The organism is Dyella sp. SG609, assembly GCF_012275375.1.
GTDB lineage: Bacteria > Pseudomonadota > Gammaproteobacteria > Xanthomonadales > Rhodanobacteraceae > Dyella_D > Dyella_D marensis.
In genome coordinates this window covers 111,229-168,899 of sequence record NZ_JAAZQJ010000009.1, presented here as the reverse complement: position 1 = coordinate 168,899, position 57,671 = coordinate 111,229, and the positions used below count along the sequence as shown (strand labels likewise).

Genomic DNA, 57,671 nt, shown 5'->3' with positions numbered 1-57,671 from the left:
GATCTCGTATTCACGGCGCACCAGCGCGCCCGGGCCCTTGGGCGCGACCAGGATCACGTCGATGTCCTCGCGCGGGGCGATCTGCTTGAAGTGCACGTTGAAGCCGTGCGCGAACAGCAGGGCCGCGCCGGCCTTGATGTTCGGCTCGATCGATTCCTTGTACAGCGCCGGCTGCACCATGTCGGGCGTCAGCACCGCGACCAGGTCGGCGCCGCGCACGGCGTCGCCCGGCTCGGCCACCTTGAAGCCTTCGGCGGTGGCGCGCTCCCACGAGGGGCCGCCCTTGCGCAGGCCGACCACGACGTCGAGGCCGGAGTCGCGCAGGTTGAGGGCGTGCGCGCGGCCCTGGCTGCCGTAGCCGAGCACGGCGATGCGGGCGTTGGCCAGCGTCGGGTTGGAAGTGGTGCTGCTCATGCGGTGACTCCTTCGGTAGCGGTGACTTGAACGTGTGTGGGGGTGGAGACAGCGGTGTTCGGATGGGTGTTGGCGCCGTCGGAGGCGGAACCGACCAGGCGCGCGTACTTGGCCAGGGCGCCGGTGGTGACTTTCGGTGCGGGTGCGGTCCAGTGCTTGCGGCGTTCGGCCAGGTCCGCGTCGGTTTCGATGGCGCGCAGGCCGGCGTCGATGCGGATGCGGTCGCCGTCGCGCAGCAGCGCGATCGGGCCGCCGCGCACGGCTTCGGGCGCCATGTGGCCGACCATGAAACCGTGGGTGGCGCCGGAGAAGCGGCCGTCGGTGATCAGCGCCACGTCGTCGCCCAGGCCGCGGCCGATCAGCGCGGCGGTGACGCCGAGCATCTCGCGCATGCCGGGGCCGCCTGCCGGGCCTTCGTTGCGGATCACGATCACGTCGCCCTTGGCGATGCGGCCTTGCTGCACGGCGGCGAAGGCCTGCTCCTCGCTCTCGAACACGCGGGCGGTGCCTTCGAAATGCGTGGCGCCCTTGCCGGCACCGCTCTTACCGGGAATCTTCAGGATGCAGCCTTCCGGCGCGAGGTTGCCGTACAGGATGGAATAGCCGCCGCGCGGCTTGAGCGGCCGGGCGACCGGCAGGATCACGTCCTGCTCCGCCGCGCGCGGCGCCGCCGCGGCTTCCTCGAACAGGCTGCGGCCGGTGACGGTGGGGGCGTCTTCCAGCATGTCCGCGGCGATCAGTTCCTGCGCCACGCGCGCGGCGCCGCCGGCGCCGAACATTTCCACCGCGGTGTAGCGGCCGCCGGGCAGCAGGTCGGCGATCACCGGCGTATGCACGGAGGCCGGCTCGAAATCCTCCAGCGTCCATGGTGCGCCGGCCTCGCGCGCGATCGCCAGCAGATGCAGCACCGCATTGGTGGAGCCTGCGGTGGCGGCGACCATGCGCGCGGCATTGCGCAGCGAAGTGCGGTTGATCAAGCCGCGCGGCGTGCGCTGCTCGCGCAGGCAGTCCATCACCAGCTCGCCGCAGCGGCGCGCGGCGGCGGCCTTGGCCGGATGCGTGGCGGGAATGTCGTTGAAGCCCATCGGCGACAGGCCCAGCGTGGTCAGCACCATGGCCATGGTGTTGGCGGTGAACTGGCCGCCGCAGGCGCCGGCGCCGGGGCAGGCGTCGCGCTCGACCGAGGCCAGTTCGGCGTCGTCGATCTTGCCCGCGCCGTGCGCGCCGACCGCTTCGAACACCTGCTGGATGGTGATCGGGTGCTGGTCGTGCGTGCCGTGCGCGATGGTGCCGCCGTACAGCGCCACCGCCGGGATATCCAGGCGCGCCATGGCCATGGCAGCGGCGGGGATGGTCTTGTCGCAGCCGCACAGCACCACCATCGCGTCGAGGCAGTGGCCGTCGACGGCCAGCTCGATCGAGTCGGTGATCACTTCGCGGCTGATCAGCGAGGCGCGCATGCCGGGCGTGCCCATGGCGATGCCGTCGGTGACCGCGATGGTGTTGAACTCCACCGGCGTGCCGCCGGCGGCGCGGATGCCTTCGGCCACGTGCTCGGCCAGTTCGCGCAGGTTGAGATTGCAGGGGCTGACGTTGGACCAGGTATGCACCACCGCCACCAGCGGCTTGGCGATGGCGCCGTCGTCCAGCCCGGTGGCGCGCAGCATCGCGCGCGCGGGGGCGCGGTCGGCGCCGGTCTTGATGAGATCACTGCGCATGGAAAGAAACGCTCCGGATGGCATGACAACAGGTTGCTCCCCCTGCGCGCAGGGGCACGCGGGACAGGGCGCGGGGAGTGGCGTTCACTCGGGGCGGAGTGAGCGACGCCCTCATATCCCGCCGCGCGCAGGGGGAAGCAGGCGGCACGGAAGCCGCGCGGGCAGCCGTTAGCCGCACGCGCGCGCTCCGCTGAAAAAGGCTTCCGAGTTGGCGACGTGCTCGTCCAGCGCCGCGACCACCGCTGCGCGGATCGCCGCGGTGCCGGCGTCGCCGCCGATGTCGCGGCTGCGCGGGCCGTGCTGCAGCACGTGCTCCACGGCCGCTTCCACCGCGCCGGCTTCTTCTTCCAGGCCCAGCGAGTGGCGCAGCAGCATGGCGGTGGACAGGATCGCGCCGACCGGGTTGGCCACGCCCTTGCCGGCGATGTCCGGCGCGGAGCCGTGGATCGGCTCGTACAGGCCGCGCGCGCCTTCGCCCAGCGAGGCCGAGGGCAGCAGGCCCAGCGAACCGGCCAGCGCGGCGGCTTCGTCGGTGAGGATGTCGCCGAACAGGTTCTCGGTGACCACCACGTCGTAGCTGGCCGGCTGGGTCAGCAGGAGCATGGCCATGGAGTCGACCAGCTGGTGTTCGAGTTTCACGTCCGGATAGTCGGCGGCGATGCGCTGCACCGTGCTGCGCCACAGGCGCGAGGTTTCCAGCACGTTGGCCTTGTCCACCGAGGTGACCTTGTGACGGCGGCCGCGTGCCAGCTCGAAGGCGCGCCGCACCACGCGCTCGACTTCGGCCACGGTGTACTTGCACTCGTCGGTGGCGGTGTCGGCGGTGCGCGTCTTGGCGCCGAAGTAGGCGCCGCCGGTGAGCTCGCGCACGAACAGCACGTCCACGTTGCGCAGCTTGTCGTCCTTCAGCGGCGACAGCGCGGTCAGCGCCGGATGCACCTGCAGCGGACGCAGGTTGGCGTAGACGCCCAGCGCCGCGCGCAGCGCCAGCAGGCCCTGCTCGGGGCGCACCGGCGCGGACGGGTCGGACCACTTCGGCCCGCCCACCGCGCCCAGCAGCACCGCGTCGGCGGACTGGCACGCGGCCAGCGCATCGGCCGGCAGCGGCTCGCCGGTGGCGTCGATGGCGCAGCCGCCGATCAGGTGTTCCTCGTACTCGAAGCTGTGCTCGTAATGGGCGGCGACGGCTTCCAGCACGGCAACGGCGGCGGCGGTGACTTCCGGACCGACGCCGTCGCCGGGCAGGGTGACGATGCGGGCTTTCATGCGGCTTGCTCCAGATGCTGTTCGTAGTGGGCGATGGCGTCGGCGTGCTGCAGCAGGTAGCCGAGCTGGTCGACGCCGTTCAGCAGGCAATGGCGGGCGAAGGGTTCGAGCTGGAACGGGATGCGGCCGCCATCGGGCAGGGCGATGTACTGGCCTTGCACGTCGATGGTCAGCTCGGTGCCGGGGTGGGTCAGCAGCCAGTGGTGCTCGGCTTCGGACACCACGATGGCCAGCAGGCCGTTCTTCAGCGCGTTGTTGCGGAAGATGTCGGCGATCTCGCTGCACAGCACCGCCTGGATGCCGTAGTCCAGCAGCGCCCATGGCGCGTGTTCGCGCGAGGAACCGCAGCCGAAGTTGCGGCCGGCGACCAGGATGGCGCAGCCCTTGGCCTGCGGCTGGTTGAGCGGGAAGGCCGGGTTGTCGCTGCCGTCCGGCAGGTAGCGCCAGTCGTTGAAGCACAGCTTGCCCAGGCCAGCGCGCTCGGTGGTGGTGAGGAAGCGCGCCGGGATGATGCGGTCGGTGTCGATGTTCTCGTCGGCCAGCACGGCGGTGCGGGAATGGAGGCGGGTGACGGGCTTCATTCAATAAACTCCCGAAGGACAGATGCCCTTCTCCCCGCCGGGGAGAAGGTGCCCCGAAGGGGCGGATGAGGGGCGGGTGCTCGCGGTAGCGCACATCGAAATCACGCGGCAGCCTCCACCAGGTATTCGCGCGGGTCGGCGATGGAACCGGCAAGGGCGGAGGCGGCGGCGGTGGCGGGGCTGGCCAGCACGGTGCGCGCGCCCTTGCCCTGGCGGCCTTCGAAGTTGCGGTTGGAGGTGCTCACCACCAGCTGGCCCGGTTGCGCCAGGTCGCCGTTCATGGCGATGCACATCGAGCAGCCCGGCACGCGCCACTCGGCGCCGGCCGCGGTGAACACCTGGTGCAGGCCTTCGCGCTCGGCATCGCGGCGCACCGCTTCGGAGCCCGGTACCACCAGCATGCGCACGCCGTCGGCGATGCGGCGGCCGCGCAGGATCTCGGCCGCCTCGCGCAGATCCGACAGGCGCGAGTTGGTGCAGCTGCCGATGAAGACGACATCCACCGGCGTGCCCTGCATCGGCTTGCCCGGCTGCGCGCGCATGTAGTCCAGCGCGCGGGTTTCCTGCGCGGTGCGTGCGGCGGGTACCGGCACGTCCATGGCGATGGCCATGCCCGGATGGGTGCCGTAGGTGACGGTGGGCTTGACCTTGCTGGCGTCGATGCGCACTTCGCGGTCGTAGCTGGCGCCGGCGTCGGTGCGCAGCGCGCGCCACTTGGCAACGGCAGCGTCCCAGGCGGCGCCTTGCGGCACGCGCGGACGGCCCTTCAGCCAATCGAAGGTGACCTCGTCCGGCGCGATCAGGCCAGCGCGCGCGCCGGCTTCGATCGACATGTTGCACACCGTCATGCGCTCGTCCATCGACAGCGCCTCGATGGCTTCGCCGCGGTATTCGATGACGTGGCCGGTGCCGCCGTCGACGCCGATCTCGCCGATGATGTGCAGGATCAGGTCCTTCGCGCCCACGCCCTTGGGCAGCTGGCCGTCGACGTGGATGGCCAGCGTCCTGGGCTTGCGCTGCAGCAGGCATTGCGTGGCCATCACGTGGCCGACTTCGGTGGTGCCGATGCCGAACGCCAGCGCGCCGAACGCACCGTGCGTGGAGGTGTGGCTGTCGCCGCAGACGATGGTCATGCCCGGCTGGGTCGCGCCCAGCTCCGGGCCGATCACGTGCACGATGCCGCGCTCGCTGCTGTCCCAGCCGTGCAGCTCGACGCCGAACTCGCGGCAGTTCGCTTCCAGCTGGGCGACCTGGGCTTTCGCTTCCTCGTTGGCGTAGGGGCGCTCGCCCTTGTCGTTCGCGGGCAGCGTGGGCGTGGAGTGATCCAGCGTGGCCAGGGTGCGGTCGGCGCGGCGCAGTTTCAGGCCGCGCTCGCGCAGTTCGCTGAAGGCCTGCGGCGACGTGACTTCGTGCACCAGGTGCAGGTCGATGTACAGGATGGCCGGCGTGTCGGCGGTTTCGGGCGCGACGACATGCGCATCCCACAATTTCTCGAACAGGGTGCGCGCGCTCATGCGGCCACCTGCTCGGTGGCTTGCGTGTGCACCGGCGTCAGCCAGCCCCAGCGGTCGTCCGTGGTGCCGTCGAACAGGCCGAAGAAGGCGTCCTGCAGGGCGCGGGTGACCGGGCCGGGGCGGCCGGTGCCGACCGGCTTGCGGTCGACCGAGCGCACGGGGGTGATCTCGGCGGCGGTGCCGGTCATGAACACTTCGTCGGCGGTGTACAGCGCTTCGCGCGGCAGGTCGCGTTCCTCGACCTTGATGCCCAGGTCTTCCGCCAGCGTCATCACGGTGTCGCGGGTGATGCCGGCCAGGATGCCGGCGCTGGTCGGAGGCGTGAGCAGCTTGCCGTTCTTCACCACGAACACGTTTTCGCCGGCGCCCTCGCTCAGCAGGCCGTTGTGGCCGAGCGCGATGCCTTCGGCGTAGCCGCCGCGGCGCGCTTCCAGGCCGATCAGCTGGCTGCTCAGGTAATTGCCGCCGGCCTTGGCCCAGCTCGGCACGGTGTTCGGCGCGGGGCGCTGCCAGGAGGACACGCACACGTCGGCGCCGTGCTCGCGCGCATCGCCGAGATAGGCGCCCCATTCCATCGCCATGATCGCCACGTCCACCGGCGCGCCGGGCTTGGCCAGCACGCCCAGGCCGCCCGCGCCGCGGAACACGATCGGGCGCACGTAGGCTGAACTCATGCGGTTGGCGCGGATCACTTCCATGCAGGCGGCGTTGATCTCGTCTTCGCTGTAGCCGATCTCGATCTCGTACACGCGCGCCGACTCGAACAGGCGGCGGGTGTGGTCGGCCAGGCGGAAATAGGCCGGGCCCAGCGGCGTGGCGTACACGCGCTCGCCTTCGAACACGGAGGAGCCGTAGTGCAGCGCGTGGGTGCTGACGTGGACCGTGGCTTCGGTCCACGGCTTGATCTGGCCGTTGTGCCAGAGAAAGGGCGTGGTCATGCGGTGGCTCCTTGGACTTGCGGTTGCGCGGCGGCGGTCGGGGCGGCCTGCCGCTCGATGCGGTTGACGATGGAAAGCGCGGCCAGCGCGGTGGCCTCGACGATGTCGGTGCTGACGCCGTTGCCGCGCCAGTCGCGCGCGGCGTGGCGCGCGGTGAGCTGGGCCTGGCCCTGGGCGTCGCCGCCTTCGCTGACGGCGCGCACCTGGAACTGGGTCAGCTCCAGGCCGGTGCCGGTGGCGCGCTCGATGGCGCGCAGCACGGCGTCGACCGGGCCGTCGCCGATCGCGGCTTCGCCGACCTCGCGGCCGTCGTCGTGGGCCAGGCGCACCGAGGCGGACGCGCTGCCGCCCAGGTGCGAGGTGGAATTGAGCTGCACGATGCGCCAGGGGCCGGCGGCATCCGGGTCCTGGCCCAGCGCCAGCGCTTCCAGGTCTTCGTCGTGGATCTCGCGCTTCTTGTCGGCCAGCGTCTTGAAGCGCGCGAAGATCTCGTCCATCGCGGCTTCTTCCGGGCTGTGGCCCAGCGACTGCAGGCGCGAGCGCAGCGCGTGGCGGCCGGAATGCTTGCCCAGCACCAGCTTGGTCTCGCCCATGCCGACGTCCTGCGGACGCATGATTTCGTAGGTGCCGCGGTGCTTGAGCATGCCGTGCTGGTGGATGCCCGATTCGTGCGCGAAGGCGTTGTCGCCGACGATGGCCTTGTTGCGCGGCACGGCCTGGCCGGTGAGCTGGGTCAGCAGGCGCGAGGTCTGCACCAGGCGGCGCGCGTCGATGCGCGAATCCACGCCGAAGTAGGGGCCGCGCACGCGCAGTGCCATCACCACTTCTTCCAGCGAGGCATTGCCGGCGCGCTCGCCGATGCCGTTGATGGTGCATTCGATCTGCCGCGCGCCGGCGCTCACCGCGGCGAGGCTGTTGGCCACCGCCATGCCGAGGTCGTCGTGGCAGTGCGAGGAGAACACCACGCGCTCGGCGCCCTTCACGTGCTTGCGCAGGTAGGCGAAGCGTTCGGCGATTTCCGCGGGGGTGACGTAGCCGACCGTGTCCGGTGCGTTGACCGTGGTGGCGCCGGCGGCGATCGCGGCGCTGAACACTTCGGCCAGGTAATCGGGCTCGGTGCGCATGGCGTCTTCGGCGGAGAACTCCACTTCGTGGCACAAGGCCTTCGCGCGCTCGACGGCGGCGATGGCGGTGTCGATCACCTGCTGCTTGCTCATGCCCAGCTTGTGCTCGCGGTGCAGCGGGCTGGTCGACAGGAACACGTGGATGCGCGAGTGCTGCGCGGCTTCCAGCGCGCGGCCGGCGGTGTCGATATCCGCCGTCTGGCAGCGCGCCAGCGCGCAGACGGTGGAGTGGCGCACGGACCTGGCGATCTCGGCGACGGCGGCGAAGTCGTCCGGCGACGCCTGCGGGAAGCCCGCTTCCATCACGTCCACGCCCAGCGCTTCGAGCGCATGCGCCATGCGCAGCTTGGCGCGGCGGTCCATGCCGAAGCCGGGCGCCTGTTCGCCGTCGCGCAGGGTGGTGTCGAAGATGCGCACGCGGTCGTCGGCTACTACGCCGTCCTCGCTGCTGTCGTTGCTGTGCTGGGTGTCGTTGGTCATGTCGGCTCCGTTGCGGTGCTGGGCCGAGGGCAACAAAAAACCCCGCATCCTGTTCGGGTGCGGGGTTCTTTAGGAGTATTCAGGTCAGTCTTGCTTTACCTGGACACACGCCCTCAGCCCGCACCTCCGTTGGTAATAAGGAGTACGAGTACAAGGGCAAGAAGGAGGTTGCCGCGGAGCCGCAGCAGGCCGTGAACCGCTGGAGGGCGGGTCCTTTCGGCGATGCTGGCGGTGGTGTTGCGATGCGACATGTCATCGACCCTAACGGGGCTCGTCGGGGCGTGTCAACAGTTTCTTGTGTAATGATCGAAAAAAGTTTGCTCGATCACATTTGGACGTCCAGATGGCTGGATGCGATGAGAGCGCGATTATTCGTGGTGATTTCGTGGATGCGCATGGATCGAGGAAAAGCCTGGAAATCAGACCATTCCTACATATCGCATCGAAGGTCGACAAGTAAGTCGACGCATTTCAGCGCTTTGCGTCCACTGGTACGTCGAGCTGCATGCAAGACCATGCAGTGGCGTACGGAGTCATTCGAGGCCAACTTTACCGGGGCGAAAAGCGCTTGCGGCGGGGCACAAAAAGCGGTCGATCGCGTACATCGGGTGAGGCCGCCGGGGCGTGCCGACGCCCTCACCGGTCAGCAGAACCAAGGTTGCAGTTCGCCCATGCGTCCGCCTCGCGCGTTCGCCCGGACATTCAACCCAGCCGGCGCGCCTGCCGCGGCGCGGCTCCATCCAGCAGCCATGCCTTCAGCCCCTCGTCGCTGGCTTCCAGCGCTTCGGCATGCGCCGGCCGGCCGAGCATGGCGGCCAGTGCGGGCGGCAAGGGCACGGTCTGCCCGATCAGCGGTTCGATGACGCTTTCGAATTTGGCCGGATGCGCGGTGGCCACCACGGCCCAGTCGGCCCGGTCCGCGCGAAGGTCGAGCCGGTGCATGGCGGTAGCGGTGTGCGGGCAGAACACTTCGCCATGCGCGGCGTGGCTGCGCACGGTGGCGCGGATGGTCTGGTCGTCCACGCTGTGCGAGGAAAGCTGCTGGCGCAGGTCCGTGTCGTAGGGGAAGGTCCAGCGCAGCCGCTCGAAGTTGCTGGGCGCGCCCACGTCCATCGCATTGGCCAGCGTCGCGACCGCGGCGCGCGGCGCGTACGCAGCGCCGGCGAAGTAATCCGGCAGCGTCTCGTTGGCATTGCAGGCCAGCTCGATGGCGCCGACCGGCAGTCCCATCTCGCGCACCCACACCGCGGCGAGCGCATTGCCGAGATTGCCGGTGGGCACCACGAAGTTGAGCGGGCGGCCGTGCTCGTGCCACCAGCGCAGCGAAGCGTGCGCGTAGTAGGCCATCTGCGGCAGCAGGCGGCCGAGGCTGATGCTGTTGGCGGACGACAGCGGCCGCTGCGCCTGCAGCGCCTTGTCGTTGAGCGCGGCCTTGACCATGCGCTGGCAGTCGTCGAAGCGGCCGGCCACGCGCAGCGCGCGCACGTTGTCGCCGAAGCAGCCCAGCTGGTGCGCCTGGCGCGGCGAGACCAGCCCGTCGGGATAGAGGATCACCACCTCCACGCCCGGCTGCCGGTGGAACGCGGCGGCCACCGCCGCGCCGGTATCGCCGGAGGTGGCGACCAGGATCGTCAGCGGCGGCTCGCCCGCATGGCGCAGGCGGCGGAAACAGCTGGCGAGAAAGCGGGCGCCGAAATCCTTGAACGCGGCGCTGGGGCCGTGGAACAGCTCCAGCATGGCGGCGCCGGGGTGCTGCGGCAGCGGGCGCAGCGGCGCGTCGAAGGCGAAGGCCTCGGCGCAGATGGCCGGCAGTTCGGCGGCCAGCGCATGGCCGGCGAAGAACGGGCGCAGCAGGCGCGCGGCGGTGTCGGCGAGGCTGCCCTGCGCGTCGAAGTCGCCCGGCTTGAGGCTGGGCAGCGCTTCCGGCACGTACAGGCCCCCATCGGGTGCGAGGCCCGCGGCGATCGCCTCGCCGATGCCGGCGCCTTCCGCGGCGCCGCGGGTGCTGTGATAGAGCAGCGGTTCACTCATGCCTTGCGCTCCACGTCGATCAATGCGGCGGCCGGCCCGGCGACGGGCGAGACCAGGGTGTCGCTGTCCAGGCCCGCTTCGGCGAAGGCCGCGGCCATCGCGGCCGCCGCGGCCTGGGCTTCTTCGCGGCGTTCGAACCAGCCGAACACGCTGGGACCGGCGCCGGAAATGCTGGCGCCCATGGCGCGGTGATCCATCGCCGCCTGCTTCACCCGCGCAAAGCCCGGGATCAGCGGTGCGCGGCGCGGTTCCACCAGCACGTCGTTCAAGCCTTCGCGCACCAGCGCCGCATCGCCCTGCCAGCAGCCGGCCAGGGTGAGCGAGAGATTGGCGCTCTGCGCGACGAATTCGCCCAGCTGGTAGGCGCCGGCCAGCGCGGCGCGCGCCTTGCGCGTCTCCAGCACCATGTGCGGATGGACCAGGGCGCAATGCCAGGCCTCCGGCACCGGCACGCGCACCAGGCGGTCGCGCGTGGCCAGCACCAGGCCGCCGAGCAGCATGGGGCCGACGTTGTCGCCGTGGCGGCCGCCGCTGGCCACGGCCTCGCCTTCCAGCGCGAAGCCGTACAGCGCTTCCATCGGCAGCGGGCGTTCCAGCAGCGCGTTGGCGGCCACCAGCGCGGCCACGCAGGACGAGGCCGAGCCGCCCATGCCCGAACCCAGCGCGATGCCCTTGTGCAGCACCAGCTCGAAGCCGTGGCGCAGCCCCAGCGCCTTGCGCAGCGCCATCAGCGCCATGCCGGCGGTGTTCTGCGCGGCGTCCAGCGGCAGGTCGACCACCACGCCTTCGATGGCGGCGATGCGCACCACCGGTTCTTCGATGCGGCGCACCGTGGCGCGGTCGCCGGCGCCGGCGAGGCTGTGGCCGAGCACGTCGAAGCCGACGCCGACGTTGCCGACGCTGGCCGGCGCCAGGGCCTGGGCGGAAAGAGCGCGTTGGGGAGAGCGGGCCATCGGTTCCGGTGATCGGGCAAGTTGGGCGTTCATGCGCGCGCCTCCAGCGACTCGGCGATGCGCAGCAGGTCGCCGAACACGCCCGCGGCCGTCACTTCCGGCCCGGCGCCCGGTCCCTGCACCAGCAGCGGATTATCGTGGTAACGGCGCGTGGTGAATTGCACCACGTTGTCGGTCAGGCGCGTGTGCGCGAAAGGGTGGGACGCGGGCAGCACGGCCAGCTTCACGCTGGCGCGGCCGTCGCGGTCCAGGCTGGCGACGTGGCGCAGCACGCCGCCCTCGGCGCGGGCGATGGCCAGCTGCGCGGCCATGGGCGCGTCCAGTTCGTGCAGGCGCGCCATGAAGGCTTCGGGGTCCAGCGCGGCCAGTTCCGCCGGCACCAGGCTCTGCACGTTCACCTCGTCCAGCGACAGCGCCCAGCCGGCTTCGCGGGCCAGGATCACCAGCTTGCGCGCCACGTCCAGGCCGGACAGGTCGTCGCGCGGATCGGGTTCGGTATAGCCCAGCGCATGCGCCTCGCGCACCAGCGCGGAGAACGGGCGGCCGCCGTCGTGGCGGTTGCACAGCCAGGCCAGCGTGCCGGAGAACATGCCGTCGACGGCGAGCAGCTCATCGCCGGTGTCGAGCAGGTCGCGCAGCGTCTGCACCACCGGCAGGCCGGCGCAGACGGTGGCTTCGTAGCGGAAGCGCGCGCCGGCATGGCTGGCCGCGCGGATCGCCTGCCAGCGCTCCAGCGGGCCGCTGCCGGCGAGCTTGTTGGGGGTGACCACGTGCACGCCTTCGGCGAGCCAGCCGGCGTAGTGCGCGGCCACTTCATCGTTGGCGCTGCAGTCGATCAGCATGGCGTGGCGGCCGCCTTCGCCGAGCACGTGGCGCGCGAACTGGCGCAGGTCGGCGGGGCGCCAGGTCTGGGCGCGGTCGCAGCGGCGGTTGAGGTCGGGGTCGTCGCAGTCCAGCCACATGCGCTTGCTGGCGGCCACGCCGCACAGCTTCAGTTCCAGGCCGGCTTCGGAAAGGCGCGTCTGCGCCGCACGCAATTGAGTGAGCAGGGCGCTGCCGACACGACCGGGGCCGATCAGACCCACGGCCAGCATGCGGCGGCGTGGAGTGGTCGTCGGCAGCGCCCGGGCAAGCACGGGGTGTTTGGGATGTTCCAGTTGTGGGGCGAGGGCGTTCACGGAGGTCTCCTTGGGTTGGGAGCCCCGTCTCTCGCTTGGCGGTTCGGAGTGGCCCGGCCCGCCTCTTCGAGGGGCGGGGCCGTTGCGTGTGATGAAGCTACTCGCGCGCGGACACCCACCCGTGGCCGGTGGTACCGGTACCGGTGGTAATAATCGTGGCGGAGGAAGCGATGGCGCCGGCCAGCGGCATGCGCCCGGTGAGGACCGGGTTGGAAAGCATGCGGATGGAGGAAGCAATCGGCGACATGCGACCGACCATACGGGCCATGCTGCACCGCAGTCAACAGGTGCAACTGAAACTTTAGGAGCAGGCCGCAGTGACACCCGCGTAACGAGGCGCGGTGTTGAATCCCGCGGACTCAACAACAAGGAGCGATCCCCATGAACAAGCGCACCCGCGGCTTCGCCGCCAGCGGCCTGGCGTGTTGCCTGGCCTTGGCCTGCGGCACCGGCAGCGCGCAGGACCTAGGCAAGCTCGGCGGACTGCTGGGCGGAGGCGGCAGCTCGATGAGCTCCGGCAGCATGGGCAACGTCGCCGGCCTGCTGCAGTACTGCGTGAAGAACAACTACCTCGGCGGCGATTCCGGCGCCTCGGGCATCAAGGACCAGCTGATGGGCAAGCTCGGTGCCGGCGGCGGCGCCTCCACCAGCGGCGAGGCGGCCTCGGGCGGCGACGTGCTGGGCGGGCTGATGGGCAAGAAAAAGAAGAACTCCAGCCAGCCGGCGGGCGGCGATCCCAGCCGCGATCCGAGCTATCTCAGCGGCGCCAAGGGCATCCTGCAGGGCAGCAATGGCAAGAGCCTGGACCTGTCCAGCGTGGGCGGCGGTTCCAGCGACCTGAAGTCGCAGATCACCACCAAGGTGTGCGACACGGTGCTGAAGCAGGGCAAGTCGTTTTTGGGGATGTAGTGCTGCCTGGTGAAACCCTTCTCCCCGCCGGGGAGCACGCGGGGAGAGCACATGGATGTGCTCTGCATCGAGGAGCGAGGAAGGTGGCGGCAGCCGGATGAGGGGCGGGTGCTTGCCACGAGGTATCGACGAAGTGACGCCTGCTTTTGCGTTGCTGCTTCACCGCTCCGTAGGTCCCCCTCACCCCAGCCCTCTCCCCGGCGGGGAGAGGGGGCAGGTGGCGGTTTATTTGGACAGGTCGATCGCGTACACCGCCGTCCCGTCCCCGTTGTCCTTCACCTGCCGCAGGTTCTTCACCCCGGCCTCGCGCGCCTCCGCTTCCTTACCGGCCGCGCCCTTGAACACCACCGGGCCGCGCGTCTTCACCGGCGCGAAGCGCCAGGACCGCTTCGGCAAGGCCTTCGCATCCAGCGTGCGCTGGCGCTCCAGCCACTTGGCCAGGATCTCGCGCGTGCCGTCCGGCGCCGCCAGCACGATGTTCTTGCCGTCCAGGCCCGGGAAATTGCCGCCGCCGCTGGCGCGGTAGTTGTTGGTCACGATGACGAAGGGCTGCTGCGGATCCACCTTCTTGCCCTTCCAGCGCAAGTCGACGATGCGTGCGCCGGCCGGCTTGGTCACGTCGATCACATAGCTGATGTCGCCTTGCAGCTGGTCGAAGTTGTAGCCGGGCATGCGGTCGTTGAGCAGCGGCTGTTCGGCGGTGGCGGACGGGTCGATCTGGCGGAAGCGCTCGGCCGACTTCTCCAGCCACGCCTTCAGGCCCGCGCCGTCGGTTTTCACCGCGGCCAGGGTGTTCGGATAGAAATACAGGTCCGCGGCGCTGCGCAGGCTCAAGGGGCCGGCCGGCACGTCGGTGTAGTCGTCCGGGCCGCCGAAGCCGGTGCGGAAGGCGGCGGCCGAGGCCACCACCGGCACCTTGGCCAGTTCCGGATGGGTCTTGGGCAGCTCGGCCTGCACGTAGTCGCGCTCGGCGGCGTTGACCACCGAAAGCGCCGTCATATTGCCCACGTCGGCGAAATAGCTGCTCAGCCGCAGGCGCGTCTCGCCGATCGGCGTGCTCACGTGCGCCACGGCCGCCGCATGCGCCTGGGCCACCAGCGGGGCGATGGCGGGGTCGGCCGCCACGCATTCGTTCTTCTTCGGGCAGATCGGGCGCACTTCGCTGTGGGTGTGCTCCTTGTCGACCGTCCAGCGGCCGTCGCGGCGCGCCAGCGCCAGCTCGACCACGCCCAGGTCCTTGCCGAAGAAGCCGCCCATCACCGCCGGCACGCCGCGCACGAAGCCGCGCCGGGCGTCCACGTCCTGCATGTCCTGGTAGTGCGGGCCGGGGAATTCGGTGTGCGAATGGCCCAGCAGCAGCACGTCGATGCCGGGCACGGCGGCCAGGTACCAGCCGCCGTTTTCCATGTCGGAGGTATAGGTGGCCGTGTTGAGGCCGCCGTGCAGCACCGCCACGATCAGGTCCGGATGCTGGGCCTGCAGTTCCGGCAGGTATTTCTTCGCCGCTTCCACCACGCCCGTCACGGTGACCTTGCCTTCCAGGTTCTGCTTGTCCCATTCCAGGATCGGCGGCGGGGTGAAGCCGATGATGCCCACGCGCAGCGGCACGGCGCGCTTGCCGCCGCCGGGCGTGTCGACCTGGATGGTCTTCTCCACCACCGTCCACGGCTTGAAGATCGGCGCGCCGTCGCGCGCGCTGAACACATTGGCCAGCACCAGCGGGAAATGCGGGCCGGCGCAGCGGTCGCTGCGGCCGCCGTCGACGTTCATCGGCGTGCCGGTGGCCTGCGACAGGAACGGCAGGCCGTAGTTGAACTCGTGGTTGCCGGCGGTGCCGCCGTCGTAGCCGATGGCGTCCATGGCGGCGTAGATCGACAGCTCCTGCTTGCAGCCGACCGGCTTCACCTGGGCTTCGTAGTCGGCCAGCACGCTGCCCTGGATGGTGTCGCCGCTGTCGAACAGAAAGCTGTTCGGATACTGCTGGCGGGCCTGGCGGATCAAGGTGGCGGTGCGCTCGTAGCCCACCGTGGCATCCGGCTTGAGCTTGTAATAGTCGTAGCTCAGCACGTTGGAGTGGATGTCGGTGGTCTCCAGGATCGCCACCTGGGCGTGGCTGCCGTCCGGCACGCGGTCGGTGCGGGCGCCCTGGGCGGCGCAGCCGGCGAGCAGCACGGCGGTCAGGGCGGCGAGGGGGAGCTGGCGGAGCGGCATGGTGGATTCCCTACGGACCAAAGCAAGCCGCGCAAGCTAGCAGATCGGCATGGCGGGCGATGCCTCGGCCCCGCATGGGCACCGGGCAACGCCGGCTGAACCCTTGCGCGGCGCGGGCTGCCTGTTACCTCTGGTTCTGTCTGTGAAAGAAATGAGAACGTAAGATGGCGCCCTGATGACGGACCGGCCGGAACAGGGGGCCAACGCAACATGCAGAGATGGTCGTTTCGCTTCACGCGGAACAGCGTGGCGTGGCTGTGTGCCACCTTGTTCTTCGCCGGCTGCGTGCGCGCCACCGCCGGCCAGGAACCCGTGCTGCAGCAGCAGAGCTTCGTCTTTGCGCTGATGCTGTGCACCTGCGGCGTGCTGCTGTTCGCGTTCGCGCGCGTGGCCATGGCGCTGGTGGTGACCGGCGCGCTGTTCCTGGGCCTGGATTTCATTTCGGAAATAAAGCAGCAATACCTCGACGCGCCGCTGATGCCGTCGGACTTCGTCTATTACCTGCGTTCCAGCCTGGTCGAAACCCTGGCCCACTACCCGCACCTGTGGGAACTGAGCCTGGGCGTGGCGGTGCTGGTGCCGCTGGGCCTGTGGCTGGTATGGCGCGGCGACCGGCGCATGTTGAACGGCCTGTCGCGGCCCAAGGCGCTGGCCGTGCGCGTCGGCGGCGCGGCGGCCTGCGCGCTGGCGTTCTGGGTCTGCCTGCTGCCGAACGGCCCGTTCGCCCAGGTGCATGCGCGCAATGCGTGGCAGAAGCTGTCGGACGACGCCCAGCTCACCAACTTCTTCGTCAACCTGCAGGACTCCAACGTCTCGCTGCCGCCGATGACCGACGACACCCTGGCCGAGCAGGAGTGGAGCGCCACCGCGCACGGCGGCCACGGCGCGGCGGAGCCGCCGTATCCGGACATCGTGCAGGTGCTGGAGGAAAGCACCTTCGACCCGTCCAATTTCACCGTGTGCAACGTGCCGCAGTGCCGCGTGCAGATGTTCAAGCCGGACAAGTACACGCTGGCCCACGGCCCCTTGCGCGTGCACACCTTCGGCGGCGGCACCTGGGTCAGCGAATTCGCCGTGCTCACCGGCATGCCGCAGGACATCTTCGGTCCCGGCGGCATGTACGCGCCCTACGTGCTGGCGCCGCACGTGCGCGACTCGCTGCCGCAGCAGCTGCAGCGCCTGGGCTACCTCACCGTGGCGATCTACCCCACCAACGGCGCCTTCCTCAACGGCCGCAACGCGTACACGGCCTATGGCTTCGACCAGTTCTACGACGCCAAGGACCTGGGGCTGGACGAGTGGGAGGAAACCGACGCGCAGATGTTCGACGCCGCCAAGCGCGTCTACGACAAGGTGAAGAAGCCGGGCCAGCCGGTGTTCGTGATGATCCTGACCCTGGCCCAGCACGGGCCGCACGACATGGATCCGTTGTCCACCCTGCCCGCGCCGTTCAACCGTCCGCTGCTGAAAGGCCTGGCGGAGAAGCCGGCGCTGAACTTCAACACCTATCTCTCCAACCTGCACAACTCGGATGTCGCGATGGCGCAGCTGGAGAAGGCCTTTCTCAATCGCCCCGAGCCCACCGTGCTGATGCATTTCGGCGACCACCAGCCCTCGTTCAACGGCCTGATCCGCCAGATGGAGCGCAGCTGGCCGCCGGCGCTGCAGCCGTACAAGGACTATCTGTCCTACTACATGATCAAGAGCAACGTGCCGGGCCGGACGCTGCCGAACTACCCGATGCTCGACATCGCCCACCTGCCGAACATGGTGCTGCAGGCGGCGGGCGTGCCGATGGATCCGTACTTCTCCGCGGCCACGGTGCTGCGCGAGCGCTGCAAGGGCCTGTACACCGACTGCATCGACCAGGACCTGGTCAAGTCGTACCACGCGTGGACCTTCAACCACCTGCACGTGTACGAAGAGTAAGGCGTAGGTTGGGGTGAGCCGCAGGCGAACCCCAACGATGCGATGCGTTTGAACGTGCCGATGTTGGGGTTCGCCTGTGGCTCACCCCAACCTACGCCGGGCGTCAGTGACGCTCGGGCTTGGCGTAATCGAAATACGTCCAGCGTTTCCCATCCGCACTCTCGAGCTGCTTCAACTGCAGGCTGAAGTTGTAGCTCGAAGCCGGCAACGCACTGCCGTCCACACGCTGCATGCTCAGGCCGGTCGACGCCTGCGCCGGGCGCAGTTCCGTCGGCGTCACGCGATAGCTGTCCGCCGCCTTGCCCAGCGCGCCGCCGAGCGCCTCGCTCAGCACGCGGCCCTGCGCCTGGGGCAGCTTCAGGCCGAGCAGGGCGGCGATGGTCGGGGCCACGTCGACGTTGCCGCTTGGCAGCGCGTCGCGGAAGCCGCCGCGGAAGCTGGGGCCGGCGGCCAGCAAGGTGTTGTGCACGTCGATCGGGCTGAAGCTGCCGTGCTCGCCGCGTTCGCTGGGCGATTCCGGATAGACCGTGGAGTACTCGGTGCCGCGGAAACCCTGGATCACCGCATCGGCGTCCCAGGCATAGCTGACGATGATGTCCGGACCGCGCGCCGCGTTCTCCAGATGCACATTCTCCGCCGGCAGGGTGCCCGGCAGGTCGCCGTAGCGTCTGGCCACGAATACGGCCGCCACGTACTCGCGCGACTGCAGGAAACGCACCGCGCGCTTCACTACCTCGGCGTTGTGTTCGGGCTGGTAGAAATATTCGGTGCCGCCGTTGGGCGCCAGCACCAGCGCGCCCTTGGGCAGCTTGTCCGGCACCACGTAGCTGGGCGTGGTGTAGGGCATCGGCTTGCCGCACAGGCGGCCGTCGTCGTCGTAGCGGGTCGGCAGCAGCTGCGAGCCGTCGGCGCGGATGCCGGTCATCACCGGCGAGTACACGCAGCCCAGGCCGTCGAAGGACGGAATGCCGCCGCGCGTGCTCAGCTCGTGCGCCATGCGGATGCCGCCGGAGACTGAATAGCCCCATTCGTTGTCCACGCCGGCCACGCGGCCGTCGTTGATCTGGCGCAGCGGGAACAGGTCGCGCGCACCGGCGATATTGCTGTGGCCGTGGTCGGAGACCACGATGATGTCGGTGTCTTCGGCCATGCCCAGCTCGCGCAGCTTCGCTTCCAGCTGGCCCAGCAGCGCGTCCTGCGCCTGCAGCGCGAGATGGAATTCCGGCGCGCCCACGCCGTAGATGTGCTGGGTGGTGTCGGGATTGCGCATCCACACCACGCTCAGGTCCGGCTTGTGCCTGGGCAGCACCTGGTCCAGGTAGACCTTCATCATCCACGCGTTCGCCGCGGTGGGCGGGGTGTCGCCGCCGGCGGTGGCGTCGCTGGTGGCGCCGTCCTTGAGCTTGGCGGCCTTGGCGCGCTCGGTGGGGTCGGCGTTCTCTTCGCTCAGCGTCACTTCGCCTTCGGCGTAGATGTTCGGCGCGGTCTTGGGCAGCGGATAGCCCGCGGCCTGCAGCTCCTTGGCGAAGGACAGCGGCAGCGCGACGCGCTCGTCCAGCAGCAGGCCGACCTTGTCCGGGTCGCCCTGGTTGGGCAGGCGGTAGTTCTGCAGGAAGGCCGCGCCGGACTTGCCGATGGCCGCGGTCTTCAGCCCCGCCTTCTGCGCGGCGGCGAACAGCGTGGGCAGTTCCAGCAGGTCGCCCTTGCTGGCCTTGTCCAGCGCGCGCAGCACCAGGTCGTCCTCGGTGTAGACCGGGTTGCGGAAGCTGACGTCCTCACCGGTGGTGGTGCGCGCCACCGGCTCGCTCTTCAGGCCCGTCTCGCGCGACGCCCAGAAGCGGTTGCCGTAGAAGCCCAGAGGGCCCGGGAAGCTGCCGGTGGCGAAGGTGGAGGCGTTGGCCATGGTGAAGGTGGGGTAGGTCGAGTGGTTGTCCTCGAACCAGGTGCCGCGCTTGCTCAGGGCCAGCAGGTTAGGCGTGTCCTCCTCGCTCACCGCGTCGGGGCGCATGCCGTCCCATACGAACAGGATCACCCGGTGCGGAGCCGCCAGGGCGGGGCTGGCGTAGATGGCGGCGAGCAGCAGGGCGGCCGCGGATTTCAGGGCGCGGCGATGGAGCGGGGGCATGCGAGACCTCGGTCGATGGGAGGAGCGAGCCGGCCATGCTGGGCAAAGGGTGTTGCAGTTTGGTGTCGCCGCCGGGACTTGAACCCTTCTCCCGCCGGGAGCACGCGGGCAGCGAGGCAGGTGGCGGCAGCCGGATGAGGGTACGGGCGAAGCGATGCACATCACCCTTGCGCTCCGCCCGTACCCTCACCCCAACGCCTCTCCCAGAGGGAGAGGGGCTCTAAGCGGCGTAGCGCACGCCGCCGATCCAGGTTTCCCGCACGGCCAGGCCGTCGTCCAGCACGGCGAAATCCGCGCGCTGCCCGGCCACGATGCGGCCCAGCTCGCGCTCCAGCCCCAGCCAGGCGGCCGGATACGCGCTGGCCATGCGCGAGGCTTCCGCCAGCGGCAGGCCTACGGCGTTGACCAGGTGGCGTACGCCGGTGGCCATGTCCAGCGCCGAGCCGGCCAGCACGCCGTCGGCGCTCTGGCAGATGCCGTCGCGGGCCACGATAGTCTGGCCGTTGAGCACGTAGGTGGGATCGTCCGCGCCCACCGGCGGCATGGCGTCGGTGACCAGCACGCTCTTGCCGCGCGCCTTGGCCGCGATGGCCACGCGCAGGCTGGCCGGATGCACGTGGTGCAGATCCACGATCAGGCCGCACCAGCTATGCGGATCGTCCAGCGCCGCGCCGACCACGCCGGGTTCGCGGCTGCCCAGCGGCGTCATCGCGTTGTACAGATGGGTGAAGCCGCTGACGCCGGCATCGAGCGCGGCGCGCGTGGTGGCGTAGTCGGCGGCGGTATGGCCGGCCACCACGATCACGCCGGCGGCGCTGAGCTGGCGGATGGTTTCCAGCGGCACGCGTTCCGGCGCCAGGGTCATCATCACCACGCCGCGGTGCCGGCGCGCGATATCGGCGATATCGGCCGCATCGGGCAGGCGGAACAGGTTGGCGTCGTGGATGCCTTTGCGCGCCGGTGCCAGGAACGGGCCTTCCAGATGGATGCCGAGAATGCCCGGCACGCCTTCGGCGATGGCCGCGTCCACGGCTTCCAGCGCCGCGTGCATCACGTCGGCGGTGTCGGTGATCAGCGTCGGCAGCATGCCGGTGGTGCCGAACCGGCGGTGCGCGGCGGCGATGCCGCGCAATGTTTCGACGGTGGGCGCGGCGTTGAACAGCAGCCCGCCGCCGCCGTTGACCTGCACGTCGATAAAGCCGGGCAGCAACAGGCGGCCCTGCAGGTCGTGGCGTTCGGCGTAGCTAAGCGAAGCATCGCCCGCCGGCACCAGCGCCTCGATGCGGCCGCCGCGCAGCAGCACGGCGAGATCGTTGCGCGTGCCGTGTTCGCCGAGCACGCGGCCATTGACCAGGGCGGTAAGCGGTTGCGCTGCGCTCATCACACCGTCTCCGTCACCTTGCGCAGATGCGGCGGCACGTCCGGATCGAAGCCGCGCGTCAGCGCCAATTCGCTGGCCGCGCGATAGAAGCTCTGCACGGCCAGCAGCGGGGTGACGATCGAATCCATGCCGGCCGGCAGCGGCAGCGCGTCCGGGCCGCTGGCGCCGGGCTTGGCCACCAGCACGCGCGCGCCGCGCGCACGGAATTCCTCGGCCACCGCCAGAGTGCTGTCCAGCGTGTCGTCGCCCTGGGCGAAGAACAGCACCGGGAAACCCGCGCCGACGATCGCCATCGGGCCATGCTTCACTTCCGCCGCGCTGAACGCCTCGGCGTGCAGGCCGCAGGTTTCCTTGAGCTTGAGCGCCGCTTCCAGCGCCGGCCCGAAGCCATAGCCGCGGCCGACCACGAACAGGTTGCGCGCCTCGCGCAGGCCGTCGACCAGCGCGCTCCAGTCGGCGTCCCAGCCGCGCCGCAGGTCGGCCGGCAGGCGCGCCACGTCGGCGTGCAAGGTGTCGTCGTTGCCCCAGTGCGCGGTCAGCTGCAGGACCGCCGCCAGCGTGGCGAGGTAGCTCTTGGTTGCCGCCACGCTCACTTCGGGGCCGGCGCGCAGCGGAATCACCGTGTCGGCCAGCGCGGCCAGCGGCGAGTCCTCCACGTTCACCATCGCCACCACCAGGGCGCCCGCATCCTTCGCCGCCTGCGCGCTGCGCAGCAGGTCGGGGCTCTTGCCGGACTGCGAGATGGCCAGGAACAGCGCGCCGTCCAGCTTCAGGTCGGCGTCGTAGATCGAGGCGACCGACGGCGAGGCCGAGGCCGTGAGCAGGCCCAGCCGCGTCTCGAACACGTACTTGGCATACGCCGCCGCATGATCGGAGCTGCCGCGTGCGCAGGTGACGATGAACCGCGGCGGCTCGGCGCGCAGGCGTTCGCCCAGGGCCTTGAGCACGCCGGCATTGGCGGCGAGCTGGCGCTCGACCACGTCGGCGGCCTCGTGGGCCTCGCGGTACATCAGGGTGTCGCTGGCTTGCTTCATGGATGGCGTTCTCGGTGATGCGTGCAGCGGCGGCGCGTCAAGCCTTGCGGGTCGGGCGCGTGCCGCTCTTGGGGGAGGTGTTCTTGGCGGAGGCGCTCTTGGCGGGAGCATTCCTGGATGCGTGCTTCGGGGTGTTGTTCTTCGGCGGCGCGGTCGAGCCGCGCACCACCAGCTCGGGGATGAAGCATTCGTTCGGCGGCTCGGCGACGGCGTCGCCGTTCTCGCGCTGCAGGTCGGCCATCAGATGCAGCGCGGCGTGGCGGCCGATCTCGCGGGTGGACTGGCGCGCGGTGGTCAGCGCCGGCCAGGCCTGCTTGGAGAACGGGCTGTCCTCGAAGCCGGCGATGGACAGATCCCACGGCACGTCCAGCCCGCTGGAGCGCGCCGCGGCGAGCACGCCGGCGGCGATCTCGTCGTTGCTGCCGAAGATCGCGGTGGGCGGATCGTCCAGCGCCAGCAGGTTGCGCGCGCCGCGGAAGCCGTCGTCGAATGCGTAGCGGCCGGGCAGCACCAGTTTCGGGTCCTGCACCACGCCGTAGTCCTTCAGCGCGTCGGCATAGCCCTGGTAGCGCTCGGGGCTGGAACGGTGATGCGGCTCGCCCCACAGGAAGCCGATGCGCTTGTGGCCGAGCTGGATCAGATGCTCGGTGATGGCATAGGCCGCGCTGCGGTCGTCCACGTAGACGCAGGGCGAGCCGTCGTGCGGGTCGTCGCGCGAGGAAATGATGCGCACGAAGTCGATGCCCTGCGCCGACAGCGCGCTCACCAGCTCATGCTGCTCGGACATCGGCGGCGCCAGCACCAGGCCGGCCAGGCGGTTGCGTTCCACCAGGGCGCACAGTTCCTGTTCCAGGCCGGGCGAGGAGGAATCGCAAGGGTGGATCTGCAGGCCGAAGCCGCGTTCGCGGCAGGCCGACAGCACGCCTTCCTGCATGCTGATCACGTAGTGCGCGTTGGGGTTGTCGTAGACCAGCCCGATCGCATACGCATGCGTGCTGCGCAGGCCGCGCGCGGAAGGATTGGGCTGGTAGCCGAGCGCCTGGATCGTCCGCTCCACCTTTTCGCGCGTGTCGGCACGCACCGAGGCCTCGCGGTTGATCACGCGGGAGACCGTCTTCAGCGAGACGCCGGACGACTTGGCGACGTCCTTGATGGTGGGGTTGCGCAACGCGGGAGACTCCGGGGGAAACAGGACGGGCATCGTAGCCCAGCAAGTTGCAGCGAGGATGGCACGGCCGTGACAACGGCCCCGCCTGACTTACCTCACGGCACGTGCTGGCCCACGCGGTGCCCGCGCAGTCCGTAGAACAGGATGTACAGGTAGCAGGGCACCATCAGCAGCATGAAGACCAGCTGGAAGTCGTAGTGCTGCTTCAGGTGCACGAAGGCCTGCGGCACCAGCGCGCCGCCGACGATCGCCATGATCAGCAGCGCCGAGCCGGCCTCGGTCCAGCGGCCAAGGCCCTTGATCGCCAGCGGGAAGATCGCCGGCCACATCATGGCGTTGGCAAAGCCCAGCGCGGCCACGAAACCCACCGAGGTATAGCCGGTGGTGAGCCAGGCGCCGATGGTGAAGATCGCGCCGAGCACGGCCGACACGGCAAGGTAGCTCTGCTGCGAAATGATCTTGGGGATCAGCACCAGGCCGGCCAGGTAGCCGGCCAGCATGGCGATCAGCGTGTACGAGGTGAAATGCTTGGTGGCGTCCAGCGGCAGGCCCAGGCCCTGGCCGTAGGTGCCGATGGCGTCGCCCGCCATCACTTCCACGCCCACGTAGAGGAACAGGCACAGCACGCCCAGCCACAGGTGCGGGAAGCTCAGCAGGTTGCCCTTGGCGTGGCCGATTTCCGTCTCGCTGTTGGCGCCCGACGGCTTGATCTCCGGCAGCGGCGAGCGCAGCACCCACACCGCCAGCACCACCAGCAGGCCGGCCATCGCCATGTAGGGCATGTGCACCTTGGCGGCGAAGGTGTTGAGCAGCGCTTCGCGCGCTTCCGGCGTCGGCGCGGCCTTGACCTGCTGGTCGAAGGTGTCGATGCCGCTCAGCACCAGCCAGCCGAATACGAACGGCGCCAGCGCGCCGGCGATCTTGTTGCAGATGCCCATGAAGGCGATGCGCTGCGCGGCGCTGTCGATCGGACCCAGGATGCTGATGTACGGATTGGACGCCGTCTGCAGCAGGGCCAGGCCCGCGCCGATCACGAACAGGCCCGAGAGCGCGCCGCCGTACACGCGCATCGACACGAACTGGCCGAACAGCACCGCGCCGACCGCCATCACGAACAGGCCCAGCGCCATGCCCTTCTTCATGCCGGTGCGCTTGAGCACCGCGGACGAGGGCAGGGCGAGGAAGAAGTACGAGCAATAGAACACCATCGGCACCAGGAAGGCGTTCACGTCGTCCAGGGAAAACGCCAGCTTGACGAAGGTGATCAGCGGCCCGTTGAGCCAGGTGACGAAGCCGAAGATGAAGAACAGAAGGCCGATGATCAGCATCGGCACCAGGCCGGAGGCCTGGGCGTGCGTATCGCCGGTAGCTAGCGTTGTGGACGACATGTAGTGACTCCCCGAATGTGCCGATGCCGACGACAGCCCGCGGGCCGCGTCGCCTCCCGCTCGTTTTATCGGCGCTAACTAGCAACGTTGTCAATCGGCGTTCCCGGCCGGCCAGGGCGGGGCAGCCCGGGTCATCCCCCTGTCCGCCCGGCCATGGCGCGCCGCGGCATGGCCGTTCCGGATCCGGCAAAAACCGTGCTAAGTGGCGCAACCATGCGGATCGGCGGGCTTTTGGCATTGCCGTCACCTGCGTTATGGCGAAGTGTTTGCTGCGTCGCGGAAACGTCTTTGCGGGTCTAGGAAATTCGACCTGTTGACAACGTTGTCATCGCGCTCCCATATTCCGCCTCCATCGGGGGCTGTGACAACAGCATGACGTCGGCGTGACCGCGTCGATCGTGAAACGGGGAGGGGCTTGTGGCGGAACTGGCCAACCAGGGCGTCGGGCTGAAGGGTGCCTCGCAGGGCGCGCTTTTCCTGGCGGCGGATGTCGGCGGCACCCATGCGCGGATCGGGCTGGTCAGCCAGCGCCCGGACGGCGCGCGGCCGGTGACCGTGCTGCAGTACCACCGCTACGCCTGCGCCGAATGGCCCAGTCTCACCGCCGTGCTCAAGGATTTCGTCAGCCAGCTCGGCGGCACCGTGCACGTGGACCAGTGCGCCGTGGCCAGCGCCGGCTACGTGCTGGGCGATGCCATCGTCAACGACAACCTGCCCTGGCCGGTGTCCATCCGCGACATCCGCGACAGCTTAGGCATCCAGCAGCTGGCGGTGGTCAACGATTTCGAGGCGGTGGCCTATGCCACCCAGTTCCTGGTGCAGGCCGACACCACGCCGGTGATCGAGGCGCAGACGCCCGGCGGCGCCGGCCCCGTGCTGGTGATGGGCCCGGGCACCGGCCTGGGTTCGGCGGTGCTGCTGCCGGGCAAGCCGCACGCCACGGTGCTGCCGACCGAAGCTGGGCAGATCGCCCTGTCGCCGGGCAACGAGCGCGAGATCGAGATCCTGCGCGTGCTGTCGGGCGAGCGTCCGTACGTGTCGTTCGAACACGCGCTGTCCGGCCCCGGCCTGCTCAATCTCTACCGCGCGCTGTGCGTGCTGCGCGCCGAAACGCCGGTGCTGGCCAAGCCCAGCGACATCACCCGCGCCGCGCTGGAGCGCAGCGATGCCGCGGCGGTGGAAGCGCTGGACGTGTTCTGCGGCCTGCTCGGCAGCTTCGTCGGCGATCTCACCCTGCTCTACGGCGCGCGCGGCGGCGTGTTTCTCGCCGGCGGCATCCTGCCGCAGATCCGCGAAGTGCTGCTGGCCAGCACCTTCCGCGAGCGCTTCTTCAACAAGGGCGTGATGCGGGCCTTCTTGCAGCAAGTGCCCGTGCGCCTGATGGAACACGGCCAGCTCGGCGTCATCGGCGCGGCTGGCATGTACCTGGACGGCAGCAGCATGCATCCGCCGGAAAGCGCAGCAACACAGCCATCGTAGTCAGCGTAGCAACCACCGGGCGCGAGCCCTGTTACCGCCTAGCGGATATCGACGTCGCCATTGCATCCGCACCAGCGATCCTTTGAGGGGAGGAAACCATGTCACACCGCAAGACGCTACTAGCCGCCAGCATCATCGCCGGACTCTGTCTTTCCGGCGCCGCCTTCGCGCAGGATGCCCAGACCAGCAATGCCGGCACCACGCAGAACCGTGCCGACAAGAACAAAGCCAAGGAGCTGGGCACGGTCGTGGTCACCGGCATCCGCGACACCGAAGCAGAATCGATCGAATTCAAGAAGTACGCCGACTCGCATGTCGACGTCATCACCGCCGAGGACGTGGGCAAGCTGCCGGCCAAGAATGTGGCCGACACGCTACAGCGCCTGCCCGGCGTGAACATCAGCTCGTCAAGCGCCAGCGAGGGCGGCTTCGATGAAGCCGACCGCGTCAGCCTGCGCGGCACCAATCCCAGCATGACCCAGACTCTGGTCAACGGACACACCGTGGGCACCGGCGATTGGTTCGTGCTGAGCCAGGTGCAGACGGTGGGACGCAGTGTGAGCTACAGCCTGCTGCCGTCCGAAATCGTCAGCCAGGTGGTAGTGCACAAGAGCTCCGAGGCGAAGATCGTCGAGGGCGGCAGCGCCGGCTCGGTAGACATCATCACGCGCAAGCCGCTGGAGTTCGCCAAGCAGCTCACCGCGGAAGCTTCCATTGGCGGCGTCTATTCGGACCTGCCCAGCGATACCAAGCCGCAGTTCAGCGGCCTGTTCAACTGGAAGAACAACGACAACACCTTCGGCGTGATGGTGCAGGGCTTCTACGAGAAGCGCAGCCTGCAGCGCAACGGCCAGGAAGTGGTGGGCGGCTACGGCAAGATCGCCGCCACCGACCCGGCTGCCGTGGCCGATCCGAAGCTCGCCGGCCTGTCATACCCGAACCTGCTCGGCGCCACGCTCTTCACGCAGCAGCGTGAACGCAAGGGCGGCGTGATCGACCTGGAATTCAAGCCCAGCGACACCGTCACGCTGAATTTGAGCGGCTTCTATTCGAAGCTCGAAGCGGACAACTACAACCGCAACTACATGCTGTGGAGCAGCCATTTCGCGCCGTATCTGGTGCCCAGCAGCTACTCGGTGAAGAACGGCGTGATCACCAACGCCGTCTATCCGAAGGTGACCGATCCCAGCGTGATGTGCGGCGCCACGCCGTGCACCAACACCTCGTGGGGCGTCTACGACCAGATTTCCCGCCCGGGCGCGGCTTCACAGTCGCGCTACGTCACCCTGGACGGCGAATGGCGCGCGACCCAGTCGCTCACCTTCAAGGGACAGGTCGGCACCACCAAGGGCAAGGGCAGCAGTCCCACCCAGGATGTGCTCGAGCTGGGTACGGGCGGCGGCGGTGGCGCTTCGTGGGCAATGAGCGGACTCGATCATCCGGCCAGCTGGTCGCTGGGCGGCGACAACAGCACGCCTTCAGGTATCCGTCCGCAGGACGGCTGGATCTTCGGCGATCAGGCCATTGAGGTCACCGACAAGGAGAACTGGATCGGCGGCGACGGCGAATGGGCGTTGGACCGCGGCGTACTGTCCTCGCTGGACTTCGGTGCGCGCTATTCGGACCACACCCGTCAGAACAAGAGCGACATCGGCCAGGGCCCGAACTTCGCCACCGACTGGCAGAACCCCGCCAACTATCCGGCCGGCCATGCCAACTATCCGAGCGACTTCACCAGCGATCTTGGCGGCAGCGTACCCGGCAACATCTGGTACTACACGCCGGGCCAGCTCGCCCAGATCGACCGCCAGTTCGCCAATCGCGACCCGGTGGCGCGCTTCAACTGGCAGAACATCTACAAGGTGAAGGAAAAGGTCACGGCGGCCTACCTGCAGGCCAACTTCAACGGCGAGCGCTGGAGCGGCAACATCGGCGGCCGCTGGGTGCGCACCGAAGAGAACATCAACTACAACACCAGCAATCCTGAGCAGTACACCGTGGCGGGCCCGATCACGGGCTCGGCATTCGGCGCCTACTACAAGAGCAAGTACGACCACACGTATAGCAAGTTCCTGCCGAGCGCCAACTTCAAGTACAGCTTCACCGACGATCTGATCGGCCGCCTCGCGGCGTCGCAGACCATGACGCGGCCGGATTACTCCGCGCTGGCGGGCTCGGTGTCGCTGGACGACCTGACCCATACCGGTAGCGGCGGCAATCCGCAGCTCAAGCCGATCGTCTCCACCAACTTCGACGCGGCGCTGGAGTGGTACTTCACGCCACGCGGCCTGCTGTCGGCCGGTGCGTATTACATGGATCTGAAGGACTACGTGAACTTCGGTCCGGTCAGCCGCACCTACAAGGACCAGAACGCGAGCAACAACAGCGGCCAGGATGTGTTCAACACTTATCTGGTCAGCGTGCCAGTGAACGTGGACGGCCATATCAGCGGTATCGAACTGGCTTACACGCAGCCCATCGGCGAAAACTTCGGCGTGGCGGCCAACTACACCTATGCCGACGGCAGCACCTCCACGGGCAAGCCGCTGCAGGGCACCTCGGAGAATACCTACAACGTTTCCGGTTACTTCGAGAACGAGCGCTTCAATGCTCGCCTGAGCTATACCTACCGTTCGTCGTTCTTCGCCGGCGTCAGCCGCACCGACACGTACTACCAGTCGGGCCTCGGCAATCTCGCGCTGTCCCTGGGCTACAAGATCAACGATTGGGCCTCGCTGTCGTTCGACGCGATGAACCTCAATAATCCCAAGATCAAGTACTACACCAACGTCGCGGGCATCGGTAATCAGCCGTACGCCTTCTACGTCAACGGACGCCAGTACTACCTCAACCTCCGGTTGAAGTATTGAGGCACACTGAGCAACAACCTCCCCATTGGGCCCGGCATGTCCGGGCCCTTCTTTGGGAGGAGCCCCGAAAGCTGTAGGTTGGGGTGAGCGCAGCGAACCCCAACGGACGTCCGGACACGTGCCTTCGTCGGAGTTCGCTGCGCTCACCCCGACCTACGCCAGACTTGAGCGACGAGGAACGCAGCCAGTGACTTTTGCACTACGCCTTGGCCGGACCCTGATGCTGGCCGCACTGGCCATTCTTCCGTCTTTTACGCTTGCCGCGGAGCAACGCTCCGACGTGCCGCTATCCCTCATTCCCCTGCCTGCCAAGCTCACCCGCGCCGACGGCAATTTCGCCATCGACGCCGGCACCGTGCTGGTCGCCGCCGATGCCGAAAGCCGCCGCACCGCGGGCTGGCTGGCCGGGCAGATCAAGCGCAGCCGCGGCGTGGAGCTGCGCATCGTCGACAAGGCAGGCAACGCGCCTGCCATCATGCTTAGCCACGACGCCAAGGCATCCACGCCGGCCGAGGGCTACACCCTCGACGTCGACGCGCAGGGCGCGCGCATCGTGGCGCGCGACGGCGACGGCCTGTTCCACGGCGCGGTGACGCTGTGGCAGCTGCTTACCCAGGACGAGGCCAAGGCCGCCGCGCCGTTCGTGCATATCGAAGATGCGCCGCGCTTCGCCTGGCGCGGCCTGATGCTGGATTCGGCGCGGCATTTCCAGAGCGTCGCCGAGATCCAGGCGCTGATCGACCAGATGGCGCTGCACAAGCTCAACGTGCTGCACTGGCATCTCACCGACGACCAAGGCTGGCGCATCGAGATCAAGCGCTATCCGGAACTGACCCGCACCGGCGCCTGGCGCACGCCGCCGGATGCCGGCAGCAACGGCGTGCCGCTGCGCTACGGCGGCTTCTATACGCAGGACGAGATCCGCGCCGTGGTGGCCTATGCGGCCGCGCGCCACATCACCATCGTGCCGGAGCTGGACATGCCCGGCCATGCGCAGGCGGCCGTCGCCTCGTATCCGGAGCTGGGCGTGACCGGCAAGCGTCCTCCGGTGTCGGTGGACTGGGGCGTGCACACCTATCTGTACAACGTGGACGACGCCACCTTCGTGTTCATGCAGCACGTGCTGGACGAAGTGATGGCGCTGTTCCCCTCGCGCTATATCCATGTGGGCGGCGACGAGGCGGTGAAGGACCAGTGGCAGGCCTCGCCCGCGGTGCAGGCGAAGATGCATGCGCTGGGCCTGAAGAACGAGGACGCGCTGCAGGGCTGGTTCATCGCGCGCATGGGCACCTACCTGAAAGCGCATGGGCGCCGCCTGATCGGCTGGGACGAGATTCTGGAAGGCGGCGTGCCGGCCGATGCCACGGTGATGTCGTGGCGCGGCATCAAGGGTGCGATCGAAGCGGCGCAGAAGGGCCACGACGTGGTGTCCTCGCCCTCGCCGGATCTGTACCTCAACCAGCTGCAGAGCGACCGCGCCGACGAAAGCGCCGGCCGCGAGCCGGTGCAGGACCTGGCCAGCATCTACGCCTTCGAAGCCGTACCTAAGGAACTCGACGCCACGCAGGCGCGCCACGTGCTCGGCGCCCAGGCCAATGTGTGGACCGAATACATCACCAGCGACGCGCTGCTGCAGCACACGATCTACCCGCGCCTGGACGCGCTGGCCGAAGTGGTGTGGTCGCCGGTGGCCACGCGCGACTGGCCGGGCTTCCTCGCCCGCCTGCCCGCGCAGCTGGCGCGCTACCGCGCGCAGAACGTGGGCTATGCGGACAGTGCGTTCGCGCCATCGATCGACGTGGACCGCAATGCCGCGCTCGCCGCCGGCAAGGCCAGCGTGACCTTGGGCAATCAGACGAAGTTCGGCGAACTGCACTACACGGTGGATGGCAGCGAGCCCACCGCGCAATCGCCGCGCTACCAGGCACCGTTCGAGGTGAAGCTGCCCACCACCGTGCGGGCCATCGCGCTGGATGCCAGCGGCCATCCGCTGGCCGCGCCGCGCGAGCGCGTGCTCGACGCCACCCAGCTGCTGACCCGCGAGAACGCCGAACTGCGCAACTGCCCCGGCAGCGATTTCCGCCTGCGCGTGCAGCCGCTGCCGGATGCCACCAGCATGGCGCCGGCCTACAGCATCAATATCTTCGATACCTGCCAGCGTTATCCCGAGGCGCGCCTCGACGGTATCCGCAGCATCCAGGTGGAAGCCGTGCGGCTGGAGCGCAACTTCCAGCTCGCGCACGAGGCCAAGCTGGTGGTGTCGCGTCCGGCCAGGACCGCGCACGGCGAAATGGTGGTGCACAAGGACCGCTGCGACGGCGAAGTGCTCGCCAGCATGCCGCTGCCCGACCCGTCCGGCCCACGCCGCTTCCAGCTCGCCGCCGCATTGCCCGACAAGCGCGGCGTGCACGACCTCTGCCTGGTCTTCACCGCTCCCATTACCGGCCCGCTGTACGGCATCGAGCGCGCCAGCCTGACCCCGACCGCCCAGCCATGACCCCCGCCAGCCCGCATCGCCTCGCCTCGGTCGACGCCCTGCGCGGCTGCACCGTCGCGGCGATGCTGCTGGTCAACGATCCGGGCGACTGGGGCCACGTGTACTGGCCGCTGGAACATGCGCAGTGGCATGGCTGCACGCCGACGGATCTGGTGTTTCCGTTCTTTCTGTTCGTGGTGGGTGTGTCGGTGGCGTTGGCGATCGCGCCGCGAATGGAGCAGGGCGCGGACCGCGGGGTGCTGTTGCGCGCGGCGATGGTGCGTGCGCTGCGCATCGTCGGCCTCGGCTTGCTGATCAACGCGGCGGCGGCGCTGATCCTGCCGGATGCGCATATGCGCATTCCCGGGGTGCTGCAGCGGATCGGCATTTGTTTTGGCGCGGTGGCCGCGTTTCAGCTTTATGCGAATGCGCGGGTGCAGTGGGGGGCCATTGTGCTGTTGCTGGTCGGCTACGCGGCGATACTTGTGTTCGGCGGCACGCTGGAGCCGTTCCATAATGTCGTGAGCCGTGCCGATACGGCGGTCTTCGGTCATTACGCGTATCGCTATTTCCCTGCCACGGGGTTGGGGCATGACCCGGAGGGGTTGCTCGGCACGCTGCCTTCTATCGCGACGACGCTGCTTGGGCTGCGTGCGGGGCATGGGTTGCGCGGCAACGATCGCCGCGCGTTGCTGTTGAGTGGCACTGCCTATGTGTTGCTTGGCGCGCTGTGGGCGCTGTTGCTGCCGCTCAATAAGAATCTTTGGACGCCGTCGTTTGTGTTGTGGGCGGCTGGGTGGGCCACGTTGGCCTTGTTGGTGTTCCACGTGGTGGTGGATTTGCGTGGGTGGCCGGCGTGGGGGCGGCGGTTTGGCGTCAACGCGGTGGCCGCCTACGCCGGTTCGGAGTTCATGCAGATACTTCTGCCTGGTTTGGGGATACAGGATCCGTTGTATCGAACGGTGTTCGGTGGGTGGATTACGCCGTTGGCGGGGCCGTATGTCGCGTCGCTTGCTTATGCGATGGTTTTTGTCGCTGTTTGGTGGGTGATTTTGTGGGCGATGGATCGCCGGCGGGTTTACCTCAAGCTGTAGTGCGCTTTTTTTGCGTGGCCGCGAACTGGCCGCTTATGCAGCGGGCATTCCGGACGCCTGCCGGCGCCCGGGTCACTTTCTCTTTGCTGGCCCAAAGAGAAAGTAACCAAAGAGAAATGGCCTAAGAGCAACGGCTCGCGACGCGACTAGAAGGAGCGGTGGGCGTCTGCGGTAACTTGATTAACCTGGGTCTACACGAAACGGCAGTGCGTTTACGTAGCGGCTGCTTCAACGTGCCGTGGCGAAGAGGATGTTCAAGGAACGAGGCCAGCTTTGGCTCTTCGTTCCTGCCTACCTCACCACTACACCCCTCTCCCCTCCGGGGAGAGGGCAGGGTGAGGGGCCGGGCGGAGCGCAACGTCAAATCTTGCCGTAGCGTAGGTTGGGGTGAGCCGCAGGCGAACCCCAACACCCGCACCTTCCCGCGCCTCGCCATGTTGGGGTTCGCCTATGGCTCACCCCAACCTACGCCGTGCGCTTACGCGACGAACAGGGCTGAGCCCAAAAGCTGGCCTCGGTCACTGAAAGTCCTCTCGGCAACGGCACGTTGAAGAAGCCGTTACGTAAACGCACTGATGTTTCGTGTAGACCCAGGTTAATCAAGTTACCGCGGCCGTCCACTGCTCCTTCTAGTCGCGTCGCGAGCCTTTGCTCTTAGGCTATTTCTCTTTGGTTACTTTCTCTTTGAGCCAGCAAAGAGAAAGTGACTCGGGCGCCGGCAGGCGTCCGAAATGCCCGCTGCATAAGCGGCCAAGTCGCGACAACCCCACCTAGTCGCTACTGGATCCCGGCCTACGCCGGGATGACGAACAAGGCGGAATCACAGCCCACACCCGTGAGCTATCATCCGCGGCTTGCCGCACCCGCCCCACCGACGAGAGATCACCCATGACCCATTCGTCCAAGCTAGCGCAACGCGCACTGACACTCTCCCTCAGCGCGCTGATCACCGCCTGCGCCAGCCAGCCCATCGCGCCAGCCCAACAGCACACCGCGGCAGCGATTGAAGTTCCGCCGATCAAGCGCCCCGAAGGCGAAACCCCCCAATGGTGGTTCCGCAACGGCGCCGCGCAAGCGGCCAACGTCTCCGCCCAGGCCAGCATCCAGGGCCAGCGCGCCAAGAACGTCATCGTGTTTCTCGGCGACGGCATGAGCATCCCCACCATCGCCGCCGCGCACGTGCGCGCCGGTCAGCGCAGGGGCGTGGATGGCGAGAGCTACAAGCTGAGCTTCGAGCAGTTTCCATTCAGCGCCTTCAGCCGCACCTACGAGACGGATCAGCAGACGCCGGATTCCGCCGGCACCATGACCGCGATCATGACCGGCGTGAAGACGCGCGCCGGCTATATCGGCATCTCGCAGGTGCCGCGCCGGCAGGATTGCGCGGCCAGCAAGGGGCAGGAACTGGTGACCACGCTGGAACTGGCGGCGGCTGCGGGCATGAGCACCGGCGCCGTGACCACCACGCGCATCACCCACGCCACGCCGGCGGCCACCTATGGCCATCTGCCGGAGCGCAACTGGGAAGTGGATGCCGAGCTCAGCGCGCAGGCGAAAGCGCAGGGATGCAAGGATTTCGCGGCGCAGCTGGTCGACTTTCCCGCCATCGACGGGCTTACCGTGGCGATGGGCGGCGGCCGCACCGAGTTCATGCCGGCGGGCGAGACCGATCCGGAATATGCCAACAAGGTGGGCCAGCGCCTGGATGGCCGCGATCTGATCGCGGAGTGGAAGGCCAGGCATCCCGGTGGCGCCTATGTGTGGAACGAGCAGCAGCTCAAGGGGCTGGATCTGTCGAAGACGCCGCGCCTGCTCGGCCTGTTCGAGCCTTCGCATATGAACTACGAGCATGAGCGCCCGCAGGACAAGGCCGGCGAGCCAAGCCTGGCCGAGATGACCACGGCGGCGATCGATGTGCTCAAGCAGAACCCGAACGGCTTCTTCCTGATGGTGGAAGGCGGCCGCATCGACCATGCGCTGCATGCGGGCAATGCCTACCGTGCGCTGGACGAGACCATCTCGATGGCCGATGCGGTGGCGGCGGCGCTTGCCCATACCGATCCCAAGGACACGCTGATCGTGGTCACCGCCGACCACGCGCATACGATGACCTTCGCCGGTTACCCGAAGCGTGGCAACGACATCCTCGGCCTGGTGCAGGGCCATACCGACAGCTACGACGAGGAAGGCGGCGCGGGCCTGGCGCGCGATGCGACCGGCAAGCCGTACACCACCTTGGGGTTTGCCAATGGCCCGGGCTATACCGGCGCTACCGACAAGCAGCCGGAGGGGCCGAAGCGTTATCCGCACAATCCCAATGAGTACGCGCCGGCGAAGAAGGGGCGGCCGGATCTGACCAAGGTCGATACGGCGGCGCCGGATTACATGCAGGAATCGATCGTGCCGTTGAAGGGCGAGACGCATGGTGGCGAGGATGTGGCGATCTTTGCCAATGGCCCGGGCGCGGCGGCGTTCCATGGGGAGATCGAGCAGAACGCGATCTTCCATGTGATCGTGCAGAACGCGCCGCGCTTGCGCGAGGAGTTGTGCAAGCTGGGGAGCTGCAATGCGGACGGGGTGCCGGTGGAGCGGCCGACGTATGAGGCTTGGTTGAAGCAGGTGAGCGTCAAGTAAGGATCGCCACACCACCGGCGGGTAGCGGGTAGGTTGGGGTGAGCCGCAGGCGAACCCCAACATGGCAACGCGGGTACGCATCGCATCGTTGGGGTTCGCCTTTGGCTCACCCCAACCTACGCAGGCGGCTGTGCCGCCTCACTCTGTACCTGCAACCACTGCATCCGCAAATGCGCCTGCGTCGCGCAGCGCGTCCCCATGTCGATAAACACCGCGATGCTTTCCAGCATCACCGGCAAGCGCTGCGTATTCACGCTGCCGTGTTCGTCAGCCAGTTCCGCCAGCCACCGGATCGCGTTATGCGCGTAATGCAGCCACTCGGTGGCATCGTTCAACAACGCATCCGGCCCCGCCTCCGGATCCGAAAAATACTCCACGTGGCGTGTGATCCACGCTTCGCCATAGATATCCATAAGCAACTCCTTGCCATGCGCCGCCCCCGTTCCGAGAACGGCACGCCGCCAGACAGCACGACGTGCCGCGACCACACGGACTCGAGGCTGGCCGACCACCTGGAACACAGGCGCCGGGCGGCTTGATTGATGAAGTAGGTTGCGGCTTCAGTCGCTTTCGCCGTTGCACGAAGCAACGCGCCGGGTTGCACGGCTAGGAATCATTACCTGCGAAAACTCTTAAGTCCGCGGTTCTTCAACCGTGTCCGCGAAGACGGCGGACAGCCCCATGGGCCGGCGGATGTGCCGTCCTGGGGATCGGCGGGCGTACGAGTGACGTATGATCTGGCACAGCCATGATCAACTCTCCTTCAGTTGGTGATGGTCAGCGGGTCAGGGGTGGTCTCAACACCCTTGGCCCGCGCTCTCACGACATTGCTGCCATGGTTGTCCGCGACGCGCTTGAAATCACTCCGCGGACAACACCTGCAAAACTAGCAAGGCAACCTCGCCTTGTCTTTAGTCGAAATCTGAAAAATTCAAATTAGTAGTTGCGAATGTGGATGGTTGCCGAAAGCTGCGGCACCATCCACGCGCAACGCGGCGGCGAGAAAAGCCCATAGCGCCTCCGGCACAGCAGAATTTTCTGACGGTGAACCATCCGGCAACTGCCGTCCCGCGGAACCTGTTCTCAGATATTTCCCAATCACCGTCGCCGTGCCGCCCTGCGCATGATCGGCGCCCGGCAGCGTGCGGCTGAACTCGCCGGTCAGCAGCGTCACCACATTGCGGCCGCGCAAGGTGAGCATGCGCTGCAGGAATACCGAAAGGCCCGGCGTGATCGGCGCCATGATCTGCCGCGCCAGCTTGCCGCTGTCGTCGTGATGCGTATCGAACTGCCTGTCCTCGCGGCCGGTGAAAGCGATCTGCGCGAAGACCACGCTGGTATCGGCACGGATCAGCGCTTCCACGGCCGCGAACGTGCCGGGCAAATCCTCCACCGCCGAACCTCCCTGACTCACGCCATACGCATGGCGAATATCTTCGCGTTCGGCAGCAGCAAGCCCCGCATCCGCAAAGCGGTGCACGTGCTGCCACGCGATGCCGCGCTCCGCCGGTGGATCGGACGCAACACCCACAGGAAGACCGAGCCGGTTGACGATCGCGCAGGGCAGGGGACTGCCCGGCAAGGCCGCGGCCATCCGCAGCAGCTGGCTGCGCGGCCCCGCTTGCAGCATCCCCACGCGCGCATCGTTGTGGCTGTACAGCCCATGCTTGAACGGCACGGCTGCCATATGCGCGAGCGCGACCGGCGGCAATGCGCCCAGCGAAGCGGCATCGACATACAAGCCATGGCCCAGCGCACGGATATTGCCGGATGTCACGCCAAACGCGCCGTTGGCAAGAAACGCATCGGCACTGTTGAACAAGCCGGCCGGCCCGCCGTTCAACCACAGCACCACCAGCGCCGGCCGCTCGCGTGGCGATGCCAAGGCATCGAAGGGGCCGAGCGCCAATGCGCCGGCAGCCGCAAGGCCGGCCTTCAGCAGGCTGCGGCGGGAAGGGAAATGGGTTGGCATAAGCGTGGCCGTTAGTGGGGGAAAGCCGTTGCGGCGCGGGGTGCCGCGGGCACAGACTTAAGCTAGCCCTGTCCATCCATCGAACGGCAGCCATCCTGTGTCGCGAATCAGACAGCCATCGAAGCGCGCCGCCGCGTGGCCGATGACCGCGCTGGCCAAGGACTACCCGCGCGGCTGCCACGTGCCCAGGCACCGGCATCGCCGCGGCCAGTTGATCTACGCCGCCAGCGGCGTGATGCAGGTGACCACGCGCGAAGGCATCTGGATCGTGCCGCCGCAGCGCGCGCTGTGGATTCCGATCGGCATGCCGCACGAGATCCTGATGGAAGGGCGCGTGGCGGTGCGCATGCTCTATCTCGATCGCGCCACCAGCGCGCCGTTCGGCACGCATTGCCGCGTGCTGGCGGTGTCGCCGCTGCTGCGCGAGCTGGTGCTGGCCGCGGTGCAGGCGCATGGCGAACGCGATGCGTCCACTTTGCAATTGGCCATGCCATTACTGCTGCATGCGCTGCTGAAGGCGGACGAAGCGCCGTTCCGCATCCCGGTGCCGGCGGACCCGCGCCTGAAGAAGGCCTGCCAGCGCCTGCTCGACGATGCCACGCGGCCCGATACGCTCGAACAGCTCGCGGCGCGCGCCGGCGCCAGCAGCCGCACGCTGGCGCGCCTGTTCGAAAGCGAATTGCGCATGTCCTTCGTGCGCTGGCGCCAGCACGTGCGGCTGGCGCGGGCGATCAGCCAGATGAGCCTGGGCCGTCCGATCAAGACGGTGGCGCGCGAGGCCGGCTATGCCAGCTGCAGTGCGTTCTGCAGCATGTTCCACCGCATCATCGGCGCCAGCCCCACCGAATACCTGCGCCAGGTCGAGGGACGGCCCGCTTTGTGACGGCGCCAGCGCCTCCGTCATCCCATCGTCAAAGAATCGACATCTGCCCGCTTCACGATATTTGAACGTCCGCGCCCCCACGCGCGGCGCCCCGATCTCCTGGAGCTCTGCATCTCATGAAGAAGAACCTGCTGGCGATGGCCACCGCCGTCGCGCTCGCCGCTTTGTCCCACGGTGCCATGGCCGAGGACCTGCCGACCGCCGACGCCACCGCCAAGCCCGACGCGGCCAAGAATCTGGAAGGCGTCTCGGTGATCGGCCAGGGCGAAACCCGCCAGGTGCAGCGCGTGACCACCAAGGACGTCGCGGTGCTGCCCGCGGGCACCAGCCTGCAGAAGATCCTCAACCGGATGCCGGGCGTGAACGTGCAGTCCAACGACGCCTTCGGTGCCAACGAGGAGTCGCAGACCATCAGCCTGCGCGGCTTCAACGGCCAGCGCCTGGGCTACACGCTGGACGGCCTGCCGCTGGGCGACAACGCCTACGGCAACTACAACGGCCTGAACATCAGCCGCGCGCTGATCGCCGAGAACGCCGCCGGCGCCGAACTGGCGCAGGGCATCGGCAGTCTGGGCATCGCCTCGACCAGCAACCTGGGCGGCGCCATCCAGTATTTCTCCGCCGATCCGCTGCCGACCTTCGGCGGCCGCTTCGCGCAGACCTTCGGCAGCGACCAGAACCGCCGCACCTATCTGCGCCTGGATACGGGCGACTTCCACGGCTTCTCCATGTACCTGTCGGGTGTGCGCGCCACCGCCGACATGTGGGCGCCGCCGGAATCGCCGACCACCACCAAGCAGTTCAACGCCAAGGCGGTGTACCAGTTCGACGGCGGCCGCATCACCGCCTTCGCCGACACCTCGCGCACCTCGCAGGCCGACTACGCGTATCTGTCCAAGAGCGGCATGGCGCGCGGCCTGGGCTGGGACTGGAACCTGTACGCGCCGGACTGGAAGCGCGCGCTGGCCGCGGCGTACTGCGCGCCGGCTTACACCGTGAAGGGCGTGAAGGACGCGCGCTGCGGCTATTCCGGCGGCGTGGACAATATCGACGACGCCTACTACCAGAGCCGCGCGCTGCGCCGCGACGACCTGTACTACCTCGCCGGCGACTTCTATCCCAGCGACGCGGTGACCGTGCATGCGCAGGTCTATCACCACGAGAACGCCGGCCAGGGCCACTGGTGGTCGCCGGGCCAGAAGTCCAACCCGGGCACGGCGCAGGAGCTGCCGATCTCGATCCGCAGCACCAACTACAAGATCAACCGCAACGGCGTGCTGGCGTCGCTGGGCTGGGACCTGGGCAGCCATCACCTGGAAGGCGGCGTGTGGTACGAGCAGAACCACCACAACGTCGAGCGCAACTTCTATTACATCCCCTACACGCTCAGCAGCCCGATCAGCGACGACACCTACCTGAGCGATCCGGACCGCCGCCTGTTCAACCAGGCCTACACCATCACCACGCGCCAGGCCTATCTGCAGGACAGCTTCAAGCTGCTGGACGACCGCCTCAGCGTGGACATCGGCGTGAAGAGCCCGCACGTGACCATGACCGCGCGCCAGGCGCCGGGCAACTACGAGGCGCCGGTGGCCAACGGCACGCTGAAGGCCGAGAAGAACCTGCTGCCGCAGGTGGGCGTGGGCTACAAGCTCGATGCCGGCCAGGAGCTGTTCCTGTCGTACGCCAAGAACATCGCCGCGTTCCAGGGCGGCGGCGCCAGCGGCCCGCTGCTGGTGACGCAGGCCTCGTTCGACGCCACCCGCGGCAACCTCAAGCCCGAGCAGTCGCGCACCATCGAAGGCGGCTACCGCATCGTGCAGCGCGAGTTCGAGGCATCGGCCGCGGTGTACGACGTGAAGTTCGACAACCGCCTGCTTTCGCTCAACCCCTGCCCGAGCATCCAGCAGGGCACCACGGCGGCGTGCACCACGCGCTTCTACAACGTCGGCTCGGTGAGCAGCCACGGCGCGGAGTTCACCTTTATCTGGAAGCCGTTCGAGCATTTCCAGTGGTACAACTCGGCCTCGTTCAACCGCTCCACGTATGACGACAACTACGTGCAGAACGGCGCGGTGGTGCCGACCAAGGGCAAGGTCACGGTGGACACGCCCAAGCGCATGTTCGCCAGCGAGATCGCCTGGACCTACGGCCCCTGGAACCTGAGCCTGCGCGGCAAGTACACCGGCTCGCGCTACTACACGTACACCAACGACCAGGGCTTCGGCGGCTATACCTCGTTCGACTTCGGCGCCGGCTACGACTTCGGCGCGGCGTGGTTCGCGCAGGACGTGCGGCTGTCGCTCAACGTGAGCAACCTGACCGACAAGCGCTATGCGTCGAACCTGACGGCGTTTGCCAACACCGATCCGAACGGGCGGCAGCTGGCGTTTCATGCGAGTGCGCCGAGGCAGAGCTTCCTGACGCTCGACGTGAAGTTCTAAGCCAGCGATGCCGTACGGTAGAGCCCCTCTCCCCCCGGCGACCCGAAGGTAGTCCCTGTGGGAGAGAGGGGTTGGGGTGAGGGTACGGGCGGAGCGCAAGAGTGATGTGCATCGCTCCGCCCGCACCCTCATCCGGCTGCCGCCACCTTCTCTCCCACGGGGACTACCTTCGGGTCGCCGGAGGGAGAAGGACTCTTTCCTGGAAGTAGAGTTACTAGCCCGGTCAGGAGCACCCCATGAAACCGTTATGCTGGCTAGCCCTGGTCACCTTGAGCCTGGCCTTGCCCTGCGCCATCCACGCCGCCGAGAAACCGATTGCTGCAAAGGTCCTCGTCCTGGGCCATCGCGGCGCCAGCGCGCTGCGGCCGGAGCACACCCTGGCCTCCTATGCCAAGGCGATCGCCGATGGCGCCGACTTCGTCGAGCCGGACCTGGTGATGACCAAGGACGGCGTGCCGGTGGCGCGCCACGAGAACGAGATCGGCGGCACCACCGACGTGGCGGCGCACCCGGAGTTCGCCGGGCGCAAGACCACCAAGACCATCGACGGCCACCCTGTCACCGGCTGGTTCACCGAAGACTTCACCCTGGCGGAACTGAAAACCCTGCGCGCGCGCGAGCGCCTGCCGGAATTCCGCGGCACCAGATACGACGGGCAGTTCCAGATTCCCACCCTGGACGAAATCATCGATTTCGTCGCTGCCGAAGCCGCCGCGCAAGGGCGCACGGTGGGCCTGATCCCCGAGATCAAGCACGGCACCTATTTCCAGAAAGCCGGCCTGCCGATGGAAGACCGCGTGCTGGCCATCCTCGACGCGCACAGCTACACGCGCACCGCGCCGGTGGAGATCCAGTCTTTCGAAATCGCCAACCTGCGCTACCTGCGCGGCAAGCTGGGCAAGAGCCATCCGAACGTGCGCCTGCTGCAGCTGCTGGACGATCCGAAGGAGCAGCCGTACGACGTGGCGGCGGCGGGCGGCAAACTGACCTATGCCGACATGATGAAGCCGGCCGGGCTGCGCGAGATCGCCGGCTATGCCGACGCGATCGGCCCGAACATCCGCGCCATCATCCCGCTCGACAAGGATGGCAGGCTGGGCCAGCCCACCGCGCTGGCGCACGACGCGCATGCGGCGAAGCTGGAGCTGCACCCGTACACGTTCCGCCCGGAGAACCATTTCCAGGCGAAGAACTTCTGGCAGGGCAGCGACCCGAAGACCTTCAACGAGGCCGGTTCCATCGCGGAAATCCGCGCCTATCTGGATGCCGGCGTCGATGCCTTCTTTACCGACGACCCGGCACTGGGCCGCAAAGCGGTGGACGGTCGCTGAGCTGCCATCACGCTGTCACCGCGAACGGGTTCACTCGCCCGCTCATTCCTTGCGCGGTGACTCCATGCGTCTGCAACGTGGCTTCGCGGCCGGCCTGCTCGGCCTGGCTTTTCTCGCACCGGTCCATGCGGTACCGGTGCTGCTGATCTCGATCGACGGCCTGCGCCCGGCCGACGTGCTGCAGGCCGAGCAGCACGGCCTGAAGCTGCCCAACCTGCAGCGCTTCATGAGCGAAGGCAGCTACGCCACCGACGTGCGCGGCGTGCTGCCGACGCTGACCTATCCGAGCCACACCACCTTGCTGACCGGCGTATCGCCGGATAAGCACGGCATCGCCGGCAATCTCACCTTCGACCCCACCAACAAGAACCAGCAGGGTTGGGCCTGGTACGCCAGCGATATCCGCGTGCCCACGCTGTGGGACGCCGCACATGCCGCGGGCCTGAGCACCGCCAACGTGCACTGGCCGGTGAGCGTGGGCGCGCAGGTGGACTGGAACCTGCCGCAGATCTGGCGCACCGGCCTGCCGGACGACCGCAAGCTGCTCGCCGCGCTGGCCACGCCCGGCCTGCTGCCGGCGCTGGAGAAAGAACTCGGCCCCTATGCCGACGGCATCGACGAGACGCTGGCCGGCGACGAGAACCGCACGCGCTTCGCGGTGAAGCTGCTGGAGGAGCGCCAGCCCGCTTTCATGACGGCGTATCTGGCTTCGCTCGATCATGAGCAGCACCACAGCGGCCCCGATACGCCGGAATCGAAGCGCACGCTGGAGCGCATCGACGGCCTGGTCGGCGAGATGGTGGCGGCGGCGCGCCGCGTGCATCCGGATGGCGTGATCGCGGTGGTATCCGATCACGGTTTTGCGCCGGTGCAGCAGGACGTTAATCTCTATGCGCCCTTTATCCAGGCCGGCCTGATCACCTTGAAGGACGGCGCCGTGGCCGACTGGCAGGCGATGCCGTGGAACGACGGCGGCAGCGCGGCGATTGTGCTGAAGGAGCCGGGCGACGCGGCGACGGTGGCCAAGGTGCAGGGCCTGCTCGCGCAGCTGCAGGGCAATCCGGCGTACGGCATCGAGCGTGTGCTCGATCATGCGCAGACGGTGGCGCGCGGCGGCACGGCGCAGGCCTCGTGGTTCGTGCTGTTCAAGGCCGGCTACGAGATGGCGATCAAGCCCGACACGCCGCTGCCGGCGCCCAGCCATTACCGCGGCATGCACGGCTACGACCCGGCCTGGCCGTTGATGCGCTCGACGTTCCTGGTGGAAGGGAAGGGCGTGCCGGTGGGCAAGAACCTCGGTGCGATCGACATGCGCGATATCGCGCCGACGCTGGCGAAGTCGCTGGGGGTGGCGTTGCCGGCGGCGCAGGGCAAGGTGCTGTTCTCGCCATAACGCCATGCCCGCGTAGGTTGGGGTGAGCCGCAGGCGAACCCCAACATCGCCACGTCCCAATGCACCGCATCGTTGGGGTTCGCCTGCGGCTCACCCCAACCTACGCCCTATTCCTGTCGTGGGCCGGGAATCCGCGCCAACGCACATCCGCGCCCACTGACACGCAGATGTAAATCCGATTTCACAAATCCCCAGCAAGCTTGCACTCCAACGGCTGCTGGCGGTCGCGTCATGTCGTCCTTGCAGGGCAGCTTCAGGACGCGAAGGGGTGATGCGTCCGCCGAAGGGGCAGCCGTTCTTTTTTCCCATTCACCTGTTCCACCTGTCGACGTGGCTCCCCGCGAGGGGAACGGCTGCGCAAAGGAAACGTACGCATGTCAGTCCGCAAGGGTTCCATCCGCCTTACCGGCCTCGCGCTCGCGCTGTTCGCGGCGCTGCACGGCACGGCCGCCGCAGCTCCCGGCGACAACGACACCACGCCCGCCGCGCCGGCCGATGCCGCCGCCGACAAGGCCAAGACGCTGGAGTCGGTCTCCGCGATCGGCCAGGGCGAAGTGCGCCAGGTGCAGCGCATCACCGTGGAAGACGTGAAGATCCTGCCGCCGGGCACCAGTGCGCTGAAGGTGCTGGCCGGCAAGCCGGGCGTGCATTTCGAGTCGTCCGATCCGTTCGGCAACTACGAGTGGTCGACCCGCTTCAGCCTGCGCGGCTTCAACCAGAACCGCCTGGGCTTCACGCTGGACGGCATCCCGCTCGGCGACATGAGCTACGGCAACAACAACGGCCTGCACATCAGCCGCGCGCTGATCGCCGAGAACCTCGGCAGCGCCGAACTGGCCGAAGGCATCGGCGCGCTCGGCACGGCGTCGACCAGCGACCTGGGCGGCACGGTGCAGTTCTACTCGTCCGACCCGCTGCCCAAGTACGGCGTGCAGTTCGCGCAGGGCTTCGGCACGGATGCGGCGCGCCGCACCTTCGTGCGCCTGGACACGGGCAATGTCGACGGCTTCGCCATGTACATCTCCGGCGCCTATTCCGACGTCAACAAGTGGAAGGGCGACGGCGATCAGGAGCAGATGCAGTTCAACAGTAAGGCCACCTACGATTTCGGCGACAGCCGCATCGGCGCGCTGGTGACCACCTCCGACCGCGACGAGACCGATTACCAGGATCTCTCGCTGGACATGCTGCACCGCCTGGGCTGGAACTGGGACAACTACGCGCCGGACTGGAACCGCGCGGTGAACGCGGCCAAGGGCATCTACACCGGCGGCGTGACCAATGCCGACGACGCCTATTACGCCGGCCGCGGCGTGCGCAAGGACCGCATCGCCAGCCTGTTCGGCGACTTCGCGCTGGCCGAGGGCGTGCGCCTGAAGGCCACCGGCTACTACCACTACGATCGCGGCCAGGGCCACTGGTTCACGCCGTACCAGGCGTCGTTCCCGGGCACCGCGCAGGAAACCCCGATCTCGATCCGCACCACCGAGTACGGCATCGACCGCGCCGGCGGCACCGCGGCGCTGACCTGGGACCTGGGCGCGCATCACCTGGAAGCGGGCGTGTGGTACGAGGACAGCAACCACAACGTGCAGCGCAACTACTACTTCATCACCGGCCCGGTGGACGACCGCAAGTTCCTCGAGAACCCGAACCTGCGCCTGTTCTACCAGCACTACGAAACCACCACGCGCCAGTTCTACGTGCAGGACAGCATGCATTTCCTGGACGACCGCCTGAGCGTGGACGTGGGCTTCAAGGCACCGCGCACCGAAGTGGAAGCGACCAACCTGCCGGGCACCGCGCGCGCCTATGCGTCGGGCGACCTGGTGGCCAAGAAGAATTTCCTGCCGCAGGTGGGCGCGGCCTACCAGCTGGGCGGCGGCTACGAGCTGTTCGGTTCGTACTCCAAGAACATCGCCGCGTTCCAGGCCGGCGTCTCCGGCCCGCTGGCCACCACCCAGGTGGCGTTCGACACCTTCGGCCGTTCGCTCAAGCCGGAACAGTCGCGCACCTTCGAAGGCGGCCTGCGCGCGGTGTCCGACTTCTACGAGGCCTCGCTGGCGCTGTACGACGTGAAGTTCGACAACCGCCTGCTGGCGATCTCGCGCTGCAGCGGCATCGTGGGTTGCCCCAGCGCCTACGCCAACGTCGGCTCGGTGAGCAGCCGCGGCGCGGAGCTGGCGCTGAACTTCAAGCTCACGCAGGAACTGCGCTGGCGCAACTCGCTGTCCTACAACCGCTCGCGCTACGACGACAACTACGTCGACGGCGGCGTGGTGGTGCCGACCAAGGACAAGACCGTGGTGGACAGCCCCAAGCAGCTGTTCTTCACCGAGCTGGCCTGGGTGTCCGGTCCGTGGGACCTGCGCGCGTCGGCCAACTACACCGGCAAGCGCTACTACACCTATATCAATGACGGCGCGGTGCCCTCGTACTGGCTGTTCAACGCCTCGGCCGCCTACGACGTGGGCAAGCTCGGCGTGGTGCAGGACCTGAAGCTGGCGCTCAACGTGACCAACCTGGCCGACAAGAAGTACTTCGGCTCGATCGGCACCAACGGCTTCGTGGCCAGCGACCCGCAGGGCCAGTTCGCCACCATGCAGGTGGGCGCGCCGCGCGCGGCAATGCTTACGGCAACCTTGCGCTTCTGAGCCGTCAGTCCTCCAAAGTTGGACCCTTCTCCCTCCGGCGACCCGAAGGTAGTCCCCGTGGGAGAGAAGGTGGCGGCAGCCGGATGAGGGTACGGGCGGAGCGGTGCGCATCACTCTTGCGCTCCGCCCGTACCCTCACCCCAACCCCTCTCCCGATGGGAGAGGGGCTCATCGCCCAGTCCCCAAACGCGACCTGCACCCGGGAAAAATAAAGTAGCGATTCCGGGAACGCCCCGCCCCACTTATGATCGCCGGCGTATCTCCGCCCGATCCGCCCGCATGGCCGCCATTTCTTCTGCTGTTCCGATCCAAGCCGTTCCCCGCTGGATGGCCCTTGGCGTCCTGTTGTCGGCGCTGGGCGCCATTGCCGGCGCGATGCTGGCCGACACCGAGGACGGCAGCCAGTGGATGTGGCTGCACTGGGCCTGCAAGCCGCTGGCGACCGGGCTGGTGTTCGCCCTGGCCTGGCGCGTGCGCGAGCCGATCTCGGCGCGCTACCGCGCCTGGGTGCTGGGCGGCCTGGGGCTGGCCCTGGTTGGCGACGTCTTGCTGATGCTGCCGCAGGACCTTTTCGTGGAAGGCCTGGTGGCCTTCCTGTTCGCGCATCTGTGCTTTCTGGTGGCGCTCACCGGCGACGTGCGCCTGGGCGCCAGGCCGATCGCGCTGCTGATCTGCCTGGGCTATGCGGCGCTGTGCATGTGGTCGTTGTGGCCCACCCTGCCGGTGGAGCTGCACCTGCCGATCGTGATCTACACCCTGGTGCTGGCCCTGATGGGCGGACAGGCGGTGGGCCGCGCCTGGTACCACGCGCTGACCCGCGATGCCTTGGCGAACCCGGCCTGGCTGGCCGGCGCGGGCTCGATCCTGTTCATGCTCAGCGACACCTTGCTGGCCTGGAACCGCTTCCGCATCAGCCTGCCGCTGGCGGCGCTGTGGATACTCGGCAGCTACTTCGGCGCGCTGTGGCTGCTGGCGCGTTCGGTGATGCGTGCGTCGCCGGAGGACGCGGCGCTGGCGTGAACACCCAAGAAGTCATCATCGGCTGGGCCACGCCCGCTTTCTTCGCGCTGATCGCGCTGGAGCTGCTGGTGGCGAAGTGGCGCGGCCGGCGCGTGTACCACGCCAGCGATGCGGTCAACAGCCTGTCGCTGGGCGTGATCTCGCAGATCGTCGCGGTGTTTTCCAAGCTGCTCACCCTTGGCATTTACGCCTGGTGCGCCGCGCACCTGGCGCCCTGGGCGCTGCCGGCCGACCGCTGGTGGGTGTGGGTGAGCGGCCTGCTGCTATACGACTTCCTCTATTACTGGCTGCACCGCGCCGGGCACGAGGTGAACATCCTGTGGGCCGCGCACGTGGTGCACCACCAGAGCGAGGACTACAACCTCAGCACCGCGCTGCGCCAGACCGGCAGCGGCGTGCTGCTGGGCTGGCTGTTCTATCTGCCGATGGCGCTGCTGGGCTATCCGCTGGAAGTGTTCGCGGTGGTGGCGCTGATCGACCTGCTGTACCAGTTCTGGGTGCATACCGAGCTGGTGGGGCGGCTGGGCTGGTTCGACCGCGTGTTTTGCTCGCCGTCGAACCATCGCGCGCACCACGCGGTGAACGAGCGTTACCTCGACCGCAACTACGGCGGCATCCTGATTCTGTGGGACCGCCTGTTCGGCACCTTTATCGAGGAAGACGACACCGACCCGCCGGTGTACGGCACGCGCGCGCCGCTGCGCAGCTGGAATCCGCTGTGGGCGAATGCCGAGGTGTACTGGGCCACGGCCAAGGACGCATGGCATGCGCGGCGCTGGCGCGACAAGCTGCTGGTGTGGCTCAAGCCCCCGGGCTGGCGGCCGGCCGACGTGGCCGAGCGGTTTCCTAAGCCGGCCTTCGACATGGCCCGCCCGCGCTATGCGCCTGCCTTGCCGCGCGGCCTTGGCGCCTACGGCGTCGCACAGTTCGCGCTGCTGCTGCTGATGGGCGTGTGGTTCCTGGACATGGCCAAGCGCATGCCGGCCTCCGCGCTGCTGGCCTATGCGGCCTTCCTGCTCTTCAGCCTCACCGCGCTGGGCGTGCTGCTGGAAGGCCGCCGCGCCGGCAGCTGGCTGGAAGCGGCGCGGCTGGCCGCGACCGCGCTGGCCGCGGTGGTCACCGGCGGCTGGTTCGGCGCCGCCGCCGCACCGCCGGCGCTGGCGCCGGCCATCGTGGCGCTGTGCCTGGGCAGCGCCGCCGCGCTCGCCACCATCCGCCTGCGTACGCGCCAGCCCGCCTGACCGCGCGCACCCGCAGCATGGCGGGGCAGGGGGCATTCGCTATCATCGCCGCTTCCTTTGCGTGGGATATCCAGCGATGAGCGTGGTCAGCAAGCTAATCCGCCACAAGTCGGTCGAGCAGTTGCAGGCGGACGTCGGCAAGCGCGGCGACTTCCGCCGCGTGCTCGGGCTGTGGCAGCTCACCGCGATCGGCATCGGCGGCATCATCGGCGTCGGCGTGTTCGTGCTGGCCGGCCAGCAGGCGGCGCTCAACGCCGGCCCCGCGGTGGCGATCTCGTTCCTGATCGCCGGCATCGCCAGCGCCGCGGCGGCGCTGTGCTACGCGGAATTCGCCGGCCTGATCCCCGTCACCGGCAGCGCCTACACCTACGGCTATGCGGTGCTGGGTGAGCTGGCGGCCTGGCTGATCGGCTGGGATCTCTTGCTGGAGTACGCGCTCATCGTCGCGGTGGTGGCGATCGGCTGGTCCGGCTATGTGCAATCGGCGCTGGCCAGTGTCGGCGTGGACTTGCCGGTATGGGCCAAGGGCGCCATCGGCACGGGCGAAGGCCATGTGTTCAACGTGGTGGCCGCTCTGGTGACGCTGGGCGTGTCGGCGCTGCTGATCTTCCGCACCGAATGGGGCGCGCGCTTCAACACCCTGGTGGTGGCGATCAAGGTGGCGGCGGTGGCGCTGGTGATCGGCGTCGGCGTGTTCTACGTGAAGCCCGAGAACTGGGTGCCGTTTATTCCGCAGCGCATCGTCGGCCCCGACGGCGTCGGCCATTTCGGTTTCCAGGGTGTGGCGACCGCGGCGGCCGTGGTGTTCTTCGCGGTGTTCGGCTACGACACGCTGACCACCGCGGCGGAGGAATCGAAGAATCCGCAGCGCGACCTGCCGCGCGCGGTGCTGCTGTCGCTGGGCATCTCGATGACCATGTACCTGGCGGTGTCGATGGTGCTGACCGGCATCGCGCACTACACCACCTTGAAGACCGATGCGCCGGTGGCGGATGCGTTCAAGGGGCTGGGGCTGCATTGGGTGGCGTTGACGGTGTCGGTGTCGGCGGTGTTCGGCCTGATCAGCGTGTTGTTCGCCTTCATGCTGGGGGCGACGCGGATCTGGTTTGCGCTGGCGCGCGATGGGTTGCTGCCGGGGTGGTTTGCGAAGCCGCATCCGCGGTTTGGGACGCCGCATCGGCCGACGGTGGTGCTCGGTGTGTTCACCGCCCTGGTGGCGGGGCTGTTGCCGATTGAGGAGGTCGCCAAGCTGGTCAATATTGGCGTGTTGTCGGCGTTTATCGTGATTTGTTCTTCTGTGTTGATTTTGCGGAAGCGGAAGCCGGATTTGCATCGGTCGTTTCGGACGCCGTGGGTGCCGGTGGTGCCGGTGGTGGGGATCGCGTTTTCGATTTGGTTGTTGGCGGAGTTGCCGTTGGTTACCTGGGAGGTGTTTTTGATTTGGGTGACTATTGGGCTGGCTGTTTATTTCTTCTATGGGATGCATCACAGCAAGCTGGAGAAGGCCTGACTTGTCCGTCATCCCGGCGCAGGCCGGGATCCAGTGGCGATATCGCCTGGTGTTCGCGGTGACGCGAATGGGCCGCTTATGCAGCGGGCATTTCGGACGCCTGCCGGCGCCCGAGTCACTTTCTCTTTGCTGGCCCAAAGAGAAAGTAACCAAAGAGAGAATGGCCTAAGAGCCACTGCTCGCGACGCGACTAGAAGGAGCAGTGGACGGCTGCGGTAACTTGATTAACCTGGGTCTACACGAAACCACAGTGCGTTTACGTAGCGGGTGCTTCAACGTGCCGTGGCCGAGAGGATGTTCAAGAATCGAGGCCAGCTTGTGGGTTTTGCTCCTGTAAGCGACACCACCACACTTCTCCCTCTCCCCTCCGGGGAGAGGGCGGGGTGAGGGGCCGGGCGGAGCGCACCGTTCGATCTCGAGGCGCTGGCATAGGTTGGGGGAGCCGCAGGCAGACCCAATCCGACACCTTCGTGCGCCGCGCCATGTCGGGCGCTGAAGCCGCGCGTGAGGCCGCTTTTCACATGACCTCTGGCATGCGGTGTGGCGACCGCATCGGCCTAGCATCCCGGGGCATTACTCACCGAAGGGGAGACGCCGTATGTTCGCCAGGACGTTGCTGGGGTGGTCGGTTGCGTTGGCTTTGGGCGCGGTGCCGCTGGCGCAGGCGCAGGTGGCGGAGCCGGTGGATCAGGCTTATCCGGGGACCTTGACGCTCAAGATGGATGTCACCGATGCGCCCAAGCGCATCTACCGGGTCGCGCAGACCATTCCGGTCAAGCCGGGACCGCTCACCTTGTATTACCCGAAATGGATTCCGGGCGAGCACATTCCGTCGGGGCCGATCAACAACGTCAGTGGCCTGGTGATTACGGCCAACGGCAAGCAGCTGCCGTGGCGGCGCGATCTGCGCGATATGTTCTCGTTGAACCTGGATGTGCCCGAAGGCACCAGCAGCCTGCAGCTGGATTTCCAGTTCCTGGCGCCGGGGGAAGAGGGCGGCGGCTTGTATGGCGCCACCGGGTCGGCCACGCCGAAGCTGGTGGATATCGAATTCAACCAGGTGCTGTTCTATCCGGCCGGCTACTACGCTAGCCGCATCGAAGTGCAGCCCACGGTGACCCTGCCGCGCGACTGGAAATTCGCCAGTGCGCTGGAGGTGAGCGGGCAGAGCGGCGCGCAGGTGGCGTTCAAGCCGGTCAGCCTGGAGAAGCTGGTGGATTCGCCGCTGGTGGCGGGCGAATACTTCAAGCGCGTGCAGCTGAGCACGGATGCCAAGGGGCCGGTGTATCTGGATATCGTCGCCGACGACCCGGGCAATCTGAAGCTCAGCGACAAGCAGGAGGCGCAGCACAAGGCGCTGGCGGTGCAGGCGGTGAAGCTGTTCGGGGCGCGGCATTACGCGCATTACGATTTCCTGCTGACGCTGTCTGACCACAACGGCTCGTTCGGGCTGGAACACCAGCAGTCCAGCGATGACCGTCTGCCGCCGGCCTTCCTGACCGACGACAACATGTATCTGTCGGCGGCCTTCGTGCTGCCGCACGAATTCGTGCATTCGTGGAACGGCAAGTTCCGGCGGCCGCACGACCTGTGGACGCCGAACTACAACGTGCCGATGCAGGGCGATCTGCTGTGGGTCTACGAAGGCCTCACCAATTACTACGGCGAGGTGCTGACCGCGCGCTCGGGCATGTGGACGGCGGAGCAGTACCGCGACTGGATCGCCGAGACGCAGGCGGCGATGGTCAACCGCACCGGCCGCGAGTGGCGTTCGCTGCAGGACACCGCCGACGCGGTGCAGCTCACCTCCTCGCAGGGTTCGCGCTGGGCCAACCGCATGCGCGGCGTCGACTACTACCCGGAAGGCACCCTGCTGTGGCTGGAGGCGGACAGCCGCATCCGCGAGCTCAGCGGCGGCAAGCGTTCGCTGGACGATTTCGTGCGCGCCTTCCACGGCGTGCAGGATGGCAGCCAGGTGCCGCTGACCTACACCTTCGACGACGTGGTGGCCACCTTGAACAAGGTGCAGCCCTACGACTGGGCCAAGTTCCTGCACGAGCGCCTGGACTACACGGGCGACAAGCTGCCCGAGCAGGGCGTGGAGCAGGCGGGCTGGAAGCTGGAATACAACGACCAGCCCTCGTCCATGCAGAAGGCGATGGAGAGCGTGCGCCATTCGGTCAACCTGCTGTACGGCATGGGCCTGGCGCTCAACCGCGAAGGCAAGGTCACCGACGTGCAATGGGGCGGGCCGGCGTTCAAGGCGGGCCTGGTGCCGGGGCTGAAGCTGGTCGCGGTAAACGGGCGCGACTACTCGGCCGACGGGCTGAAGGACGCGATCAAGGCGGCCAAGGACAAGGGCACGCCGATCCAGCTGCTGGTGAAGAACAACGAGTTCTTCCAGACCGTGTCGATCGACTACCGCGACGGCTTGCGCTATCCGCACCTCACGCGCGCAAGCGGGGCAGACCGGCTGGGACAGATTGCCGCGCCGCTGAAGTAACCCGCGTTGCATGGTGAAAAGAAAAAGGGCGCCCGCTGGGGCGCCCTTTTTTTGTTGCCTGCGCGAAAAGCTGCGCTTAGAAGCGGTACTCGATCGACGCCGAGTAGGCCGCCACGTTGACGTTGGCCTGCGACTGGCTGGCGCCGGCGCGGCCGTACTTCACGCGGTAGTTGTCGTAGTTGAGCGCCAGCGCGACGTTGTCGGTCACGTTGTAGCCCACGCCCACGCCGGCGTACCAGCCGTTGTTCCAGCTCTTCTCGGTGGCGCGCAGGTCGCCGTAGGTGGTGCTGGCGGTGGTGCGCGAACGCAGGTAGCCGCCGTGGCCGGTGACGAACCAGTTGCCGTAGAAGCCGTACTTGGCGTTCACGCCGAGGATCACGGCCTTCGGCTGGAAGCCGACGGTGACCGGGCCGATGTACTGCTTGGCTTGGCCCAGCGAGGTGTAGCCGGCTTCGGCGCCGACGATGTTGTTCCAGCGCCAGCCGAAGCGAACGCTCTGGAACACGTCCGACTTGTCGGACAGGCCGCCCACGCGGTAGTTGCTCTGACCGAGGTTGCCGGTCACGAAAAAGTTGTTGAGCTGGTTGCTGCTGGCGGCGTCATCGGCCTGGGCAGCGAACGGGGACAGGGCAGCAGCGGCCAGCACGGCCGAGAGCAGAAGCTTGTTCATGGAGAACTCCATTTTCTTTTTGGGTTTTCCGCGGCGCGATCTGAGGGGGAAATCGTCGCTGCGGCCCGCGTGGGGTAGCGCGGGCCACGAAGGATAAGGGCGTTTTTACATTTCCAAACCCCTGGCGGGATTTGAAGCAAGGCATGGTTCAGCCTGCCGCATGACCTCTGGCAGGGGGTGCGGCATGCCGCCGCGGTCTAGCATCGGACGGTCATATTCCGTTCAACGTCCGCCCATGGGCGTTGCGCGTCTGCCATCAGGAGACCGTTTTGAAAGCTTCGCGCCTCGCTTCCGCCATCCTCGCCGCGGGCTTCGGCCTGTGCGGCTTCGCCGTTCAAGCCGACGTCCCGGCGCCGCAGGACGTGCCGTTCAACGGCACGCTCAAGGTGAGCGTGGATGCCACCGACATCGCCCGCCGCATCTTCCGCGTGCGCGAATCGGTGCCGGCGCAGCCCGGCCCGCTGACCCTGCTGTATCCGCAGTGGCTGCCGGGCAACCATTCGCCGTCCGGCCCGATCGACAAGCTGGCGGGCCTGAAGGTGTCGGCCAACGGCAAGGAGCTGAAGTGGACGCGCGATCCGCTCAACGTCTACGCCTTCCACGTCGACGTACCGCAGGGCGCCAGCAGCGTGGACGTGGAATTCCAGTTCCTCTCCCCGCAGGACACCCGCCAGGGCCGCGTGGTGATGACGCCGGAAATGCTCAACGTGCAGTGGAATACGGTCACGCTGTATCCGGCCGGCTATGTCGCCGCCCGCATCCAGGCCGAGGCCAGCGTGAAGTTCCCGGCCGGCTGGCAGTTCGGCACCGCGCTGGAGCAGGCTTCGCGCGACGGCGATACGGTGACCTTCAAGCCGATCAAGTTCGACGACCTGGTCGACTCGCCGATCTATGCCGGCAAGTATTTCAAGCGCGTGGACCTGGACCCGGGCGCCAAGACGCCGGTGTTCCTCAACATCGTGGCCGATGACCCGAAGTACCTGGAAATCAAGCCGGAACAGCTGAAGGCGCATCAGAACCTGGTGCAGCAGATGTACAAGATGTACGGCGCGCACCACTACAACCACTACGACTTCCTGTTCTCGCTCAGCGACAAGATGAGCGGCAACGGCCTGGAGCACCACCGCTCCAGCGAGAACGGCGTGGGTCCCGGCTACTTCACCGAGTGGGACAAGAACGTGCTGGCGCGCGACCTGCTGCCGCACGAGTTCAACCACTCCTGGGACGGCAAGTACCGCCGCGGCGCGGATCTGTCCACGCCGAACTTCAACGTGCCGATGCAGGACAGCCTGCTGTGGGTGTACGAAGGCCAGACCCAGTTCTGGGGCTATGTGATGGCCGCGCGCTCGGGCCTGTGGAAGCCGGAAGAAGCGCGCGACATGCTCGCCAACGTCGCCGCCAACTACGACAAGGGCCGTCCGGGCCTGCAGCAGTGGCGCAATATCCAGGACACCACCAACGATCCGATCATCGCGCAGCGCCGGCCGTTGCCCTACCGCAACTACCAGATGAGCGAGGACTATTACTCCGGCGGCCAGATGATCTGGCTGGAAGTGGACGGCAAGCTGCGTTCGCTGTCGGGCAACAAGAAGTCGATCGACGATTTCGGCAAGGCCTTCTTCGGCATGAACAATGGCGAGTGGGCGGTCAACACCTACACCTTCGAGGATGTGGTGAAGACGCTCAACGACATCCAGCCCTTCGACTGGGCCAGCTACCTGCGCGAGCGCCTTGACGGCCACGGTCCGCTGATCGGCGGCATCGAGGCGCACGGCTGGAAGCTGGTCTACAACGACAAGCCCTCGCCGGTGGTGAAGGCGGCCGAGGCCCGCTTCGGCGGCGCCAACCTGGTGTATTCGCTGGGCGTGTCGCTGGGCAAGGGCGGCGACATCATGGACGTGCTGTGGGACGGCCCCGCCTTCAAGGCCGGCCTGTCGCCGGGCATGAAGATCGTGGCGGTGAACGGCAAGGAGTTCTCCAGCGACGCCGTCAAGGACGCGGTGACCGATGCGGCCAAGGACAAGAGCAAGCCGGTCGAACTGCTGGTAAAGAACTTCGACCAGTACCAGACCCTGCGCATCGACTATCACGACGGCCTGAAGTACCCGCACCTGGAGCGCATCGAAGGCAAGCCGGACCAGCTCTCGGAGCTGCTCAAGGCGCGCTGAGCGATCCATCGGGCTCACGCCGCGAAAAGGCCCGCCGCGAGGCGGGCCTTTTCGTTATCGGCGTTCCTCGTCGCACGCATGGCTCCAAGCCGCTATACTCCGCGCTCCGCCGCCGCCCCAGGGGCCGCCGGCGGCCTCGCCGCACCACGCGCCCGTAGCTCAGCCGGATAGAGTAGTGGCTTCCGAAGCCATTGGTCGGGGGTTCGAATCCCTCCGGGCGCGCCATTTCCCTTGAATCAAAAGCAGCGCGATACCGTCGCGCCGCAGGTGCCGTGGCCGTGGGTGCCCCATGGCGCGTGAGCCGAATATCGACCATAATCGGCTCATTCCGTGAGCCGAATAAGTGGCGTAATCGGCTCACCCCTTTGGGAGTCCGCCGCATGGATCACCCCCGCTGGATCTGGCAACAGCCGGATTGGCCCACCTTCCGCTGGCACGCCAGGACGCTGGCGCCCCTGCTGCGCTCCTGCCAGCAGTTGCAGGGCCGCCTGCTCGGCATGGCCGGTGCGATCGCGGGCGACGAACAGGTCGAAGGGGAACTCGACACCCTGCTGCAGAACATCATCACCTCCTCGGCGATCGAGGGTGAGCGCCTCAACGTGGCCTCGGTGCGCTCCTCGCTCGCGCGGCGGCTGGGCGTAGTGCAGGACGCGAAAGCGGCCACCACCCCGCGCAGCGAAGGCCTGGCCGAATTGATGCTCGACGCGACCCAGCGCTATCGCGAGCCATTGACTGCGCAGCGCCTGTTCGACTGGCATGCCTGGCTGTTCGCGCAGCAGGATTCCTTGCTCGCACGGCCCATCCGCGTGGGCAGCCTGCGCGGCGACGAGCCGATGCAGGTGGTATCCGGCCGGCTCGACCGGCCGATCGTGCATTTCGAAGCGCCGCCCCGCGCCGGCTTGGAGGTGCAGCTCGATGCCTTCCTGGCCTGGTTCAACAGCAGCCACGGCGACGCCGCGCTCGATCCCTTGCTGCGCGCCGGGCTGGCGCACTTCTGGTTCGTCACCCTGCATCCGTTCGACGATGGCAACGGCCGCCTGACCCGCGCCATCACCGACCTGGCCCTGGCGCAGGCCGAACATCAGGCGATCCGCTTCTACACCATGTCGGCCAGCATCCTGGCCGACCGCGCCGGCTACTACCACGTGCTCGAAACCAGCCAGAAGGCCACGCTGGACGTCACGCCGTGGCTGCGGTGGTTTCTCGCCACCTTGCAGCACAGCTTGAACGAGGCTCTGCAGCGCATCGACCGCGTGCTGGACAAGGCGCGCTTCTGGCTGCAGCACCCGTACCAGGGCCTGCTGCCGGAACAGCTCAAGGTGCTCAATCGCCTGCTCGATGGCGGCGAGCGCGGCTTCGAGCAGGGCATCAGCGCGTCGAAATACCAGGCCGTAGCCAAGGTGTCCAAGGCCACCGCCACGCGCCACCTGGCCGACCTGGTCGAGAAGGGTTACCTGGAGCGCCTGCTGGGCGGCGGCCGCAGTACGCGTTATCACGTGAAGCACTGAGCTTCGCCGGCAGGCGTCCGCGGGAGCCTCTCAACCCAGCGCGCTAAACGCTCGCCGACGCACCCGCCACCACGCGCGTTACCGCCGCGCCCATCCACGTGGCCACCACCCGGTTGCGCCCTTCGCTCTTGGCGCGGTACAGCGCGTGGTCGGCGCGCACCAGCAGTTCGCTGACGTCGTAGCCGGCGCTGTGCGTGTCGGCCACGCCCAGGCTGGCGGAGACGGAGAGTTCGCCGCTTTCCAGCGGCGACAGCGCGCCGATCGCCGCGCGCAGCTGTTCGGCGCGGGCCAGGGCCTGTTCGGGCGTGCAGTCCGGCAGCAGCACGGCGAATTCCTCGCCGCCCAGGCGGCCGAATACTTCGCGCGCGCTGAGCAGCGGGCGGCAGGCTTCCACGATGTGCTTGAGCGTGTGGTCGCCCACGGCGTGGCCGAAGGTGTCGTTGATCGACTTGAAATGATCGAGGTCCAGGATCACCAGCGCGGCCGGCTGGCGCGTCTTCGCCGCCGCCTGCAGGGCCGTTTCGGCTTCTTCGATGAAATGCTTGCGGTTGCAGATGCCGGTGAGGCTGTCCAGCCGCGACAGCCACATGAAGCGCAGCTGCGAGCGCTTGAGGCGGTAGATCCACAGCGTGATGAAACCCAGCGCCATCAGCAGCAGCACGATGTACAGGCGGCTGGCTTCCACCGCCTTGCGGTCCAGCGCCTGCTGCAGCTGCAGGATCTGGTTCTGCTTGTTGAGCGTGTCCAGCTGCAGCCGGCCCGACAGCACCTGCTGCTTCACCACCTGGTAGGCCAGCGCCTTGGCGGAGACGTCGTCGAGATAGCCCTTGTCGGCCGCCATGTACTGCTCGAGATAGGCCAGCGCCGCGGCCAGGTCGCCCTGCTTGCGCGCCACCCGGTACAGCACCTGGTAGGCCATGCCCAGCGGCGCGGTGTATTCGCCCTTGATGCTGTTCTGCACCGCGGCCAGCGCGTGCTTGCGCGCCTCGGCCAGGTTGCCCAGGCTCAGGTGCGCCTTGGCCAGGGCCGCGTCGAACTGCGCGATCAGGGTCTGGTAGCCGTCGTGCTGCACGTCGGCGTAGTTGCGCGTGAGCACGGCGATGGCCTGGGTGGCTTCGCCGCGCTCGAGGTCGGCCACGGCCAGTTCGGCGCGCAGCGTGTTGGCGTAGACGGTTTCGCCGACGGAGACGCAGCGGTCGATGGCCTGGTCCAGCTGCTCGCGCGCGTTCGGCTTCTCGCTGCGATAGGCCGACTCGGCCTTGAAGAACAAGCCTTTGCACGGGCCTTCGCCGGGCGGCAGGTTCTTCAGCATCTCGTCCGCGTATTGCGCGGCGAGGTCGTACTGGCCGGCCGCGACCAGCAGCTGCGCCGCTTCGCCCAGGCCTTGCAGGCGGGCGCGCTTGTCGGTGATCTGCGGCAGCTGGCTGGTGAGCTTGTCCAGCCGGGTGAAGGCTTCCTCGTAGCGGTGGCCGATGCCGA

39 protein-coding genes and 1 tRNA gene (2 of these 40 only partly in view) are annotated in these 57,671 nt (G+C 67.7%); 19 read left to right on the top strand and 21 right to left on the bottom strand.

From position 1 onward, the window contains the following. The 11 genes from ilvC to FHW85_RS16470 form a co-directional block, all read right to left on the bottom strand. Positions 1-414: the 5' portion of a ketol-acid reductoisomerase gene (ilvC, locus tag FHW85_RS16520; protein ID WP_167254852.1), read on the bottom strand. Its footprint begins 615 nt before the window's first position; the window shows 414 of its 1,029 coding nt (coding positions 1-414); the start codon lies at positions 412-414; its stop codon lies beyond the left edge, outside the window. Beyond that, entirely contained in the window at positions 411-2,132 is a 1,722-nt protein-coding gene (locus FHW85_RS16515; protein WP_167254854.1) for a dihydroxy-acid dehydratase, read from the bottom strand. Before FHW85_RS16515 ends, ilvC begins: the two co-directional genes overlap by 4 nt. Positions 2,133-2,300: 168 nt before the next feature. Next, the gene (leuB, locus tag FHW85_RS16510; protein WP_167254856.1) at positions 2,301-3,398 is read right to left on the bottom strand and encodes a 3-isopropylmalate dehydrogenase; all 1,098 of its coding nucleotides are present in this window, start codon (positions 3,396-3,398) and stop codon (positions 2,301-2,303) included. Continuing rightward, positions 3,395-3,979, bottom strand: a complete 585-nt coding sequence (gene leuD, locus FHW85_RS16505) for a 3-isopropylmalate dehydratase small subunit (protein ID WP_167254858.1) — start codon at positions 3,977-3,979, stop codon at positions 3,395-3,397. Before leuD ends, leuB begins: the two co-directional genes overlap by 4 nt. A gap of 101 nt (positions 3,980-4,080) precedes the next feature. Beyond that, positions 4,081-5,493, bottom strand: coding sequence for a 3-isopropylmalate dehydratase large subunit (leuC, locus tag FHW85_RS16500; protein WP_167254860.1), 1,413 nt, complete (start codon positions 5,491-5,493; stop codon positions 4,081-4,083). Continuing rightward, complete coding sequence (locus FHW85_RS16495) at positions 5,490-6,431, bottom strand: branched-chain amino acid transaminase (RefSeq protein ID WP_168648974.1); 942 nt, start codon at positions 6,429-6,431, stop codon at positions 5,490-5,492. The genes leuC and FHW85_RS16495 overlap by 4 nt, the downstream gene beginning before the upstream one ends. Next, positions 6,428-8,035 (bottom strand): 2-isopropylmalate synthase, encoded by a 1,608-nt coding sequence (locus FHW85_RS16490; protein ID WP_168648973.1) that lies wholly within the window; start codon positions 8,033-8,035, stop codon positions 6,428-6,430. The genes FHW85_RS16495 and FHW85_RS16490 overlap by 4 nt, the downstream gene beginning before the upstream one ends. A 702-nt stretch (positions 8,036-8,737) precedes the next feature. Continuing rightward, positions 8,738-10,066 carry a threonine synthase gene (gene thrC / locus FHW85_RS16485; protein ID WP_168648972.1) on the bottom strand — a complete coding sequence of 443 codons (1,329 nt, stop codon included), beginning with the start codon at positions 10,064-10,066 and terminating at the stop codon, positions 8,738-8,740. Then, positions 10,063-11,052, bottom strand: coding sequence for a homoserine kinase (locus tag FHW85_RS16480; protein ID WP_167254868.1), 990 nt, complete (start codon positions 11,050-11,052; stop codon positions 10,063-10,065). The genes thrC and FHW85_RS16480 overlap by 4 nt, the downstream gene beginning before the upstream one ends. Continuing rightward, positions 11,049-12,113 (bottom strand): homoserine dehydrogenase, encoded by a 1,065-nt coding sequence (locus tag FHW85_RS16475; protein ID WP_167255391.1) that lies wholly within the window; start codon positions 12,111-12,113, stop codon positions 11,049-11,051. The genes FHW85_RS16480 and FHW85_RS16475 overlap by 4 nt, the downstream gene beginning before the upstream one ends. A gap of 181 nt (positions 12,114-12,294) precedes the next feature. After that, positions 12,295-12,444 (bottom strand): hypothetical protein, encoded by a 150-nt coding sequence (locus tag FHW85_RS16470; protein ID WP_167254870.1) that lies wholly within the window; start codon positions 12,442-12,444, stop codon positions 12,295-12,297. A gap of 134 nt (positions 12,445-12,578) precedes the next feature. Here FHW85_RS16470 and FHW85_RS16465 point away from each other — a divergent pair, with 134 nt between their 5' ends. Continuing rightward, positions 12,579-13,106, top strand: coding sequence for a DUF2501 domain-containing protein (locus FHW85_RS16465; protein WP_168648971.1), 528 nt, complete (start codon positions 12,579-12,581; stop codon positions 13,104-13,106). A 225-nt stretch (positions 13,107-13,331) separates the two neighbouring features. Here the strand turns inward: FHW85_RS16465 and FHW85_RS16460 are convergent, their stop codons facing one another. Continuing rightward, positions 13,332-15,317, bottom strand: a complete 1,986-nt coding sequence (locus FHW85_RS16460; RefSeq protein WP_168648970.1) for a bifunctional 2',3'-cyclic-nucleotide 2'-phosphodiesterase/3'-nucleotidase — start codon at positions 15,315-15,317, stop codon at positions 13,332-13,334. A gap of 246 nt (positions 15,318-15,563) precedes the next feature. On the opposite strand from FHW85_RS16460, the gene FHW85_RS16455 reads away from it, so the two are divergent. Continuing rightward, positions 15,564-17,246, top strand: coding sequence for a sulfatase-like hydrolase/transferase (locus FHW85_RS16455; protein ID WP_343203709.1), 1,683 nt, complete (start codon positions 15,564-15,566; stop codon positions 17,244-17,246). A gap of 103 nt (positions 17,247-17,349) precedes the next feature. Here FHW85_RS16455 and FHW85_RS16450 read toward each other — a convergent pair whose 3' ends face one another. From FHW85_RS16450 to FHW85_RS16430, 5 genes are all read right to left on the bottom strand, one after another. Continuing rightward, the gene (locus tag FHW85_RS16450) at positions 17,350-19,371 is read right to left on the bottom strand and encodes an alkaline phosphatase family protein (protein ID WP_168648968.1); all 2,022 of its coding nucleotides are present in this window, start codon (positions 19,369-19,371) and stop codon (positions 17,350-17,352) included. A 220-nt stretch (positions 19,372-19,591) separates the two neighbouring features. Further along, complete coding sequence (nagA, locus tag FHW85_RS16445) at positions 19,592-20,752, bottom strand: N-acetylglucosamine-6-phosphate deacetylase (protein ID WP_168648967.1); 1,161 nt, start codon at positions 20,750-20,752, stop codon at positions 19,592-19,594. Then, positions 20,752-21,786, bottom strand: a complete 1,035-nt coding sequence (locus tag FHW85_RS16440; RefSeq protein ID WP_168648966.1) for an SIS domain-containing protein — start codon at positions 21,784-21,786, stop codon at positions 20,752-20,754. Before FHW85_RS16440 ends, nagA begins: the two co-directional genes overlap by 1 nt. 37 nt (positions 21,787-21,823) lie before the next feature. Next, positions 21,824-22,954 carry a LacI family DNA-binding transcriptional regulator gene (locus FHW85_RS16435; protein ID WP_168648965.1) on the bottom strand — a complete coding sequence of 377 codons (1,131 nt, stop codon included), beginning with the start codon at positions 22,952-22,954 and terminating at the stop codon, positions 21,824-21,826. 95 nt (positions 22,955-23,049) lie between these two features. After that, the gene (locus FHW85_RS16430; RefSeq protein ID WP_168648964.1) at positions 23,050-24,342 is read right to left on the bottom strand and encodes a sugar MFS transporter; all 1,293 of its coding nucleotides are present in this window, start codon (positions 24,340-24,342) and stop codon (positions 23,050-23,052) included. 426 nt (positions 24,343-24,768) lie between these two features. Here FHW85_RS16430 and glk point away from each other — a divergent pair, with 426 nt between their 5' ends. From glk to FHW85_RS16405, 5 genes are all read left to right on the top strand, one after another. After that, a complete protein-coding gene (gene glk / locus FHW85_RS16425) occupies positions 24,769-25,821 on the top strand; it encodes a glucokinase (RefSeq protein ID WP_167255393.1) in 1,053 nt (350 codons plus the stop codon). A 98-nt stretch (positions 25,822-25,919) separates the two neighbouring features. Then, the gene (locus FHW85_RS16420) at positions 25,920-28,691 is read left to right on the top strand and encodes a TonB-dependent receptor (RefSeq protein WP_167254888.1); all 2,772 of its coding nucleotides are present in this window, start codon (positions 25,920-25,922) and stop codon (positions 28,689-28,691) included. 220 nt (positions 28,692-28,911) lie between these two features. Continuing rightward, on the top strand, positions 28,912-31,188 hold the full coding sequence (locus FHW85_RS16415) for a family 20 glycosylhydrolase (protein ID WP_246866800.1): 2,277 nt from the start codon (positions 28,912-28,914) through the stop codon (positions 31,186-31,188). Continuing rightward, entirely contained in the window at positions 31,185-32,261 is a 1,077-nt protein-coding gene (locus FHW85_RS16410; protein WP_168648962.1) for a heparan-alpha-glucosaminide N-acetyltransferase domain-containing protein, read from the top strand. The genes FHW85_RS16415 and FHW85_RS16410 overlap by 4 nt, the downstream gene beginning before the upstream one ends. An 888-nt stretch (positions 32,262-33,149) precedes the next feature. Then, positions 33,150-34,895, top strand: a complete 1,746-nt coding sequence (locus FHW85_RS16405; protein ID WP_168648961.1) for an alkaline phosphatase — start codon at positions 33,150-33,152, stop codon at positions 34,893-34,895. Positions 34,896-35,011: 116 nt separating this feature from the next. On the opposite strand, the gene FHW85_RS16400 is transcribed toward FHW85_RS16405, so the two are convergent. Beyond that, positions 35,012-35,308, bottom strand: coding sequence for a hypothetical protein (locus FHW85_RS16400; protein WP_168648960.1), 297 nt, complete (start codon positions 35,306-35,308; stop codon positions 35,012-35,014). Positions 35,309-35,826: 518 nt separating this feature from the next. Next, a complete protein-coding gene (locus FHW85_RS16395) occupies positions 35,827-36,804 on the bottom strand; it encodes a DUF1501 domain-containing protein (RefSeq protein ID WP_168648959.1) in 978 nt (325 codons plus the stop codon). Positions 36,805-36,964: 160 nt separating this feature from the next. On the opposite strand from FHW85_RS16395, the gene FHW85_RS16390 reads away from it, so the two are divergent. The 9 genes from FHW85_RS16390 to FHW85_RS16350 all read left to right on the top strand — a co-directional run bounded on the left by FHW85_RS16390 (position 36,965) and on the right by FHW85_RS16350 (position 51,846). After that, a complete protein-coding gene (locus FHW85_RS16390; RefSeq protein ID WP_168648958.1) occupies positions 36,965-37,750 on the top strand; it encodes a helix-turn-helix transcriptional regulator in 786 nt (261 codons plus the stop codon). 179 nt (positions 37,751-37,929) lie between these two features. After that, on the top strand, positions 37,930-40,194 hold the full coding sequence (locus FHW85_RS16385) for a TonB-dependent receptor (RefSeq protein ID WP_246866799.1): 2,265 nt from the start codon (positions 37,930-37,932) through the stop codon (positions 40,192-40,194). A gap of 236 nt (positions 40,195-40,430) precedes the next feature. Next, positions 40,431-41,525, top strand: coding sequence for a glycerophosphodiester phosphodiesterase (locus FHW85_RS16380; RefSeq protein WP_168648956.1), 1,095 nt, complete (start codon positions 40,431-40,433; stop codon positions 41,523-41,525). Positions 41,526-41,589: 64 nt separating this feature from the next. Continuing rightward, positions 41,590-42,918, top strand: a complete 1,329-nt coding sequence (locus FHW85_RS16375) for an ectonucleotide pyrophosphatase/phosphodiesterase (RefSeq protein WP_168648955.1) — start codon at positions 41,590-41,592, stop codon at positions 42,916-42,918. A 374-nt stretch (positions 42,919-43,292) separates the two neighbouring features. After that, positions 43,293-45,572: a TonB-dependent receptor gene (locus FHW85_RS16370; RefSeq protein WP_168648954.1), complete on the top strand. Its 2,280-nt coding sequence runs from the start codon at positions 43,293-43,295 to the stop codon at positions 45,570-45,572. Between the two features lie 327 nt (positions 45,573-45,899). Further along, positions 45,900-46,592 carry a lysoplasmalogenase gene (locus FHW85_RS16365; protein ID WP_243868056.1) on the top strand — a complete coding sequence of 231 codons (693 nt, stop codon included), beginning with the start codon at positions 45,900-45,902 and terminating at the stop codon, positions 46,590-46,592. Beyond that, positions 46,589-47,833, top strand: a complete 1,245-nt coding sequence (locus tag FHW85_RS16360; RefSeq protein ID WP_168648953.1) for a sterol desaturase family protein — start codon at positions 46,589-46,591, stop codon at positions 47,831-47,833. Before FHW85_RS16365 ends, FHW85_RS16360 begins: the two co-directional genes overlap by 4 nt. Before the next feature lie 76 nt (positions 47,834-47,909). Continuing rightward, positions 47,910-49,343: an amino acid permease gene (locus tag FHW85_RS16355; RefSeq protein WP_168648952.1), complete on the top strand. Its 1,434-nt coding sequence runs from the start codon at positions 47,910-47,912 to the stop codon at positions 49,341-49,343. 598 nt (positions 49,344-49,941) lie between these two features. Then, positions 49,942-51,846 (top strand): M61 family metallopeptidase, encoded by a 1,905-nt coding sequence (locus tag FHW85_RS16350; protein ID WP_168648951.1) that lies wholly within the window; start codon positions 49,942-49,944, stop codon positions 51,844-51,846. Between the two features lie 76 nt (positions 51,847-51,922). Here FHW85_RS16350 and FHW85_RS16345 read toward each other — a convergent pair whose 3' ends face one another. Beyond that, complete coding sequence (locus FHW85_RS16345) at positions 51,923-52,516, bottom strand: outer membrane beta-barrel protein (RefSeq protein WP_167254909.1); 594 nt, start codon at positions 52,514-52,516, stop codon at positions 51,923-51,925. Positions 52,517-52,785: 269 nt separating this feature from the next. On the opposite strand from FHW85_RS16345, the gene FHW85_RS16340 reads away from it, so the two are divergent. The 3 genes from FHW85_RS16340 (at position 52,786) to FHW85_RS16330 (ending at position 56,192) form a co-directional block, all read left to right on the top strand. Then, on the top strand, positions 52,786-54,684 hold the full coding sequence (locus tag FHW85_RS16340) for a M61 family metallopeptidase (RefSeq protein ID WP_168648950.1): 1,899 nt from the start codon (positions 52,786-52,788) through the stop codon (positions 54,682-54,684). 148 nt (positions 54,685-54,832) lie between these two features. Then, positions 54,833-54,909: transfer RNA gene (locus FHW85_RS16335), tRNA-Arg, on the top strand. Positions 54,910-55,064: 155 nt separating this feature from the next. Further along, a complete protein-coding gene (locus FHW85_RS16330; RefSeq protein ID WP_168648949.1) occupies positions 55,065-56,192 on the top strand; it encodes a Fic family protein in 1,128 nt (375 codons plus the stop codon). A 43-nt stretch (positions 56,193-56,235) separates the two neighbouring features. Here the strand turns inward: FHW85_RS16330 and FHW85_RS16325 are convergent, their stop codons facing one another. Next, a protein-coding gene (locus tag FHW85_RS16325) for a GGDEF domain-containing protein (protein WP_168648948.1) crosses the window boundary here: on the bottom strand, positions 56,236-57,671 show its 3' portion. 307 nt of this gene lie beyond the right edge of the window; 1,436 of the gene's 1,743 nt are visible here — the last part of the coding sequence; the start codon falls outside the window, past its right edge; it ends in the stop codon at positions 56,236-56,238.

Bases quoted from the DNA above. Each gene is read 5' to 3' on its own strand.
- FHW85_RS16495 (WP_168648974.1), bottom strand. From the start codon at position 6,431: ATGACCACGCCCTTTCTCTGGCACAACGGCCAGATCAAGCCGTGGACC.
- FHW85_RS16490 (WP_168648973.1), bottom strand. From the start codon at position 8,035: ATGACCAACGACACCCAGCACAGCAACGACAGCAGCGAGGACGGCGTA.
- leuD (WP_167254858.1), bottom strand. From the start codon at position 3,979: ATGAAGCCCGTCACCCGCCTCCATTCCCGCACCGCCGTGCTGGCCGAC.
- FHW85_RS16515 (WP_167254854.1), bottom strand. From the start codon at position 2,132: ATGCGCAGTGATCTCATCAAGACCGGCGCCGACCGCGCCCCCGCGCGC.
- FHW85_RS16475 (WP_167255391.1), bottom strand. From the start codon at position 12,113: ATGCTGGCCGTGGGTCTGATCGGCCCCGGTCGTGTCGGCAGCGCCCTG.
- nagA (WP_168648967.1), bottom strand. From the start codon at position 20,752: ATGAGCGCAGCGCAACCGCTTACCGCCCTGGTCAATGGCCGCGTGCTC.
- leuC (WP_167254860.1), bottom strand. From the start codon at position 5,493: ATGAGCGCGCGCACCCTGTTCGAGAAATTGTGGGATGCGCATGTCGTC.
- FHW85_RS16370 (WP_168648954.1), top strand. From the start codon at position 43,293: ATGTCAGTCCGCAAGGGTTCCATCCGCCTTACCGGCCTCGCGCTCGCG.
- FHW85_RS16400 (WP_168648960.1), bottom strand. From the start codon at position 35,308: ATGGATATCTATGGCGAAGCGTGGATCACACGCCACGTGGAGTATTTT.
- FHW85_RS16350 (WP_168648951.1), top strand. From the start codon at position 49,942: ATGTTCGCCAGGACGTTGCTGGGGTGGTCGGTTGCGTTGGCTTTGGGC.
- FHW85_RS16355 (WP_168648952.1), top strand. From the start codon at position 47,910: ATGAGCGTGGTCAGCAAGCTAATCCGCCACAAGTCGGTCGAGCAGTTG.
- FHW85_RS16380 (WP_168648956.1), top strand. From the start codon at position 40,431: ATGAAACCGTTATGCTGGCTAGCCCTGGTCACCTTGAGCCTGGCCTTG.
- FHW85_RS16420 (WP_167254888.1), top strand. From the start codon at position 25,920: ATGTCACACCGCAAGACGCTACTAGCCGCCAGCATCATCGCCGGACTC.
- FHW85_RS16440 (WP_168648966.1), bottom strand. From the start codon at position 21,786: ATGAAGCAAGCCAGCGACACCCTGATGTACCGCGAGGCCCACGAGGCC.
- FHW85_RS16480 (WP_167254868.1), bottom strand. From the start codon at position 11,052: ATGAACGCCCAACTTGCCCGATCACCGGAACCGATGGCCCGCTCTCCC.
- FHW85_RS16430 (WP_168648964.1), bottom strand. From the start codon at position 24,342: ATGTCGTCCACAACGCTAGCTACCGGCGATACGCACGCCCAGGCCTCC.
- FHW85_RS16410 (WP_168648962.1), top strand. From the start codon at position 31,185: ATGACCCCCGCCAGCCCGCATCGCCTCGCCTCGGTCGACGCCCTGCGC.
- FHW85_RS16450 (WP_168648968.1), bottom strand. From the start codon at position 19,371: ATGCCCCCGCTCCATCGCCGCGCCCTGAAATCCGCGGCCGCCCTGCTG.
- FHW85_RS16460 (WP_168648970.1), bottom strand. From the start codon at position 15,317: ATGCCGCTCCGCCAGCTCCCCCTCGCCGCCCTGACCGCCGTGCTGCTC.
- FHW85_RS16365 (WP_243868056.1), top strand. From the start codon at position 45,900: ATGGCCCTTGGCGTCCTGTTGTCGGCGCTGGGCGCCATTGCCGGCGCG.
- FHW85_RS16385 (WP_246866799.1), top strand. From the start codon at position 37,930: ATGGCCGAGGACCTGCCGACCGCCGACGCCACCGCCAAGCCCGACGCG.
- FHW85_RS16375 (WP_168648955.1), top strand. From the start codon at position 41,590: ATGCGTCTGCAACGTGGCTTCGCGGCCGGCCTGCTCGGCCTGGCTTTT.
- FHW85_RS16415 (WP_246866800.1), top strand. From the start codon at position 28,912: ATGCTGGCCGCACTGGCCATTCTTCCGTCTTTTACGCTTGCCGCGGAG.
- FHW85_RS16465 (WP_168648971.1), top strand. From the start codon at position 12,579: ATGAACAAGCGCACCCGCGGCTTCGCCGCCAGCGGCCTGGCGTGTTGC.
- leuB (WP_167254856.1), bottom strand. From the start codon at position 3,398: ATGAAAGCCCGCATCGTCACCCTGCCCGGCGACGGCGTCGGTCCGGAA.
- FHW85_RS16470 (WP_167254870.1), bottom strand. From the start codon at position 12,444: ATGTCGCCGATTGCTTCCTCCATCCGCATGCTTTCCAACCCGGTCCTC.
- FHW85_RS16405 (WP_168648961.1), top strand. From the start codon at position 33,150: ATGACCCATTCGTCCAAGCTAGCGCAACGCGCACTGACACTCTCCCTC.
- FHW85_RS16345 (WP_167254909.1), bottom strand. From the start codon at position 52,516: ATGAACAAGCTTCTGCTCTCGGCCGTGCTGGCCGCTGCTGCCCTGTCC.
- FHW85_RS16330 (WP_168648949.1), top strand. From the start codon at position 55,065: ATGGATCACCCCCGCTGGATCTGGCAACAGCCGGATTGGCCCACCTTC.
- thrC (WP_168648972.1), bottom strand. From the start codon at position 10,066: ATGAGTGAACCGCTGCTCTATCACAGCACCCGCGGCGCCGCGGAAGGC.